Origin of the sequence: Cohnella zeiphila (assembly GCF_014212055.1) — a bacterium.
Taxonomy (GTDB): domain Bacteria; phylum Bacillota; class Bacilli; order Paenibacillales; family Paenibacillaceae; genus Cohnella; species Cohnella zeiphila.
Genome location: NZ_JACJVO010000027.1, coordinates 1 through 57,671, shown reverse-complemented (window position 1 = coordinate 57,671; position 57,671 = coordinate 1). Strand labels below are relative to the sequence as shown.

General features: G+C 55.4%; 46 protein-coding genes and 2 pseudogenes (1 of these 48 running past the window's edge). 12 read left to right on the top strand and 36 right to left on the bottom strand.

Annotation, left to right across the window (positions count from 1 at the left end; genetic code table 11):
• The 12 genes from H7C18_RS21275 to H7C18_RS21220 form a co-directional block, all read right to left on the bottom strand.
• Positions 1–701: the 5' portion of a carbohydrate ABC transporter permease gene (locus tag H7C18_RS21275; RefSeq protein WP_185131118.1), read on the bottom strand. 178 nt of this gene lie to the left of the window's left edge; 701 of the gene's 879 nt are visible here — the first part of the coding sequence; the start codon lies at positions 699–701; its stop codon lies beyond the left edge, outside the window.
• 28 nt (positions 702–729) lie between these two features.
• Positions 730–1,677 carry an ABC transporter permease gene (locus H7C18_RS21270; protein WP_238357860.1) on the bottom strand — a complete coding sequence of 316 codons (948 nt, stop codon included), beginning with the start codon at positions 1,675–1,677 and terminating at the stop codon, positions 730–732.
• Between the two features lie 160 nt (positions 1,678–1,837).
• The gene (locus H7C18_RS21265; RefSeq protein WP_185131117.1) at positions 1,838–4,189 is read right to left on the bottom strand and encodes a helix-turn-helix domain-containing protein; all 2,352 of its coding nucleotides are present in this window, start codon (positions 4,187–4,189) and stop codon (positions 1,838–1,840) included.
• Between the two features lie 190 nt (positions 4,190–4,379).
• A complete protein-coding gene (locus H7C18_RS21260; RefSeq protein WP_185131116.1) occupies positions 4,380–6,428 on the bottom strand; it encodes a beta-galactosidase in 2,049 nt (682 codons plus the stop codon).
• A gap of 24 nt (positions 6,429–6,452) precedes the next feature.
• A complete protein-coding gene (locus H7C18_RS21255) occupies positions 6,453–7,277 on the bottom strand; it encodes a carbohydrate ABC transporter permease (protein WP_185131115.1) in 825 nt (274 codons plus the stop codon).
• A 15-nt stretch (positions 7,278–7,292) separates the two neighbouring features.
• The gene (locus H7C18_RS21250) at positions 7,293–8,174 is read right to left on the bottom strand and encodes a carbohydrate ABC transporter permease (protein WP_185131114.1); all 882 of its coding nucleotides are present in this window, start codon (positions 8,172–8,174) and stop codon (positions 7,293–7,295) included.
• Between the two features lie 73 nt (positions 8,175–8,247).
• Positions 8,248–9,567 carry an ABC transporter substrate-binding protein gene (locus tag H7C18_RS21245; protein WP_185131113.1) on the bottom strand — a complete coding sequence of 440 codons (1,320 nt, stop codon included), beginning with the start codon at positions 9,565–9,567 and terminating at the stop codon, positions 8,248–8,250.
• Positions 9,568–9,609: 42 nt separating this feature from the next.
• Positions 9,610–10,692, bottom strand: a complete 1,083-nt coding sequence (locus tag H7C18_RS21240; protein ID WP_185131112.1) for a Gfo/Idh/MocA family protein — start codon at positions 10,690–10,692, stop codon at positions 9,610–9,612.
• Positions 10,685–11,719: a Gfo/Idh/MocA family protein gene (locus tag H7C18_RS21235; protein WP_185131111.1), complete on the bottom strand. Its 1,035-nt coding sequence runs from the start codon at positions 11,717–11,719 to the stop codon at positions 10,685–10,687. Before H7C18_RS21235 ends, H7C18_RS21240 begins: the two co-directional genes overlap by 8 nt.
• The gene (locus H7C18_RS21230; protein WP_185131110.1) at positions 11,716–12,738 is read right to left on the bottom strand and encodes a Gfo/Idh/MocA family protein; all 1,023 of its coding nucleotides are present in this window, start codon (positions 12,736–12,738) and stop codon (positions 11,716–11,718) included. The genes H7C18_RS21235 and H7C18_RS21230 overlap by 4 nt, the downstream gene beginning before the upstream one ends.
• 18 nt (positions 12,739–12,756) lie before the next feature.
• Positions 12,757–13,821, bottom strand: coding sequence for a Gfo/Idh/MocA family protein (locus H7C18_RS21225; RefSeq protein ID WP_185131109.1), 1,065 nt, complete (start codon positions 13,819–13,821; stop codon positions 12,757–12,759).
• A 281-nt stretch (positions 13,822–14,102) separates the two neighbouring features.
• Complete coding sequence (locus tag H7C18_RS21220) at positions 14,103–15,128, bottom strand: LacI family DNA-binding transcriptional regulator (protein ID WP_185131108.1); 1,026 nt, start codon at positions 15,126–15,128, stop codon at positions 14,103–14,105.
• A 396-nt stretch (positions 15,129–15,524) separates the two neighbouring features.
• Between H7C18_RS21220 and H7C18_RS21215 the strand changes: the two genes are divergently transcribed.
• From H7C18_RS21215 to H7C18_RS21195, 5 genes are read left to right on the top strand one after another with little or no spacing between them, the layout of a single operon-like run.
• Positions 15,525–15,890 carry a GntR family transcriptional regulator gene (locus H7C18_RS21215; protein WP_185131107.1) on the top strand — a complete coding sequence of 122 codons (366 nt, stop codon included), beginning with the start codon at positions 15,525–15,527 and terminating at the stop codon, positions 15,888–15,890.
• 10 nt (positions 15,891–15,900) lie between these two features.
• Positions 15,901–16,776 (top strand): ATP-binding cassette domain-containing protein, encoded by an 876-nt coding sequence (locus H7C18_RS21210; RefSeq protein WP_185131106.1) that lies wholly within the window; start codon positions 15,901–15,903, stop codon positions 16,774–16,776.
• The gene (locus H7C18_RS21205) at positions 16,773–17,465 is read left to right on the top strand and encodes a hypothetical protein (RefSeq protein WP_185131105.1); all 693 of its coding nucleotides are present in this window, start codon (positions 16,773–16,775) and stop codon (positions 17,463–17,465) included. The genes H7C18_RS21210 and H7C18_RS21205 overlap by 4 nt, the downstream gene beginning before the upstream one ends.
• Entirely contained in the window at positions 17,438–18,067 is a 630-nt protein-coding gene (locus tag H7C18_RS21200; RefSeq protein WP_337913856.1) for a YkoP family protein, read from the top strand. Before H7C18_RS21205 ends, H7C18_RS21200 begins: the two co-directional genes overlap by 28 nt.
• 60 nt (positions 18,068–18,127) lie before the next feature.
• Positions 18,128–19,099, top strand: a complete 972-nt coding sequence (locus H7C18_RS21195) for a CPBP family intramembrane glutamic endopeptidase (protein WP_185131104.1) — start codon at positions 18,128–18,130, stop codon at positions 19,097–19,099.
• Between the two features lie 167 nt (positions 19,100–19,266).
• Here H7C18_RS21195 and H7C18_RS21190 read toward each other — a convergent pair whose 3' ends face one another.
• Positions 19,267–20,307, bottom strand: coding sequence for a YheC/YheD family endospore coat-associated protein (locus H7C18_RS21190; RefSeq protein ID WP_238357859.1), 1,041 nt, complete (start codon positions 20,305–20,307; stop codon positions 19,267–19,269).
• A gap of 406 nt (positions 20,308–20,713) precedes the next feature.
• Here H7C18_RS21190 and H7C18_RS21185 point away from each other — a divergent pair, with 406 nt between their 5' ends.
• A complete protein-coding gene (locus tag H7C18_RS21185; protein ID WP_238357868.1) occupies positions 20,714–21,160 on the top strand; it encodes a collagen-like protein in 447 nt (148 codons plus the stop codon).
• Between the two features lie 121 nt (positions 21,161–21,281).
• Here the strand turns inward: H7C18_RS21185 and H7C18_RS21180 are convergent, their stop codons facing one another.
• Positions 21,282–22,256 carry a CapA family protein gene (locus H7C18_RS21180; protein WP_185131101.1) on the bottom strand — a complete coding sequence of 325 codons (975 nt, stop codon included), beginning with the start codon at positions 22,254–22,256 and terminating at the stop codon, positions 21,282–21,284.
• 132 nt (positions 22,257–22,388) lie between these two features.
• On the opposite strand from H7C18_RS21180, the gene H7C18_RS21175 reads away from it, so the two are divergent.
• Positions 22,389–23,225 carry a YheC/YheD family protein gene (locus H7C18_RS21175; RefSeq protein WP_185131100.1) on the top strand — a complete coding sequence of 279 codons (837 nt, stop codon included), beginning with the start codon at positions 22,389–22,391 and terminating at the stop codon, positions 23,223–23,225.
• On the opposite strand, the pseudogene H7C18_RS34850 reads toward H7C18_RS21175, so the two are convergent.
• From H7C18_RS34850 to H7C18_RS21110, 14 genes and pseudogenes are all read right to left on the bottom strand, one after another.
• Positions 23,152–23,322 (bottom strand): annotated as a pseudogene (locus tag H7C18_RS34850) (ABC transporter permease); the annotation flags it as partial. The gene H7C18_RS21175 and the pseudogene H7C18_RS34850 sit on opposite strands and share 74 nt — an antisense overlap.
• Positions 23,323–23,353: 31 nt before the next feature.
• Positions 23,354–24,496 (bottom strand): glycoside hydrolase family 172 protein, encoded by a 1,143-nt coding sequence (locus H7C18_RS21170; protein ID WP_185131099.1) that lies wholly within the window; start codon positions 24,494–24,496, stop codon positions 23,354–23,356.
• Positions 24,497–24,551: 55 nt separating this feature from the next.
• Entirely contained in the window at positions 24,552–26,444 is a 1,893-nt protein-coding gene (locus H7C18_RS21165; protein ID WP_185131098.1) for a heparinase II/III domain-containing protein, read from the bottom strand.
• A 109-nt stretch (positions 26,445–26,553) separates the two neighbouring features.
• Complete coding sequence (locus H7C18_RS21160; protein ID WP_185131097.1) at positions 26,554–27,441, bottom strand: carbohydrate ABC transporter permease; 888 nt, start codon at positions 27,439–27,441, stop codon at positions 26,554–26,556.
• Between the two features lie 21 nt (positions 27,442–27,462).
• A complete protein-coding gene (locus H7C18_RS21155; protein WP_238357858.1) occupies positions 27,463–28,362 on the bottom strand; it encodes an ABC transporter permease in 900 nt (299 codons plus the stop codon).
• A gap of 72 nt (positions 28,363–28,434) precedes the next feature.
• Positions 28,435–30,186, bottom strand: coding sequence for a type 2 periplasmic-binding domain-containing protein (locus tag H7C18_RS21150; RefSeq protein WP_185131096.1), 1,752 nt, complete (start codon positions 30,184–30,186; stop codon positions 28,435–28,437).
• 106 nt (positions 30,187–30,292) lie between these two features.
• On the bottom strand, positions 30,293–31,963 hold the full coding sequence (locus tag H7C18_RS21145) for a response regulator (protein WP_185131095.1): 1,671 nt from the start codon (positions 31,961–31,963) through the stop codon (positions 30,293–30,295).
• Between the two features lie 5 nt (positions 31,964–31,968).
• Complete coding sequence (locus H7C18_RS21140) at positions 31,969–33,771, bottom strand: sensor histidine kinase (RefSeq protein WP_185131094.1); 1,803 nt, start codon at positions 33,769–33,771, stop codon at positions 31,969–31,971.
• Between the two features lie 259 nt (positions 33,772–34,030).
• Positions 34,031–39,283, bottom strand: coding sequence for an S-layer homology domain-containing protein (locus tag H7C18_RS21135; protein WP_185131093.1), 5,253 nt, complete (start codon positions 39,281–39,283; stop codon positions 34,031–34,033).
• Positions 39,284–39,869: 586 nt separating this feature from the next.
• Positions 39,870–41,027, bottom strand: coding sequence for a right-handed parallel beta-helix repeat-containing protein (locus tag H7C18_RS21130; protein ID WP_185131092.1), 1,158 nt, complete (start codon positions 41,025–41,027; stop codon positions 39,870–39,872).
• Positions 41,028–41,447: 420 nt separating this feature from the next.
• Complete coding sequence (locus H7C18_RS21125; RefSeq protein WP_185131091.1) at positions 41,448–41,840, bottom strand: hypothetical protein; 393 nt, start codon at positions 41,838–41,840, stop codon at positions 41,448–41,450.
• 197 nt (positions 41,841–42,037) lie between these two features.
• On the bottom strand, positions 42,038–42,379 hold the full coding sequence (locus H7C18_RS36090) for a PxKF domain-containing protein (RefSeq protein ID WP_420481878.1): 342 nt from the start codon (positions 42,377–42,379) through the stop codon (positions 42,038–42,040).
• Between the two features lie 8 nt (positions 42,380–42,387).
• Positions 42,388–43,443: a DUF4037 domain-containing protein gene (locus H7C18_RS21115; RefSeq protein ID WP_185131201.1), complete on the bottom strand. Its 1,056-nt coding sequence runs from the start codon at positions 43,441–43,443 to the stop codon at positions 42,388–42,390.
• Between the two features lie 36 nt (positions 43,444–43,479).
• The gene (locus H7C18_RS21110; protein WP_185131090.1) at positions 43,480–44,379 is read right to left on the bottom strand and encodes a LysR family transcriptional regulator; all 900 of its coding nucleotides are present in this window, start codon (positions 44,377–44,379) and stop codon (positions 43,480–43,482) included.
• 130 nt (positions 44,380–44,509) lie between these two features.
• On the opposite strand from H7C18_RS21110, the gene H7C18_RS21105 reads away from it, so the two are divergent.
• Positions 44,510–45,268, top strand: a complete 759-nt coding sequence (locus tag H7C18_RS21105) for an SDR family oxidoreductase (RefSeq protein ID WP_185131089.1) — start codon at positions 44,510–44,512, stop codon at positions 45,266–45,268.
• Positions 45,269–45,459: 191 nt separating this feature from the next.
• On the opposite strand, the gene H7C18_RS21100 is transcribed toward H7C18_RS21105, so the two are convergent.
• A complete protein-coding gene (locus tag H7C18_RS21100; RefSeq protein ID WP_185131088.1) occupies positions 45,460–46,062 on the bottom strand; it encodes a dihydrofolate reductase family protein in 603 nt (200 codons plus the stop codon).
• 404 nt (positions 46,063–46,466) lie between these two features.
• Entirely contained in the window at positions 46,467–46,916 is a 450-nt protein-coding gene (locus H7C18_RS21095; RefSeq protein WP_185131087.1) for a MerR family transcriptional regulator, read from the bottom strand.
• A 161-nt stretch (positions 46,917–47,077) separates the two neighbouring features.
• On the opposite strand from H7C18_RS21095, the gene H7C18_RS21090 reads away from it, so the two are divergent.
• Positions 47,078–47,929 carry an aldo/keto reductase gene (locus H7C18_RS21090; protein ID WP_185131086.1) on the top strand — a complete coding sequence of 284 codons (852 nt, stop codon included), beginning with the start codon at positions 47,078–47,080 and terminating at the stop codon, positions 47,927–47,929.
• Between the two features lie 249 nt (positions 47,930–48,178).
• Here H7C18_RS21090 and H7C18_RS21085 read toward each other — a convergent pair whose 3' ends face one another.
• The gene (locus tag H7C18_RS21085) at positions 48,179–49,825 is read right to left on the bottom strand and encodes an RCC1 domain-containing protein (protein ID WP_185131085.1); all 1,647 of its coding nucleotides are present in this window, start codon (positions 49,823–49,825) and stop codon (positions 48,179–48,181) included.
• A 218-nt stretch (positions 49,826–50,043) separates the two neighbouring features.
• Between H7C18_RS21085 and H7C18_RS21080 the strand changes: the two genes are divergently transcribed.
• Positions 50,044–50,403: a DoxX family protein gene (locus H7C18_RS21080; RefSeq protein WP_238357857.1), complete on the top strand. Its 360-nt coding sequence runs from the start codon at positions 50,044–50,046 to the stop codon at positions 50,401–50,403.
• 109 nt (positions 50,404–50,512) lie between these two features.
• Here H7C18_RS21080 and H7C18_RS21075 read toward each other — a convergent pair.
• Together H7C18_RS21075 and H7C18_RS21070 are read right to left on the bottom strand one after the other, a co-directional pair.
• Positions 50,513–51,331 (bottom strand): annotated as a pseudogene (locus H7C18_RS21075) (ISL3 family transposase); the annotation flags it as partial.
• Between the two features lie 328 nt (positions 51,332–51,659).
• Positions 51,660–52,253 carry a dihydrofolate reductase family protein gene (locus H7C18_RS21070; protein ID WP_185131084.1) on the bottom strand — a complete coding sequence of 198 codons (594 nt, stop codon included), beginning with the start codon at positions 52,251–52,253 and terminating at the stop codon, positions 51,660–51,662.
• A 217-nt stretch (positions 52,254–52,470) separates the two neighbouring features.
• Here H7C18_RS21070 and H7C18_RS35815 point away from each other — a divergent pair, with 217 nt between their 5' ends.
• Positions 52,471–53,307: a helix-turn-helix domain-containing protein gene (locus H7C18_RS35815; RefSeq protein ID WP_185131083.1), complete on the top strand. Its 837-nt coding sequence runs from the start codon at positions 52,471–52,473 to the stop codon at positions 53,305–53,307.
• A gap of 245 nt (positions 53,308–53,552) precedes the next feature.
• Here H7C18_RS35815 and H7C18_RS21060 read toward each other — a convergent pair whose 3' ends face one another.
• From H7C18_RS21060 to H7C18_RS21050, 3 genes are all read right to left on the bottom strand, one after another.
• Positions 53,553–54,035 carry a GNAT family N-acetyltransferase gene (locus tag H7C18_RS21060; RefSeq protein WP_185131199.1) on the bottom strand — a complete coding sequence of 161 codons (483 nt, stop codon included), beginning with the start codon at positions 54,033–54,035 and terminating at the stop codon, positions 53,553–53,555.
• A gap of 345 nt (positions 54,036–54,380) precedes the next feature.
• The gene (locus H7C18_RS21055; protein WP_185131082.1) at positions 54,381–55,319 is read right to left on the bottom strand and encodes an AEC family transporter; all 939 of its coding nucleotides are present in this window, start codon (positions 55,317–55,319) and stop codon (positions 54,381–54,383) included.
• A gap of 337 nt (positions 55,320–55,656) precedes the next feature.
• Positions 55,657–56,238 carry a TetR/AcrR family transcriptional regulator C-terminal ligand-binding domain-containing protein gene (locus H7C18_RS21050; protein WP_185131081.1) on the bottom strand — a complete coding sequence of 194 codons (582 nt, stop codon included), beginning with the start codon at positions 56,236–56,238 and terminating at the stop codon, positions 55,657–55,659.
• A 185-nt stretch (positions 56,239–56,423) separates the two neighbouring features.
• Here H7C18_RS21050 and H7C18_RS21045 point away from each other — a divergent pair, with 185 nt between their 5' ends.
• Positions 56,424–57,614, top strand: a complete 1,191-nt coding sequence (locus H7C18_RS21045) for an MFS transporter (protein WP_185131080.1) — start codon at positions 56,424–56,426, stop codon at positions 57,612–57,614.
• The last annotated feature ends 57 nt before the right edge of the window (positions 57,615–57,671 follow it).

Genomic DNA, 57,671 nt, shown 5'->3' with positions numbered 1-57,671 from the left:
ATCTTCTTGAGCAGCAGCTGGACGGGCATCAGCCGGTCGGATTGAATAAAATTGAGCGACAGCCACCAGTCGTTCCAGTAGGTGAGCGCATAGAACAGCCCGATGGTCGCCAGACCCGGCGTCGACAGCGGAACGACGATGCCGAGGAAGATGCGCAGATGTCCCGCCCCGTCGATGCGCGCCGATTCGATAATTTCCTTCGGCAGCGTCTCGAAAAAGCTTTTGAGCACAAACAGGTTGAACGGGTTGACCAAATAAGGAACGATCATCACCCAGAGCGTATCCTGGAGATGCAAGTATTTGGTGATGAGGATGTACCAGGGAACGAGGCCCCCGCTGAACAGCATCGTGACGAGTACATAGCCGAGAATGAGACCGCGCAGCTTCATCTCCTTCTGCGTGAGCGGATAGGCCAGCAAGCCCGTGACGAGCAGCGCCGCGAAGGTGCCGATGACCGTGACGGCCGCGCTCACCAGGAACGACTGCGTAATCGTGTTCAGCTCGAACACCGTCCGGTACGAGAGCAGCGTGAAGTGGCTCGGGACGAGCGAGAAGCCCCGCTCCCGCAGCACCGACTCCGATTCGAACGAGCTGCCCAGCACGATCAGGAACGGAATGAGACAGATCAGGCCCAGAAGAACGAAGAACAAATAATTGAACGCTTGGAATAGCCGGTAGCCGGCCGTTTTGTGCTCGATCATGAAGCCGCTCCTTCCGAAAAAATGAAGCTTAATACAGCACGCCTTTGTTCTCGTCGCTGAGCTTCTTGGACAGCCAATTGGCCGCGACGACCATGAGGAGGCCCATAAGCGACTGATAGAGACCGACCGCGGAGGTCATGCCCATATCGCCGAGCGTGCGCATCGAGCGAAAAACGTACGTATCGATGACGTCCGTCGTCGGATACAGCTGCCCGTTGTCGCCGACCAGCGCGTAGATCATGCCGAAATCGCCGTAGAAAATTCGGCCGACCGCCAGAATGAGAAGCACCAGAATGGTCGGGCGAAGCTGCGGAAGCAGGATGCGCATAATCTGCTGCAGCCGGTTCGCCCCGTCGATGCGCGCCGCCTCGTAATACTCGGGATTGATCCCGGCGATGGCCGCGAGATAGATGACGACGCCGTACCCGGTCGTTTTCCATAGGTAGACCAGCACCAGAATGGCGGGCCACAGGCCGGGCCGGTTCATGAACTCCACTCTGGATAAGCCGAATTCGACCAGCAGCTGGTTGATGATCCCCTTCTCCGTCGCCAGGAACGTGCCGAGGAACAGCGACACGACGATCCAGGAGATAAAGTAGGGGAAAAAGATGAATGTCTGAAAGATTCTCGCCCCGATCCGGCTGCGAATCTCGCTCAGAAGAATCGCCGTCAGCACGGCGACAAACGTTCCGCAGCCGATGAACAGCGCGTTCAGAAACAGCGTGTTGTAGGTGACGCGGAACAGGTCGGGCGACGTGAAGAAAAACTCGAAGTTGTTGAAGCCCGTCCACGGGCTGCCGAAGATGCCATCTGCGAAATTGTAATCCTTGAACGCGATGACGACGCCGAACATCGGCAAGTAGCTGAAAATGAAAAAGAACAAAATGCCGGGTAACGCCATCGCATACAGGACGCCCGTTCCCGAGAAGCGGAAACCCGCTTTGCCGTTGCTTTTCTTGCTGACCGGTTGCCGCAACAGGCCGCCTCCCTTCCGTCAAAAATTGGTTTCGGTGTCCCTCATATTGCCACAGCGAAACGGTCCAAGGATACTTTAAAATTCGCTTCCGACTCAGAAAAACGTAAAAAAAGCCGATTTTGCAGTCTGCAAAATCGGCTGAGCCGAAACGACGGCCTTCTCAACCCGGCTCCGGGATCCCCGCTTCGCCGCTCATCTTTCGGCAGGCGATCGGCGTCAGTCCGAATTCCTTCTTGAACACATAATAGAAATAATTGCTGGAGCTGAACCCGGACAAGCCGGCAATGTCGCTGATCAAAAGGTCCGAGCCTTCCACGAGCTCCTTGGCTTTGAGAAGCCGCTTCCGGTTGATCGATTCGTGGACGGTCATGCCGATGGTCTCGCCGAACAGCTTGTTGACGTAGCTCGCCGAATATTGCAGGTACGACGCCACGTCCGCCACCGAGAAATCCGTTCGCCGATAGTTTTCCTCGATATACTGGAGCCCCTTGGCGATCGTGTCCGCGTTTCGGGTCTTTCGGTCGTCTGCTTCGCTGCCCTCCGTCTCCTTCAACAGCTGCCGGCCGATCCAGTCGACGATCTCCTCGCGCGACTCCAGCCTGGTCAATTGACCGTACAGATCGCCGTAGCTCCAGACGGACGGCGGAAGCGCCCGGCCCGGCAGCGCATGAGCGGCTTTCATGACATTCAGGACGACCTCGGCCGCAACCGCGAACGGGTCCCGCCCGATCTCGTCCTCCAAGCTTCCGAGCAGACGATCGACCGCTTCCTTCAGCTTGTTCGGTCTGCCCAGACGAAGCTCGTCCAGAATCGCCTTCTCCTTGTCGAACGGATAGTCGATTCGCCCGGCAGGCTCCGGCTTGCTTCCGGCGATCAGCGCTCCCGGACCTCGGAAGACGCGGCGATGTGTGGCGGCAAGCGCCCCTTCGTACGAATAGGAGGCTTCGGCCAAAGACTCCACCGGGTCGCCGATGCCGACGGTGACGCCGAGCTGGAGGTAGGAACGAACATTGCGCTGAACTTCCTTCAGCATCCTGCCGAGCTCCTGCTCGCCGGTCGACGAATCGTCCAGAAGAACGGCGATATGATCCGACCCGATGTCGACCGACTGGGCGCGGAGCGTCTTTTCGAGCGTCTCTTCCACGATATTGCCCATGGCGTAACGGATCAGGAACCGGCTCTCGCTGTCGTACTTCTCTTCGAACTGCCGGTAGCGGTCGATGCGCAGGATGGCCACCCGGATCCGCTCGGATGCGACCAGTTCGATTCCGTGCTCGGCCACCCTTGTCCGGAAAGAACTCCGGCTCTCTTCATAGCCGAGCAGCAAGCTGCGCAGGAACTGTTCTCTCAGCAGCTTCCGGGTTCGGTAGGAGAGCCGCTCCAGCGATTCGTTGTCCTCGACCGCCTTGGCAAGGACGCGGGAGATCGTCTCGAGATCCCCGTCCTCCGGAGCCGGCGATCCTCTCCATTGCTTGCGGGCGAACTGGGTGAGCGAGCGGATCGGGAAATAGATTCTCCGCGACAGCAGCACCGACAGCGCCAAGCTGGCGACGATCAGAAATCCGCTGCTCAGCATCGTGACGTTGCGAATATGGATCAGGCTTTTGAACAGAGTCGTATACGGATAAATGCTGAGATAGACGAAGCCGGTGCTCTCCAGGTTTGTTCTCTGGTAGGATATGACGTATTTCTGGCCGCCGGCGTGCTCGATCAGCGTTCCGGCAGACGCCGCGCTGCTCTCGATATCGCCATAATAGCGGAACCGGGAGCGCTCGTCCGCGAACAGCGGGGAGTCGGGCGGCGTGATGAATTCCCCGTCGTTCTGCAGAAGGTAAAGCCGATTCGTCGGATCGCCCGCCATCTCCGTCATCAGCTTCTGAAGCTGGACGTCGTCCATGTTGAGGACCATGGCGCCCTGCACTTCATCCGAGCCCGAAGACGGTTCCGTCATGATGAGCGAAAGCGTCGGGCTGCCCGCAGGCTTACCCGGCATGGCGTTCCGCAGGAAATACGGAATTCTGGGAGAACGGTAGCGGAAGTCGCCGAGCGCCGCCGTCATTTCCTTGTCCGGGAAATTCGCGAAGCTCAGATTGGGATATTCGGTGGAGATGACCGTATCGAGCTGCCGGTTATACAAGTAAATCGAGTGAACGATCGGATTCGCCTGGATAAAACGGTTCAAGCGGGTAAACAGAAGATGCTGATCGAACACGTCCACTTCGTCGTCCGAGAACATCGCCGCGTATATCGTATCGTCGCCGTAGAGATCGTACCCGCCCTTGATGACCGACGTATAGACGTAGTTGGAGACGTTCTGGGTTTGCGACAGCAGCCGGTGCGACAGCTCGTCGATCTCCCGTTTCATGATCCGATCGGCGTTCCAGTAGTACAGCCCGAAGACGATCGAGATGTTCAGGATGTTCAGGAGGATAAAAGACAGCAGCAGCTTGACATAGGTATTTTTACGGATGGAAAAGGAACCCAAACGCGCCAGGCTCAAGGATCTCACCATTCATGCATCCTCTCCGAACGTTTGGAACTTATTATAGCAAGGAAAAGCGCCTTCGGCGCCAGGAACGCCGAAGAAGCTTCACGGGGACGATTCGGGTATGAGGGGGCTCAGAACGGTGAAGTCCGAATCGGAAAAAAAGACCGCCGTCACGCGCCCCTCGGGACGCATGCCGGCGGCCGGGGACGCGGCGTCAGCCGATCGTCCGGGTATAGACGGCGCCGTCCCGGGGAGGGACGGCCCTTGTTTCCTCTTCGCCGCCCTTCCATCGATACCGGATCGCGGCGGGAACCTCTCCGTAGTTGACGACGACCAGGTGCAGGGCATTCGCCGTCGCGAACAGTCGGTAGATCAGCTTGCCGTCGGCCCCAAGCACATTTATGTCCTCGTAGCTCCGGTTCTCGAAGCATTGCGCGATGAACGAAGAGCGTTCCGGCTTGCCGAATCTTGCGTAAGCGACCGATGGAAGCGTTCCGACCCATACGGCTTCGCCGGAGCCGAACGCCATCCGTCCCGCGGCCGGGCATCCGTCGGCGAAATGGCCGATCACTTCGATGCCTTCGGCCGTTCCCGTCAGATCCTGGCGGTAGCGCGCCCCGGCTTCCGTCTCTCGTTCCCCGCGCGGATTCGACCATTCCCACTCGACCCGCTCGGCGATCGACAGTTCCAGCGATTCGAGCCCGAACAGCTCATGCACAAGCGAGCGCGGCCGGATCGTTCCCGATTCGTCGTACATGCCCGCGCACGCTTCCAGCACCAGCCGGCCTCCGCCCGCGGCGAAGCGGCTCAGCTCGGCCGTCTCCTCCGCGCTAAGCGCGAACGGCACCGGAACGTACAGCACCTTCAGCCCTTCGGCGAGCGCGCGCGGAAGATGATCGCCGTGGACGAAGCGAACGGGAATGCCGGCATCGACGGCAGCCGAATAGGCGCCATACAGCCCTTGCGCATACAGCTTCTCGCCTCTGCCCGCGGCGAAGGCGAACAGGTCGGCATTCCGCGACACGTAGATGCCGTTCGCCGCGGGCACGCGGCCTGCGCCATGGAAGCCGCAGTGCTCGAGCAGCAGCTTGCGGGCGATCTCGCCCGCCGCCGCCGTCCGCTCCGACGGCCCGCCGTCCAGCGCCGTCAGCCCGAAGCCCGGCGATTCGAGCCCGGACGGCTCCGGCCGCCACTGCCAGTAGAGCACGCCTTGCGCGCCTCCGGCGATCGCGTTCCAGTTCCAGAGCCGGATCTCTTCCGGCGTCGCCACCGGGCTTCCTTCGATGCCCCACAGCCCGCCGCCGGACTGCAGCTCGGTCTGCCAGAACGGCTTGCCGTCCGCCGCCGCGGCGACCAGCTCCACGTGCATCAGGTGCTGAACGAAGTCGTTGTTCATCAGCCATTTGGGGAAGCTCGTCAAGCCGAAGTGCTCGACGCGGCCGGCGAGCAGGAACTCGTCCGTCAGCGTCTGGCCGAGCCCGCCCTCCCCGCATTGGCCCAGATAGCCGCTGAACGGAACGTGCGTCATCGCGGTCTTCGCCGGCGCCGCTTCCTTCACGGCTCGAACGCGGGACGAGAGCCAATCCGCGTGGTTCTCCAGCCAGAACCGCCGCCAGTCGATCATGTCCGGGTAGGTGCCGAATCGGACCGGCGCCGTCGCGTCGTCCCATTCCGAATAAGCCCGGTGCCAGACGCGGTTCAGCTTTTCCACCGTTCCGTACGTCCGTTTCAGCCAGTCGGCGAATTTCCGGCGCGAATGGTCGCAGTAGCAGAACAGCACGTCCGGATAATCGAAGGCCGGATCGATGTGCGGCTCGTTCCAGACGTCGAAGCCGACGATCGCGGCGGAATCCGCATAGCGGCCGGCGACGGCGGCGAGGAACCGGTTGGCCAGCGCTTCGACCTCCGGCTTGTCGCGGCACAGGCCGGGCCAGCCGCCGGACGGCAGATTGGCCGCGCCGCTGAAGGGCAGCCGACTGCCGTCGTGGCCGCAGTAGCAGGCGTCCGGATGTTCCCGCTCCAGCCAGTAGGGAGCTCCTTCCGGCACCAGGTTGAGGACGACGCTTAACCCCAGCGACTCGCATCGGCAGATGAGTTCATCCAAATCTTGAAAGTAAAATTCCCCCGGCTTGCGCTCGATCCACGACCAGACCGCCCAGAGCTTCACGATGTTGAAGCCGGTAGCCGAGATGAGCTTCAGATCGCGATCCCAATCGGCCGAGCCCGGGAACGGGGGACGATAATACTGCGTGCCGAAATACATGCGAAGACCCCCTTAACCTTTCCTTTATCCTTTGACCGCTCCGCCTGTCGTGCCCTCCGCCAAATACTTCTGGATGAAGAACCCGACGACGATGATCGGCATCATCGTCACCGTCGCCGCCGCGCTGCTCTTGCCCCAGTCGACCGAGACCGAACCGACGAACCGCGAGATGCCGACCGGAAGCGTGTACGTGTCCATATTCGTGAGCTGGAGCGCGAACACGAGCTCGTTCCACGAATACTGCATCGACAGAATCGCGGCGGCCGTCACGCCCGGCAGGATGATCGGAAAAATGATTTTGCGGAACGCCTGCATCTTCGTGCAGCCGTCGATCAGCGCGGACTGCTCCAGCTCTCTCGGCACATCCTTCAGGAAGCTGATCGCCAGCCAGACGACGAACGGCAGATTGACCGCCGTGTGGGCGAGAACCGGCCCCACGTAGCTGCCGAGCAGGCCGACCTCGTTGATGAGCACGAACATCGGCAGCAGCATCGTAACGGCCGGAACGAGCTTGCCGAGCATGAAGAAGTTCATCAGCGCGCCCGACCGCTTCATTCCGAACGAGGTGAGGCCGTAAGCGCACAGCGTCCCGAGGCCGACGGCCAGCGCGGACGAGATCACCGCCACCAGCGCGCTGTTCCCGAAGTAGCGGCCGAAATCGCCGTTCGAGAACGCTTTCGAATAGTTGTCGAGCGTCGGATGGAAGAACCATTTGACCGGCACCGTGAAGGTGTCCTTCTGCGTCTTGAAGGACGTCATCACGACCATCCAGATCGGGATGACCGTCCATAGGGCGAACGCCAAAAGCAAGATTCCTTTGAAGCCGTTGCGGGCGCTTCTGCGCAGCATCGGCGGCCCCCCTCTCTAGCTTTGTTCCATATAAGAAGAACGTTTCACGAGCGGCGCGAACAGCAGAATCAGCACCAGCATGGTGATGAGCGAGATGGCCATCGCGTAGCCCATCCGATACTGCTCGAAGCCTTGCTTGAACGCGTAAATGCTGAGCGACAGCGTCGAGTTCGCCGGTCCGCCGCCCGTCAGCGCATAGATGATGTCGAACACCCGGAACGCGTCCGTCCCGCGGATCAGCGTGACGAGCAGGATGACTTTGCCGATCATCGGCAGCGTAATGCGGAAGAGCGTCCGCCAGAAGCCGGCGCCGTCGATCCGCGCCGCCTCGTATACCTCGTGAGGAACCGTCGTCAGGCCGGAGGTGACGACCAGCAGGATGAACGGCGTCGTCTGCCACACGTCGGCGACGATGACGCAGAAGAGCGCCGTGCCCGGCTTGGACAGCCCGCCGAAGTGCTCCAGGCCGAACGCTTTGAGCCATTGATAGACGAGTCCGAACGTCGGATCGTACAGATAGCGCCAGATCAGACCGACGATGATCGGCGAGACGAGCAGCGGCATCGAGTAGACGGCCCGGAGGATCCGGGACAGCCGATCCGGCAGACCGGCCAGCACGACGGCCATGCCGATGCCGATGGCAAGCTCCAAGCCAAGCGCCGCCGCCGTAAAGATCAGCGTGACGAGCAGCGACTTCAGCGCGACGTGATCCTGGAAGAAAGCCGCGTAATAATGCAAGCCGACGAAGACGCCGGCCGTTTCCTTCCCGGGAGCGAAATCGAACAGACTCATGACGACGGCATAGCCGAGCGGCACGATCATGGCCAGGACGACGACCGCCGCCGCCGGCAGCACGAGAAACCCGGCGAGATAGGAAGATTTGGATTTGGCGGCCATGGCTAACCTCCCTTCTGATGTCGGCCGGCGCAAACGCCGCGCGCTTCCGCGGGCGTCTGTGCCGGCATGGGAACTACTGGCCGGATGCGGAGGCCATATCCTGCTGGACTTGGGCGAGCGCCGCTTGCGGGTCCGTATTGCCCACGGCGATCGCGGACAATGCGGTGGCCAGTCCATCCATCAGCTTCGGAGCGTCCGCGCTGAGCGGCTGCGTATCCGCCTGCTTCATCGCTTCGCCGACGGCCGGGAAAAACGGATATTTCGCCGACAGCTCCGGATCGCTGAACAGCGATTGCCGGCCGGGCATCTGCCCGTCTTTGAGGCTCATCGCCTTTTCCGTCTCCTTGCTTGTCAGCCAGGCCGCCAATTCATAGGCTTCCTTGGGATGCTTGCTGTCCGCCGCCACGCACCAGTTCCAGACCGAGAGCGTGCCGAACGGCTGCTTGCTGTAGGGCAGCGGGGCATAGCCGATCTTGCCGGCCACGGACGAATTGGCCTGGTCTTCGAGGGAACCGACCTGCCCGGAGACCGTCAGGCCGATCGGCGCCTGCCCGGATTGAACCGCCTTGGTCACTTCGTCATAGTGCCAGGTCGCGCTCCCGTTCATCGCGACGGCGTTCAAGTCCTTCCAGAACCGGGCCGCCTCCACGTTGGCCTGGCCGGACAGGTTCAGCTTGCCGTCGGTTCCGTAATAGTCGCCGCCGTTGGAGCGGACGAGCGACGTGAACACGTCCACCGCCGCCTGCCCTTGCTTGGCGGGCAGCGCGATGCCGGTGCCCTTGTCGTGGAAGTGCTTCGCGACCGCCAGCGTCTCGTCCCACGTCTTCGGCGGCGTGAGTCCTTCCGCCTGCAGCATATCCTTGTTGTAGACCATGATCGGAAGCTGAATGAAGGTCGGCAGGCCGTACAGCTTGCCGTCCGCCGTCACGATCTTGATCAGATTCGGATTGTAATCGGCGAAGTCGAAGTCCTTCGGGTTAAGGCTGTCGTCCTTCACATAATCGTCGATCGGCAGCAGGTAGCCGTTCTTGATATATTCGGGAATCCAAATCTCCTGCGCCCAGACCAGGTCGTATTCGCCGGTTTTGTTCGACAGGTTCAGCGTCTGCTTCTGCTGAAGCTGCGCGTAGTCGACATCGTCCATCTTGACGGTGATGCCGGTCTCTTGCTCGAACTGCTTCAGCATCTCCTTCTGGTCGTCGGCGTGCGGCCCCGCCCAGCGGGAGATCGTCAGCGTTACTTTTCCGCCGCCGCTGCCGGAGCTTCCGGAACCGCCGGAGGCGGCAGGCGAAGCGGAAGAAGATGAATCCGCGCCGTTACCGTTCGAGCCGCAAGCGGACAGAAGTGCGGCGGATGCCAGAATCAAGGCCAAACGGAGCTTTTTTGTTTTCATTTACAAAAACCTCCCCTTTAGTTGGCGATGCGATGGTTCCTTTCACCTTTCTCCGAGCGAGATCCATCTTCTCTCCCGGGCCGACCGGTATCCGGCTTCCGTCGCTTCCGCCACATGAAGGCCGTCGCGGAAGTTCGCGCGGAACGGACGGTCCTCGCGCAAGCAACCGATGATGTCGGTTACTTCCCGCTTGTAGTGCTGCGCATGCGTAGGCCAGCCTTGATAATCGTGCGGCTCCGCTTCTTTGGGCTTGATGTGGGGCTCGAACCAGCTTCCGTTCGCCAGTCCCCCCAGGTGTTCGGAGTAGACTTGCAGCTTCGGATGCTTGCTCGTCAGTTCGAGCAGGATCGTGCCTTCCGTTCCGTACAGCTCCAGCGTGTTGCGCATGCCGACGTCGATGTGCAGGCTCCACAGCGTGTTCAGCGTGCCGAGCGCGCCGTTCGCGAACTGCAGTGCCGTTGCGGCGTTGTCTTCCACCCGAAGCTGCGGCTTGTCGATGTTCGCCGTCATGCTGGACACCGCCGAGATGTCGCCTCCGTACCAGCGCAGCAGGTCGATGGCATGCGCGCCTTCGTCGATCAGCGCGCCGCCGCCGCCGCGGACCGGATCGACCATCCAGTCGGTCATATAGTCCGGGCACCCGATCTCCGCAATGCCGGCCAGCCCGATGACTCCCCGGAGACTGATCATTCGGCCGATCAGCCCGCTGGCGATCACTTCCTTGGCGCGTTCCGCTTCCGGAATGAAGCGGCTGCAGAAGCCCAGCGTATGGCGCACGCCCGCCCGCTCGACGGCCTCCGTCATCGTCAGCGCGTCGGCCGCGCTCGTCGCCATCGGCTTCTCGCAGAACAGAGACTTGCCGGCGGCGGCCGTCTCCAGCACCATCTCCTTATGATCGCCATTGGCGGAATGGATGAAGACAAAGTCGATGTCCTTGCGTTCCAGCACCTTGCGATAATCGTCGTAGCGATCTCCGCCGTAACGAGCAGCCGCGGCCTCGCCGCGCGTCCGGTCCGAATCGGCTACCGCGACGATCTCGACCTCTTCCATCTCGCTCAGCGCCTTCGACCGAAAATCGGCGTGAACGTGCTCATATCCGATCATGCCTACTCTCAATTTAGCCATTCGCCGCACTCCCTCCCGCGTTCAGTCGAATCGGCTCCCCCGTCCGCACGGAACGGTAAGCCGCATCCACCCACTCCATCATTTCGTAGCCTTCCGCTCCCGAAGAGCGGCAGGGCGTCCCCTTTGTCAGACAATCCCGGAAGTGCGTCATCATGTTCAAATGCCCGTCTTTGACAAAATGATCGTCGATCGGATGAAGCAGCGACGCCGTCGCTCCGCCTTCCGCCGAGCTGCCGACGACCGAGCGGATCGGGTGGCTGTACAGCAGATCGACCAGCGCATGGCCCTTCGTGCCGAACACCTCGAACCGCGAATCATAGCCGCCGGCCAAAGACCAGCCGTCCTCCGTCTGGCCGATCGCCCCGTCTTCGAAGCGCATGACGATGACCGACGTGTCTTCCGCCTGCTGCCGGTGCAGGAACGTGCCCGCCTCCGCATGGATCTTGACCGCCTTGCGGCCGCCCGCCATCCATTGCAGGAACGACAAGCCGTGCACGGCCATGTCGATGATCGAGCCGCCGCCGGCACGTTCCGGATCGGAGAACCAGGACGCGTGAAGCGAACCGATGCCTTCGCACGCCTTGTAGCGGAACAGTTCCCCGTACAGGCCGCCGTCGATCAGCTCCTTCAGCCGGACGAGCGCCGGAATGAACGGCACGTTCTCCGCGTAGCAAAGCTTGCGTCCCCGCTTCTCCGCTTCGTTCACCATCCGGTAAGCGTCGCGTACATTCGTCGCCAGCGGCTTGATGCAGATGACGTCCTTTCCTTCCGCGAACGCGGCCAGCGCGATCTCGGCGTGCAGGTCGTTCGGCGCGCAGATGTCGACCACCGCGACGTCCGGATCGCGCACCAGCTCCCGATAGTCGGCATGCGCCGCCGGGATGCCGAAGTCGGCGGCCGCGCGCTGCGCGTTTTCCGGACGGCCCGATGTCACCGCTTTCAGCTCGAATCCCTCGATCGAGCGAAAAGCCGGGAGGTGCGTCATTCGCGCCCAGAATCCGGTGCCGACGACCCCCACTCCGATCATCGGCCGGCTCCCTGCACGCGAAGCACTTCGGCCGTGCGGATCGAACGGTCCGCCAGCATGGCGAGCTTCTGCGCTTCCACCGCGTCGGTCCCCGTCGCCGACGGAGCGACCCGTCCGAGAATGCTGTGCGTGAAGTGACGGGCCTCCTGCTGATAGCCGAACTTCCACAGCACGCCGAGGTTGTTCCAGCCCTCCGCCGGAGAAGGCGCCGCTTGATTCTTTTTGATGAAAGCCCGGCCCCCTTGCGCTTCCATCAGATCGATGAAGAACGAGCCCTTGGTGCCGTAAATCTCCATCGTTTTGTCGCCGTAGCCGCTCGACCAGCTGCCGTAAATGCTGCCCACCGCGCCGTTCTCGAACTTCATCTGGCACATGATGTTGTCCGGCGTGCCGTGCTTGCGCGCTCCATCGAACACGTACGCTCCGCCGTCCGCGAAGACGGAAGCGACTTCGCCCGCGTACCAGCGGTACAGATCGAACGTATGGATGATCGTGTCGATCAGCAGGCCGCCGCCTTGGTTCGGATCGTAAAACCATTCCGCCGTCGGCTCCCAGCCGAACACCGCCGAACGGATCGCGATGATGTCGCCGATCTCGCCGCTGTCGATGCGTTCCTTCACTTCGACGAAGGGAGGCGTGAAGCGGATCATGAAGCCGACCTGCAGCTTCACTCCGTTGCGCAAAGCCGCCTCGTTCATCCGCTCGCACTGTTCGACCGTAAGCGCCATCGGCTTCTGGCAGAACACGTGCTTGCCGGCGTTCGCCGCGTCGATGACGATCTGCTCGTGCAGGAACGTCGGCGTGCAGACGAGCACGGCGTCGATCTCGTCCGAAGCGAGCATATCCTGGTAGCTGGAGAAAATGTGAGGAATGTCGAATTTGCGCGCCAGCCGCTCCGAAGCCTCCGGAACGACGTCGAACACGCCGGCAAGCTTGGACTCGGGAACCTGGGCGTGAGCCGCGCTCATCACGTGCGAGATCCGTCCCGCTCCGATAATACCGATGCGAACTTGTTCCATGCTGTTTAACCCTCCCCGTTATTGCGTTAAGTCGACGACTTGGCCCGTTGCGGACGATCGGTATGCTCCTTCGATAACGCGCAGCGCCTTCAAGCCGTCCGCTCCGCCGACCGCCACCGGCTTCCGTCCCCGAACGACGTCCGCGAAGTCCGCCAGACAGTCTTTATAGCAGATCTCGTACCGGTCGTCGCCCTGCCAATCGTAATAGTCGCGTCCCTCGATTCCTTTTCCGGACACTTCCATCTGCGGGCTCTTCTGATAGTGGATATGGATTTCGCCCTCCGTGCCCACGATCAGGCATTCCTCCTGGCTCGTCATCGGCGCATACCAGCCCGGCGCGTGCCATGTGCTCTCGACGGTAACGATCTGGCCTTCGTCCATCGTGACGACGCAGACGCCGTAATCGTCCACTTCCAGCTCTTGATGCTTCAGATTGGCGACCTGCCCGAAAACCCGGACCGGCTCGCTGCCGAGCAAGTACCGCATAATGTCGGTGTAATGAATGCCGTGGTCGTTGAAGCCCCCGTAGCCGCCCCGCTTGGGGTCGACGTACCAGCCGGGCTCCGCCGTATCGGGGGAATCGGTGATGAAGGAGAGCGGACAGCGGATCGAGATCTTCATCGTCAGCGGCTTGCCGATCACGCCCGCTTCGATCAGCTGCCTGGCTTTGATGTAGGGCGGCAAATAACGGATCAAGTAGGCCATCATCAGGACGACGCCCGCTTCGTCCGCCGCTTTCACCATGCGCTCCGCCTGATCGGTCGTGATCGAGATCGGCTTGTCGAGCAGAATGTGCTTGCCGCGGGCCGCGCAATCGATGACGTCCCGTTCATGCGCCCCCGTGTCGCTCATGACGAGCACCGCGTCGACGTCCGGATCGTCGAACAGCGCTTCTCTCGTCGGATATGCCCGGGTCAAGCCGTACGTCGAGGCGAACGCTTCCGCCTGGGCCGTCCGCTCGTCGAACACGCCGGCCCATTCGAGCTCCGGCACGGTCCCTTGGGCGATGTATCGGGCCATCGGATAGATGTGATAGTGATTGTGCAGGCCGAGCACGGCCACGCGGATTTTCGTATTCCCCATCGGTTTCCCCTCCCATGATTGCGGATGAAATAACGTTGACACAATTCAATTTGTTTTTACCGCTTACAACCTTCGTATTACTTTATGCGAACGTTCGCATAAACAATATAAGTGATCCGCTCTTCTCGTGTCAATGCCGAAAAAAGAAAAACCGTCCCACGAAAATGGGGACGGTTCCTTCGATCCAAGCCGCCGACTCCGAATCGGCGGGCTCCTACGGTCAGCGACGTGCGGAAAAAACCTCTTGAGAAGACGATTATCGAGGTCCGCGCCGGCTTGAATTACTTCGGAGCGGGAGCGGTCGATTGACGCACGATCAGGTTCGGGCTGAGCGTCGTCTTTAGCCGCACCTCTTCATCCTCCGACGACCCAGATCCGATTCGCTCGATGAGGAACCGGATGGCGGCGTCGGCGAGCTGGCGCAGCGGGATCTTGACCGTCGTGAGCGGCGGATGCATGAACTGGCACGTGTCGAGATCGTCGAACCCGATAATCGACACGTCGTCGGGCACGCGCAGCCCCAATTCGGCGATCGCCCGGCACGCGCCGAACGCCAGCAGATCGTTCTGGGCGAAGATCGCCGTCGGCCGCTCGTCGCGCGCCGTCAGCCATTCCTTCGCGACCCGGTATCCGTAGAGCGGGTCGTCTTCTTCCAGCGCGACCCATCGTCCGGCGTCCGACGCGCCCGCTTCCGCCAGCGCGTCCCGATACGCGCCGAGCCGCTGGCGCTTGAAGGAGCTGTCCTCCCGCGAGCCGATGTAGCCGATCCGCCGATGGCCGAGCTCCAGCAGGTGCCGCAGCGCCTTGCGCGCGCCGTCGTAGTCGTCCGTCGTGACGCAGTTGACGCTCAGATGATTGAAATGGTTGAAAAAGACGACGGGAATGCCCAGCCCGGACAGCTCGCTGTAATATTCGTTGTTCTCCTTCGCCTCCGTCGCGAAGATCAGCAGCCCGTCGATCCCCCGCGACAGAAACCGCTCCACGCCGGCGCGTTCCCGCTCCGCGCTCTTCTGGCTGCTGTAGATGAACACCGAGTAGTGATGCTTCTCGGCCGCGTTCTGGATGCACTCCGCCAATTCGCTGAAGAAAGACCAGGACAAATTGTCGACCAGGAAGCCGATCGTGTCCGTGCGATTGCTGACGAGGCTCTTGGCCATCAGATTGGGCCGGTAGCCCATTTTCTGCGCCAGCCTGGTGACCCGCTCGCGAACTTCCTTGGAGATTCTCTCGTCGTTCTTGAGCGAGCGGGATACAGTCGTGGCGGAAATCCCCAGCTCCGCTGCGATATCTTTGATCGTGACCGGCATGATGCAACCTCTCCAAACTTCTGGATTAACGTTTGCATAAATACTAGTCGATTTGATCCGGTTTTTCAAGCCCTTCCTCTTCCGTGCATGCGATAAGCTCCTATCCCCCTATTTTTGCATATATTCACGACCGCTGACGGCGGCGTCAAGGAAATCAGAGATCTTTGCCGAGTAATTCCGCGGGAGTTGCTTGAATGCCCTTTTTGTCCATTCATGAATACTGACCGCAATACGGCCGCTGAAAGTCAGGAATTCCTTTATTCCAATGAGCGTCCGGGACAGATTGAATTAGATATATTTTATTGTTTAACAGAAAGATTCGGTCGGTCAGTTGACACCCGGATTCCTTCGCATTATAGTATGTTACAACACTAACATACCGATAGGGTGGTGACGATGGCCAGCTTCGACGACGGGCAGCCGATCTTCATGCAAGTCGCGGACATGATCGAGGATGACATCTTGAACGGGACTTACCGCGAAGAGGATCAGATCATCTCCGTCGCCCAGTTCTCCAAGACGTTCCAGATCAACCCGGCGACGATCGTAAAGGGGATCGCCCTGCTTGTAAATGAAGGCATTCTGTATAAGAAGAGAGGGCTTGGCATGTATGTGGCCGCAGAGGCGAAGAGGATCATTCTGGAGAAGCGCAAGAGCCGCTTTTTCAACGAGTTGGTAACAAAGCTGCTTGAGGAAGCGAACAAACTGAACCTCAGTATCGACGAAGTGATCGAACGAATCCGACAAGGAAAAAGGAGCTGACCCAACGATCATGAACGCGATTTTGGAATGCCGCAACGTGAGCAAGAGCTACGGCAGCACGGCGGCGGTCCGCCGGTTGGACCTGAAGCTGGAAGAGAACAAGCTGTATGGGCTGCTCGGCCGCAACGGCGCGGGCAAGACGACGCTGCTCAACATGATGGCCGGGGGCATATTCCCCGACGGCGGCCACATTGAGGTAGCGGGCACAAGGCTGAAGCAAGGCGATACGCCGGGCCATATGTGTTACGTGCGCGAGAAGAACGCCTTTTTCGGCGGAGCCCGAATCCGCGAAATTTTACAGATTGCCTCCGCCTTCCACCCGCATTGGGACGCCCCGTTCGCAGAGGAGCTGCTGCAGGCGTTCAAGCTGAATCCGAACAAGAAGATACGTCAGCTGTCGAGGGGGATGGAGTCGCTTGTCAATAATATCGTCGGTCTGGCGAGCCGGGCTCCGCTGACGATCTTCGATGAACCGGTGCTCGGTCTGGATGTGCTGATGCGGGAGAAATTTTATAAGCTGCTGTTGGAAGATTACGCGAACCATCCGCGCACGATTCTGCTATCGACGCACCTGATCGACGAGATCGCGCCGGTCGTCGAGCGGATCTACATCATCGAGTCGGGCAGCATCCTGCTCAGCGAAGAGGTGGACAACATCCGTATGGACGCGCACCTGCTGCAGGGCAACGGCGAAGCGATCCGGTCGTTCACGAACGGCAAGCGCGTCATTTATGAGGAGTCTTACGGCAACGGCTCGCTGGTCGCCGTGTACGACTCGATCGGGAAAGCGGAGCGGGAGAGGGCGGCCAGTCTGGGCATTACGATCGACGGGTTGCCGCTGCAGAAATTTTTCGCGTATTTGATTGAAGGGGGGCGGGCAAGTTGAACAAGGTCGCAGCGCAATGGAAAGCGTCGTTCCTGCAGCTTCGGATCTATCTGATCTGCATCGTCGGGCTTATCGCGGCGAGCTATATCTCCCAATTCATCGTCACCTTGTCCATCGGGCCTGGAGATAGCGGAGGGATGCCGGTTTCGACCAGCAATATCCTGACCGTCTTTCTGATCTTCGTCGCCACGGTGCTCCCGGCCGCCTACTTCAAGCGAATCATAAGCTTCGGCGCGACGCGTAAGGAGTATTTTATCGGATTGCTGGCGATCTACGCCGTCTGGTCGGCATTCTTCTCCCTGCTCAATGCGATCTGGTACTTTGCCGAGACCCGCTGGCTGAAAACGACCGGGGACTTGTACTTTAACATCATCGAGATCTTCGGCTGGGACCGATTCGGTTTCTTGGGCATTCTGCTCTATCAATTCGTCGTTTATATGCTGCTCCTATCGTTGCTTAGCCTGCTTTTCTCCGGCCTCCGCAGCTGGATCGGTTGGGCGCTGTGGGCCGCGCTGGCGGCGGCGATTCCGGTCGGGACTTCGATTCCGTCCCTGCGGGTTCACCTGGCCGACGGCTTCCTGGCGCTGCTGTTCAACGACTCGCTGCTGCAGGGGCTCGGCTGGAACGTGCTGTTCGCCTGCCTCTTCCTGGCCGGCGGCTGGTGGCTCACCAAGCGCCGGACGTTCTGATGCGGACCTCAAGCGGCAAGCGGCTGATGCGATCGCTCTGGATGACGTGGGAGAAGGCGTTCGGCCTCTTCTCTCGTCTGCGGAGCGCGCATACGTCCAGACACGGCGTGTGCAAGCTGCTGGTGACGAAATACCGGGGCGCCTGCTTCCAATGCCAGGACGGTACTTGGATTCACGATGGGGACTGGGTCGGAGAGCTGCATCTCGACAACGAAATGGTGGTGGAGCTGCTCCGGGACGGCGACTCGGATCGGGCGGCCCTTATCCTGGCCCGGGCGGCCCGGGACGCGCTTGCCCAGATCAGCTCCGCTCTCGAGACGAGGCCTGAGCTGACGCGGGTAAAAGCGCTCATCGGCGTAACACTCCTTCATCGCGGCTTGATTCACGGCCTCGGGTTCGAGCTCAGGCGAATCCGTTCGAGGACGTTCGGACATCTGACGACCGCCTATCTCCGTCTGCTGCTGTCCGTTCTGCATCCCGAGGGCAGGCGCCGGCTCGGCCGCAGGAGGGAGCGTCTCGTGCCGATGATGCTGATTCACACCCGGTCTACGCTGCGGCGCCGATTCGCACCGTCCCGATCCGTCTCGTCGCAGGCAAGATAACGATTTCTATCCGCTTTGAACATGCCGATGACATCCAGGCCGGGAGCCGGGTATTCCGAAATGGATCCATTCATTCGGCAGGAACACGGACTTCCAAATGAACAGAAAACAAAAGCACAGGAGGAGGATTGCTCAGATACCATGCAAGCAAACCTAAAAGGTCAGGAAGATAACGAGAGGAAAAATCGGTCTCGGGCATGGAAATCCCATCCGCTCGTCGCTTACTTTGTATTGGCCTACGCCATCACATGGCTATTCCTGGGTTCGGTAGCTCTTCATTCGCATGGGCTCATCTCTCTCCCCTCCGGTTTCATTACTCCCTTCACGTATGTTGGGAGTATCGGCCCGTTGCTTGCCGCCTTGCTTCTCACAGCCACAACCACCGGCAAGGGCGGCATGCGTGCTTTTTTTCGTCAAATGTTCAACTGGCGCGTAAGCCCTTGGTGGTACTTGTTTGTGCTCTTTGAACCGGCTATTGTCGCACTGATTGTCATGGCATGCCAATCTCTTCCGGGAGGGGCCTCCTTCGATTTGGCTCATCCGTCCGTGGTCGAGGAGCTCTCTCTCCCCTCGGGCATCAATCCCTGGTTGCTGATTGTCCCTGTGTTTCTTCTGGGAAGTCTCGCAGGCGGACCGTTCGGCGAGGAACCGGGATGGCGTGGATATGCGCTGCCAAAGCTACAGGAAAGGTATAGTGCCCTGGGGGCGGGCCTTATCCTTGGCGTCTTGTGGACCGTGTGGCATCTCCCGTTCTTTTTCATACAGGGGACTTCTCAATCCAGCACTCCTTTCTTCATTTTTGCGCTTGGAACCATTGCGGACAGCATTTTGATTACCTGGGTCTATAATCACACGCGAGGGAGCGTCTTGCTGGCAATCTTGTTCCACAATGCCTTGAACATCACGGACCTTTATTTCCCCCTTTCTCTCTGGGACGACTGGCAAGGAGTAATGGCGCAATGCCTTGCGGCATTGGTTGTGGTCATCGCTTTTGGTCCCAAACGAGGTGGCTGGCGTCCCCGACCGGGTTGAGCTTCGTGCCGTTTTCCACGGTAAAAGCTCGAATATCCCGCTGAAACCACAGGATGCCGCGCGTCATCTCCACAGAAGGTCATTTTACCGTCTTTGGCCGATCCTGCCTTAAAAAAAGAGAGATCGTCGAATGTCACAAGTCCAAGCGTTCACCCATATACTGATCATCACAAAGAGGGCTTTCCGCACAAGTACCTCGCATATTGAATCGGGCGCTGATAAACGACGGACCGGTTGGGAATGCCTCGGTACAGATCCTTCTGGGGCTTGCCGTTCAACTCGATAATCCAAGGATGCGCATCGCTGTCCAACGCGACGTCGACGCTGAATTCGCCCAGATGATAATCGGTCTCCATTTCGATGATCTCTGCCGTTCTTAGGCTGACGTCGTATATGGAAGTCATGATGGCTTGAACCTTGTCTGGCGGATACAGCTTCTTAAGAATTTCCTGCGATAAGCAGGTTTTGACGAAGATGCTCGTATTAAAGCTTCCCTTATAGGCGATCCGGCTCACGAGATTCGTGACGGACCACAGCCCCTGCTCGTTCTTCTGAACAAGAGCACGGATATCGAAGACCTGACCGTCGATTTGGCGAATCGGGATTCCCTTTTGCACGATATAAGGATTGGAGCTAACCAACTTCTTCATATGCTCCTGGAAAAAGACATGGTCGCTCGTCACCGTCTTAGGGGCGAAATAGTGCTGGCCCACACGGATATCGCCCGAGGGATTCATCTCCGCTCGGTACACCCCTTTGCCCATGCAACCGAAGAGCGGCTTAAAATAAATCTCCATATGGCGCTCCAGCATGCTCATCACGTCCGCTTCTTCATAAGGAATCGTCTCCGGCAGATTGGGCGCGAGCCACCTATTCAGCTTGTTGTAAATATCCAGCTTGTTCAGCTGATTAATATGATTAAAGTAATGATCTCCTCCGATCGTGGCCTCCAGCCTTTCGATTAGCAGAGGATCCGAGCCGTAACAACGGTTATACACGACTTGGGGCAAAGGAAATCGGCCGATCGACCACCTTCCTTTAACGCGGTGCAATCCGACCACGGTCCGGCGTTTCCAATCGATAGAAGACGGAGTGAAGGAGATCAGCTTCACTCCTGCTGCGTTGTACGATAAATATTGGTTCAGCACGTGTTTTCTTTGCGCTCGATTCGCGACAAGAATTCCTACGAACCCCTTTTTGATAGTCATGGTCGGCCTCCGTCTAGAAATCGCAAGATTCATAAGATCAAGGTATGTAAACCACCCCTTACCTGCATGGACAACAATACAACGCAATGCAAAAAAAACGCATCTCGAATTGGTACGCAACGGTTTCGATTGGAATAGGGTATGAGCGGGCAGCCTCGCCGGACGTTAAGCCCAGCCCGATCACATTAAACAAGGAGCGTGCACGTAACCGATGGGTAGATTACCAGGTCCTCCCGGACCTCCCGGCCCTCAAGGCCCTCAAGGCCCTCAAGGCCCTCAAGGATTAACCGGCGCCACAGGCGCACAAGGACCTGCTGGTCCTGCCGGTCCTGCCGGCCCCGCCGGACCGCAAGGTCCCGAAGGCATACAAGGTCCTCCCGGACCCACGGGCCCCGCTGCTCCGGATATGTTCGCCTTCCTGTGCAGCACGGTCGACCAGACTGTGACCGCCGCGCCCGCGCCCGGCGCCCAAGGTGGAGCCGTTACGTTCAACAACTCCTTGATTAACTCTTCGGACGTTTCCTTTACCGCGCCTTCCACCGTTAACATCCTGAAGACCGGATTTTATCGCATTACTTGGGAAGTGTTCCCGACTGCCGGCAACTCCGCCTTCGGTTTGTTCTTCGACCCTGACGGCGCGGGTCCGAACCCACCGGCACTCGTTCCTTGCAGCAACTACGGCTCGAGCGCGGGCAACCAACCATATCCGGGCCAAGTCGTCGCCCGGTTGACTGCCGGCGGAACGCTGACACTCAATCGGATCGACAACACGGGCGCTCAGACATTGCAAGCGAGCATCGGCGGCGGAACGCCTGTCACGAGCGCGTCGCTTATCATTGAGAGATTGACCTAAGTAAATACTCGCAGCGCGGCTTCCCTTTGGATCGGCCAGGATCCTTGGGGAAGCTTATTTCGTCTTCTTGCGTTTATTCCTTATTCAACTATCGTTTCCCGTACAAACCATGATCTCTCCGCTATGCCATTCTCCTGATAACTGTGTAAGCAGTCTTTTTATCCTTTCTCTTCTCCACGACCGTAGGGAAACGGTCAATTTTTAAGATATCTGTTATCCCCTGGTCATTTTTAGTCAGGGTCAACGACAAAATCATTCCCCGTACCGTATTGTTATTTCCTATCAGTTTCGTCGAAACGAAGTTACCTAGAGAAGGAGCGGCAACTCGATTTCGTACATGACCATAGATGTCTTTCACTTTTGCCTGTGTTACCGGGTAAAGCAGATGAGGATGCGAGCCTAAAACCACATTCACGCCTTGTTTAAATAGAAAATGCATCAATTGCTTTTGAGCTTTGCCGGGAAATGACTGATACTCTTTCCCGAAATGCAGGTATACAATGATGAAATCCGTTTTTTTCTTCAATTCGCGGATATCCGCTATCATCTTTTTTTGGTCTATTCGGTTAACTAGCCACCGATTAGGTACTTGTATGGAATTCGTCCCTTGCGTATAAGCCAAAATCCCAATATTCATTCCCTTAACACGCATAATCAGATGACGGTTAGCTTCTTGGATGGAACGAAAGGTTCCCGTATGCTTGAGCCCTTGTTGATCGAGGATTTTCAATGTTCGCTTTAATCCGGCTGGTCCTCCGTCCATACAATGGTTGTTTGCGGTCGTTACTACATGAAACCCTACGTTTTTCAGTGTTGATGCCAAAGCATCAGGACAGTTGAATACAGGGAGACCCGTTCTCGGATTCCTTCTCTCTCTTGGACAATTACATTTTGGACGGCTTCCGATAACGCCCAAATGCCTTTTACCGGAGAATGTCGTTTCCAGATTTCCAATTGTTAAATCGTGTTTTTTCAGATAAGGCGTAACCTTTTCGAAAATAGGACTGAACCTATAACCGCCCGATCTCTTAGCTGAGGCAATGATTTCACTTTTCATCAGCAAATCTCCGACAGCGGCGATCGTTATTTTGATCACATTCGTTCACTCCTTCTTATGAGCAACTTATTCAATAAAAGAAGTTGCTGCCAGCAAAATAGGCCATGCCCCATAGCCCCGTTACAGCTATCCGAATAGGATATGGAATCATGAATATAAGGAGACTAATCCATGATACCAAGCGTTCCCGCCGTTTCTATCAAAACGAAAAGACCTGCTAAAGGGATCAAATGGGATCACTATCGTGAATTAAAGAAGAACAGCCAGATTCATATGTACCTTCCCGCCACGATGAAACTAAATAAAAAATCTTTCTTCACCATGCTTACTCGCTATCAGACCGTATATTTGAAACCTAATCAAGGAGCTTTTGGCGTGGGGGTTATGCAGGTTCGAAAGATGGAACACGAAAAAAAAACCTATTTCCGTGTCCATGTGGGAACCCGACAAAAGAGATTTCAATCGATAGACAAAGCTTTTGATTTTGTATTGGCAAATAGAGCGAGTGCCGATTATCTCGTGCAGCAGGGCATTGACGTGCTCCAGTGGAACAAACGCCCGTTTGACCTTCGCTTAATGATTTCAAAACAAAAGGATAATACTTGGCGAAATGAAGGATTTGTCGGTCGCGCTGCTCACCCTAAAAAAATTGTAACGAATATCCGCAGTGGCGGAACCGCAGTATCCATCGAGAACCTACTAGCTCCGTATACCAATCGAATCACTCAAAAAAAGATCATTCGGAAGTTAAACATCTTGGGTAGCCGGATATGCGAGCAGCTCGAAAAAAATTATCCCGGTATTCAGCTTTTCGGGATTGATATTGGTATGGATCAAAATTTAAAACCCTGGGTAATTGAAGTTAACACCAGACCCGAGAAAATATGTTGGAAATGTATGAGGAAGCTATACAAAAAAAACGCCTTAGGCAAAACGTTACCGGCTGGTTCTCGGCAAAGGCGCGAACGACCTTCGGCATCGAATCGGTCGGCACAAAGGCCGAGCTGACGAACGGCAGGAAGATCAGCGGATAGGAAAAGGCGCTTGCGCCTTCCACCGTTTTTCCGGTCAGTCCGGCAATCGCCGCGACCCGCGTTAATGCCAGCGCCGCGGCCGCCCCAAACTCCGGTCACGTCTTATTTCCCCTCATTGGCAGGCTTCTCCTTCCGTTCGTTCCCCCACAGCCTTGTGCCGCCGCCGAGCGCCTGCCGCCATTCGTGGCGCCAGAGGTGGACGTCCCGCATCGTTATTTCCGGCATGTTCTGGCGCTTCTCCTTCGACGGGAAAGCCGGGAATACCTTATGCGGCTCCATCTGGTACCAGTAGGAGACGGTGCACAAATCGAGCGTCAGATTGTTGTCGTGTCCGTGCTCGATACTCGCGCGCAGCGACTTTTCGAAGTAGACCGGATCCTCAAGCATGAACCGGTAGCAGTGCGTACGGCCCATCCAACCCGGTTTATCCGGCACGCGGGCATAGCCGAAATACGGGTGCAAATAAACCTCGTTCGGACACCATGAACTGTTGAAGAAGTCTTCCGTTCCCGTGCCGTGCAGCGAGCCCGGCCAATCTTCGCCGTCGACGAGCCACATGTCATCGCCTTCTCCGTACCACATCGGACCCGGATTTTCTACGAAGTAGTTAACACCGACGAAGTGGCCTTTGCCTTCGATATCTGCGAACAGGTAGTTGTTCTTGTCGCTCGGATTTTTGCCTTCTTGAGCCACGACGCTCCATTCCGTCTCCCCGGCTTCCGGATGCACCTCGGTCAACTCGCGATTCCACCAGGCGTGGAAGCGGCCCATCGAAGCCGGCACCTCGCGGTGCTCCTCATAGTCGATGTAGTAATAGAACGACCGGATCGGTTCGTCGGACTCGTTCTGCAGCGTAATCCGCGCGCCGGTGCCGAAAGGCATCGGGAAATAGCAGTTCAGCGCTTTTCCCTCGGAAGGTGCCGCCGCCAGCGGCAGAGAGATGTAATGGTACTCTTCGCTCCAGCCTTGGCCGAAGAAGTCGCCGAGAGGCGCCTCTACGCTCGGCTCGGTTTCTCCGTCCCAATACATGCGCAGCACGGCATTGCGGCGAATCATCTTGTCAAGAGTGTTGACCGTAATCCAAATATGCTTGATGATGCCCGCGCCGGGAATGTCCGCCAGCACGGCCGTCTCGCCCGCCTGAATCGTTACGCAATCCTGGTTGCCCCCCGTGCGGTCGTAGCTCGATATCCGTTTGGTCCGAATGCCGTCCTTGATCTTGTAAATATCGTTCAGTGCGCTCATCTTTTATCGCTCTCCCTTTGCCTCGTTGTTGTGTCGGTCAGCCAGGTGCCGGGCGCTAGCCGCGATCGAGCGTAACGGCGATCGTTCTCTCGCCGGCAGCGACCGGCTGCCGTTCCTCCAGCACGATGCGATACATGCGGTCGCCCCAGTTTCTTCTCAAGCGGCTTTCCATGTGCTCGATCTTCTCGATTCGCGTGCGAAGATGCTCGGCGTCGTAACGGATGAGCGCCTGCTTGCCAGGCGCGTAAGTCAGCCGGATCTCGCCGCTGCCCTCGCCCCCGATTATAGTCTCGCAAGGTGTAACCAACGAATGGAACATTTCCGCCGGAGCCTCGTCCTTCATGGCGAACGCGTCGGTCACCGTCACCGCGGCGACGCCGTCCCGGTCCAGCCGCACCGTGCGCTCCCAGCTCGCGATGCCGGCTTCCTCCGGATATGCGTTCGCGATGTCCATCTTTAGCTCGGATCGGCCGTCTTGCTGCGCATACGCCGCGCCGCGCGCCTTGTATCGGCCGCCGTTGCGCTGCAGCACGCCTCGCACCGTCGGCAGGTTATGGTACTGCGACTGCAAATACCAAAGCTCATAGCGCCGCGAGCTGAACGTCTGCGCCTTGTATTCCTCAGTGCCTAGATCGACGAGCAGCGGATAGCCGTCGGCGAACACGAGGAAGCTGCCGACGTCGTTATGGTTGTGCGCCTCTTCGTTGTTGCCGCCTTTGGCTGCGACGTACAAGCCTTGCTCGGTGCCTTCCCGCTCCCTGGCGGTCATCACTTGGGTAACGCCAAACCAGGCATCCCGCATATAAGGCGCCTTCATTCTCTGCGCAAGCCTCTCCTTCTCGACGAACAAATCCCGCGTATAGCCGTACAAGTTAAACCAGATGCGCGTACTCGGATCGCCGCTTGGCGGCAAACTGGCGCCGAGACGGACGAGCGACTCATCCCCCGTGCTAAGGCCGTAACGATACACGCCCCCGCCTCCCGGGCTCGCCTTTGCGTCGCAATCGGCGAAAGCGACGTAATAATCGCCATGAATGTGTACTTTGGGCATATACGCGCCAATATCCTTAACGATCTGCTCTCCGAAAATGTCGAAACGTCCTTGTGAAGCCAGCGACAGCATCTCCAGACATTCATACAAGCCGCCCGCCGCCGCGCTCCAATAAGACGGTCCTTCGTCGCAGCAGCCGTCGGCCGGATAAGTCGCGATGAACGCGTCGAGGCTTCGCATCACCTTGGCAATTCCCGCTTTTCTGATGTCCGGGTCCTCCTCGATAAGCAGGAATCCTGCCAGCACCGGGCCGTTGCACCACGGATTCCAGTTGTTGACCCGTTCGCCTGGGGTGAAGCCTTGCCACCAGTAATCGTCGTGTTCGAGGTAAGGCTTCAGCATCCGGTCCTTCGTCTCCCTGACGATTCGCTCGTTCAATCGCGGGCTGATCGCGTCAAACTTGCTTCCGAGCAAATAGCGGGTCCATAGCAGCAGCCGCGCCGTTTCCACGGTGGCCAGCTCGACTCCGAATTCCGTCTCGCTCGGGATGCTCTCTTCCTTATCGAATTCCTTCCAATGGCTGCGATGGCCCGGGAACACCCAGGTCGTCTCCTCGCAGATGGCGAAAATCCCGTTTAAAATTTGATCTAAGTATTTGCCCTCGCCTTCCATGCATTCGGCGATCACGAGAATGCCGAGCACGCTTCTCCGTTCGAAGTAGGCGAGACTGAGGCGCGACAAGTCGCCGCTCGTCCAATAGGCGCGATAGTCCGATACCCTAAGCACCGGCCACCCGTAATCCGCATAACGCTCCGTAAGCCGCAGCCAACTCTCTCTTTTCTCGGATGAGATCGATCTCCAGGCTGCACGGTCTTCCGCCTTCGGGAACGGCGCGTAGGGACCGTCGCCAAAGCCAAGCTCCTCAAGACGTGCCGAGCCGTAACGTTCATATAACATCGTTCATTCTCCTCCCAATCTCGGATGCCTGTTTCCGCGGCACTACAAGAGAATTTCTGTTAGCAAACCGCCCTGCTCCGAAGAACTGGACGGCTTGTCGGACAACGCTTTATTCCTTGACACTTCCGAGCGTCATGCCGCTCATGAAGTACCGCTGCAGGAACGGATATACGCACAGCACCGGCACCATGCCGAGAAAAATTTGCGCCGCGCGCACCGACCGATCGTTCAGCTTCGATAACAACAACAGCATCGCGGGGTCGGATATGGAGGACATATCCATGCGGACGACGATCGTCTGCAAGTAGCTGGCAAGCGGATAATGGATCGGATCGTTCATATAGATGAGCCCATTGAACCATTCGTTCCAGTGCGAGACGATCGCGAACAGCGTAACGGTAGCAATCGAGGGCATCGAGAGCGGGATGATGATCCGCCAGAGCGTCTGCCAATGTCCGGCGCCGTCGATGAACGCCGACTCCGACAGTTCCTTCGGCAAGCCTCGGAAGAAGTTGAGCATCAAGATTACGTTAAAGATAGGCAGCGCTCCCGGCAGCACAAGCGCCCAGATGCTGTCGAGCAGGTGCAAATTTCGCACGACCATATAAGACGGTATTAATCCGCCGGAGAACAGCATCGTGAAGACGAAGAACCAGGCATATCCCGTTCGGAACTTCAGATTCGCCGCTTCCTTGGACAGCGGGTAGGCCGTAAGCACCGTTAGCAGCATGTTAAGGCTGACGCCCAGCAGCACGCGCTCTACGGAGATGCCCATCGAGACCAGGAACTCGTGCTTTTTCGCGACGAACTCGTAGGCCTTCCATGAGAAGTCGACCGGCCATAGCGTAACTTTGCCCGCTTCAACCGCGGCGGCTGAGCTTAAGGAGACCGAGAAGACATTAATCAAGGGCAGAATGCTTATCAGAGACAAAACCGCAAGGAAGGTATAGTTGAAAACAACGAACAGCTTGCGACTCCATGAGTAGTGTTGAACCATGACAATCCTCCTTGCGGCTGGTCAGAAAATGCGATAATTTGCGAAACGATAGGCCAGGAAGTAAGACAGCGAAATCAGGACGAGCGATATCACCGACTTGAACAGTCCGACGGCGGTCGCCACGCCATATTGAGCGCTGGCCAGACCGATCCGGTAGACGTAAGTATCGAGAATGTCGCCGGTCGAATAGACCGATGGGTTATACAGGTTGAAGACCTGGTCGAAGCCGGCATTCAGCACGTTGCCGAGCGCGAGCGTCGTAAGCAAAATCGTAATCGGAATGATCGCGGGAATCGTCACGTTAAGCGTTTGTTTCCAGCGGTTCGCTCCGTCCAGGACGGCTGCTTCGTACAAGGATGGATTTACGGCCGTGATGGCAGCCAAATAGACAACCGTTCCGAAACCGAATTCCTTCAATACGTCGGTCACGACCAACACATAAGGGAACCATTTGTCATTGCCGAGGAAGAACACCTTTTCGAATCCGAGCCACGCGATGAATTGATTCACGATCCCGGATGTCGGAGAGAGCACGTCAAGCAAGATGCCGGCCATGATGACCCAGGATATGAAGTGCGGCATATAGATAATCGTTTGGATGGTACGCTTGAAGATCTTCTTCACGATCTCATTCAGCAGAAGCGCGGTGACAAGCGGCGCGATGAGTCCGCCGATAATCTTCAAGAACGCGATAAATACCGTATTCCGCAGAACTTCCCTTGTCTCGGACAAGTGATAGATATACTTGAAATGTTCGAGTCCGACCCACTGAGAATGAAATATCCCTTTAACCGGGATAAAATTTTCAAAGGCGATGACGATGCCGAACATCGGGCCGTAGCTGAACAGCAGCACAATGAGGATACCCGGCACCAGCATAAGGTGCAGCGGCCATTCCAGTCTCCAATTTCTGCGGCTCAATGGATTTCCCTCCTGCCATGATGCAAAGGGGGGATAGCGGCTAGTGGCTAGCCCCTACCCCCTCTTTCCTTCTTATTGAATCTGACCGCTAGCGTTGACTTCGTCGAGAATATCCTGACCGCCGGATGCCAACCAGTTTTTTGCCCATTCGTCGAAGTAGTCGAGCGGCTTGGTGCCCATGATGATCGAAGTCATCATCTTGACTTCTTCGTCGCGAAGCGACGGACCTTTCGCGACCATCGTCGGAGTCGGATTGCCAACAAACGCCGATGTGAAAATCCGGTTGTTGTTTATATATTGGCCTTGGAGGTCGAATACGCCGCCCTCCGCCCACAGTTTGTCAGCTGCCCACATCGTCTTGTCGCCGGCCTTGAATTTGGCCACTTGATCGTAGTATTGCTTCTGTTCATCGTTCAGCGCCGACGTGTCGCCGGATTTCATCGCGGCCTGAACCGCGGCGGCCGCCCTCGGATTGTTGCCGGGCAAGCCTCCGTTGATCGGCGCAAGTCCGAATTCGCCGTAGTCTTTGCCGTCCACAGTGACGGTATGATAATTCTTATCGAAGTGTCCGTAGAGCTTCTCCATGTACGTGTTGAGCAGCAGGAACGGAGCTTCCGGATGCGCGGACTTCTTGTTTACGACAAAGTAGTGCGAAGGCAATCCGGTCGTGCTTTGCGCGAGCACCGGCTGATCGTCGGACGATACGAGCGGATAGATGCCCCAATCCGAACCCGGAACGTCTTTGTACATATTGTTGATCGGCCATGTCGGCACAAAGAAGGAACCGAACGTCATTCCGACTTTACCGGACGTAGCGAGTTCTCCGGACTTGATGCCGTCGATGACGCTGAATTCCGGGTAGATCGCGCCTTGCTTGAACAAGTCGGCCAGCTTGCCGAGAGCGGTCTTCACTTCCGGTTGAACGTCGGCCCACTGAACCTTGCCGTCCGCGCCTTTGATGAAGTTCAGATTCGTGCCGGTACCCTTGGTCGGGTTGAACGGGTAAGCGTGATAGCCGTTGAAGAAGCCGTCAAGACCGGACCAGCCGTTGAACAAATTATAGTCAAGACTTAATCCGTACGTATCGTTCTTGCCGTTCTTGTCCGGGTCGTTCTTCGTGAACGCCAGGGCGATATCGATGACATCGTCCATCGTTTTCGGCGGCTGAAGCCCCAGATTGTCAAGCCAGTCTTTGCGAATATAGATGAGATGGGTATCGGCGGATTCTCCGCCGTCTGCCGGAATCCCCATGAGCTTGCCGTCTATCGTCGCCGCCTTGAGACGCAGGTCGTTGCTTCCTTCGAACGAGCTCTTCGTCAGATCGGAAGCGTACTTATCGTAGACATCGGTCAGATCCGCGATCGTGCCGGCTTCTACGAGGATCTGGAACTGCTGAGCGTCCACATTCATGAAGTCAGGCATATCGCCCGAAGCCATCGTTACGGCGATCTTGTTCTGATACTGCTCCGCGTTTACTTTCCAGAGGTTCTTCACCTTAATGCCGAGATCGCTTTCAAACGTTTTGGTCCAAATGTTCGTGTCGAACGTTTCGCCGGGCGCAAGTTCAGCGGCCGCATTGACGGAGCGCACGGTCGTCACTTCGATCGGAGGATCGTATTTGCCGGTCTGACCGCTCGGACCGGATCCTGCCGACGAAGCCGCCGGGCTTTCGCTTCCGCTTTCGCTTGGCGATGCGCTAGTCGATGCGCTTGGCGAGCTGTTGCCGTCGTTGCTGTTCGTGCAAGCTGTTACCGTTGTCATGATAAGCAGAAAGGAGAGGATTGCCGAGCCTCTCGCTTTCGCTTTCGTTTTTGTCGACACCATCTGCTTGCCTCCCCTGTATCTTCCCTTAATGTGGTACGCTTTCATTATGAAGTCCATTCGATACGGTGAATATATTAAACCGATTACATTCCTTATCCTTTTATATCTACTTGAGCGAATCGCGGTATTCCTGAGGGGTCAATAACGTCGCTTTTTTGAAAAAACGAGTGAAATAGGACGCCGAATCGTACCCGATCCGCATGCCGACCTCGTGAATCTTAAGCGCGCTCTCGCCGAGCAGCCGTTTCGCCCTCTCGATTCTCGTCCTCGTGATGTAGTCGCTGATGCTATGGCCCGTCTTCTGTTTATACAATCTGGAGAGGTAAAAAGGCGTCAAAAAGACGTGCTCGGCCAGACGGTTCAGCGACAGGTCCCCCTCGATATTCTCCTCCACAAACCGATGAATCTGCTCGACGACTTCGCTCGTCTCCTGCTCGCTGCCTCCTTCCATACGCTCGAACAGCAAATCCGCCAGCTCGCGGAAAAAGTCGGAAGCCTCCCTCCACGAACGATGCTCGCGGATAGAGAACAGCTTGCCCGGGATACCGCCTGACGCGCCGAGCGCTTCGAACCGATTCAAATGCGGGATGAAGATCGCGGACAGCTCGTAGAACACTTCGAGCGGCAAGCCCGCCTCCAGAGTCGCCGGCTCTCCGACGGCCTCCGAAATCTCGTCGAACAGCTGCCCGAATTTTACCCGTTCCTTCTGCATCAAATATTGGTCGAGCAGCCGGATGCGCTTGACCTTGCTTCGCCTCTGCTCGTCCCCGCTCGCCTTCGCCCGGCCGTCCGACAGCAGCATCTGGCTGCCGAGTCCGAGCCCGCGGCCGAACAGCTGCGACAGCCGCTCGTATTTGGACGCGAGCGCGTCCCATTCGAACGGCCCGCTGGAGACGACGAACGAGCAAGCGAGCTTCAAGTAACGGCTGCAGGCGGTTTGCACGGATTCGAGCATCCCAAGCAAGTAAGCGTGCAGGTCGGCTTCCGGTTGGTCATCCGCGTCGGCATCTGTGCGCAGCGGCGGCTTGCCTGCGATCGCCTGGCGATACCCCGACTCCGTCTTCGGCTGCAGCAGCCAGATCAGTCGTTCGTGATCGCCTCTGAAATGCGTCAGTTCGAATTCCTGCGCGACGAATTCTTCCAAGATGTTGTTAATCGAATAAGCGAACAGCGCCTTATCGCCTCCCGTCATATCCTCGCGCCAACGGTCGATCCGGCCGACGGCCATGACGACCGGCAAGTCGGGATCGAGCGGCACTTCCAACTGCACGAACCGCTCCTTCCGGGCGGCGGGCGACGACGCTTCCCCTTCCAGCAGCCCGGTCAAATACTCCTTGCGGAGCGCCGGCAGCGCCAGCTTAAGCGATGAGCGAGCGCTTTCAATCAGCCCTTCGTAGTTCACTTCCTCGGCAATGACGCGAATCGCCTTCTCGACGGAGGCGACGATCGGATCGTCTCCTTCCGTCTTCAACACGTAATCGATCGCTCCCGCGCGAATGGACGACTTGATATAGTCGAACTCGTTATAGCCCGTCAGGAAAATCGACTTGCAGCGCGGCCAGAGGCGCAGCACCTCCTTCTGCAGCTCGATGCCGTTCATCTCCGGCATCTCGATATCCGTCAGCAGTATGTCGATGCGCAGCTTCCGCGCGATCGCCAGCGCTTCCAGTCCGTCGAACGCCTGATAAACCTCGAGCGGATAGTGGGGCTGCAAGAATAGCTCGCTTAAGCCTTCGACGATGATCGGCTCATCATCGACAATTACCAGCCGGTACATGGCGGTCACTCTCCTTTTGCGTCATTGGGATTTGATGGTTCCGCGGCTTTGCCCGGCGACTGAGGCATCGGCAGCCTCAGCGTCGCTTTCATGCCGCCCATTTCGCCGCGGGCGACGGACACGCCATATTCGGCGCCGAACCGGATTTGCAGCCGGCGGTGAACGTTCAGCATGCCGGTATATTCCATATCCGCGCCCTGCTTCTCTAAATTCGCTTCGATCCGCCGAAGGTCGGCGTCCGTCAGCCGCTCGCCGTTATCCTCGACCGATAGGAGCAATTGGCCATCCTGCCCGGTCATCGTCACCGCGATTCTGCCGTTCCTGCGTTTTGTCTCGAGACCGTATTGGTACGCGTTCTCGATGAACGGCTGAAGAATGAGCCGCGGTACGCGCATGTCGCCGCAACCTCCGGGCAGTTCGCCAAAATCGACGGTAATGCGGCTCCTGGCGAAGCGGATATTCTGAATTTCCACATACGCGCGAGAGTGCTTGATCTCCGCGTCGAGCGGCACATCGTCGGTGCCGTTGCGCGTAATATATTGGAAGTATTCGCCAAGGTGCTGGCTGAACTGGATTACGTTTTCAATATCGTTCATCTTCGCCAAGCGGTATAGAATAAAGTAGGTATTATACAAAAAGTGCGGATTGATCTGCGACTGCAGCTGCTTCAGCTCCGACGTCTGGGCGCGCAGCTTCTGCTCGTACACCTCCTGGATCAGCACCTTCAGATTGTCCGACATCATGTTGAAGCGTTGGAACAAGTAGTAGAACTCATCGTGCGTTTTCGGCAGCGGCATCGGCTCCATCTTTCCCGCTTCCACCTTGCGGAATCCGGCGATCATCCGATGCAGCGGCTTGCGGATGAGCCGATACAGCCAGTAGGAGTATACGACGATAAAGACGAGCGAGACGAACGAGAGCAGCCATAGCAGCATCCGGTATTTGTCGATCGCACCGACCATTTCGACCGACGGCACGTAGGCGATCAGATAGTAGCCGAACGCAGGCGAACGCTTATAGGCGACAAAATAGGAGCTTTTACCCGTGGAGATCTGCGCGTAGCCTTCGCCGGCGCTGGCCTCGGAACGGTTCCTCAAGTAATCCGAAAGTTCCTTCGTAATCCCTTCGTCGGCTTGATTGTCCAATATCCAGCCATTCTCGGGATTAATGAGCATCGCTCCCGCGTTCTTGTAGTCGGAAAAGTTCTGCAGAGACTGCTTCATCATCTCCTCGTTGATCTCGATCGAGAGCACGTACGTTTCCTTCATATTCGGCAGATCGGAGCCGGGATAAGCGATCGCCATGAACAGCCGGTCATTCCAGTAGGATTTGCCGACGCCCCGGAGTTTGGATACGGAGGCGACAGCCTCATATTCGAGACTGATCGTGTCGCTGATCGTTTCATCGCTCGATATCGTCCGCTTCAGCGTCAGAATATGCGCGCTTACGCTCTTGATGTAGAGGTTCGAGCTCTTGATCAGCTGCAGCTTGTCCTGAATGCGCTGCACCGTTTCCGTCCATTCTCCGATCGTCATCGTATTGCTGATAAAGGCGGCGTGTTGGATGTCTTTGTCGACAACGTACTGCTGCAGCAGCCCCATCATCTGCTCATTTTCGACCTCAAGCAGGTTGAGGTAGAAATCGACCCGCGAATTGAGCGATTTCGACAGTTCCTCGCGGACGCTCTTTTCACTCAGCTGATTCATCCCGAGACCGATGCCGTAGATCGGAGCGACCACAAGCAGGAACGCGATGATCAGCTTCGGAAATATCGTCATTCTCCACTGTCGTTTCCGAAAAATAGGCATTGGGAGCCGCCCCCTGCGTGAAAAATTCGGCATATGATCTCTGGAACAAGCGTAACCGGCTATCGCCGTCCTTCGGTATGGCGGCAGCACGTCTCGTCGGAGATGATTCAGATATATGAATCATTGCGAGACTTATAACCTCTGATTCTGATCAAGAGTTTGGCGAGCACGGCACAAATCGGTCTGATATATAGCGAACAACCGACGACTCTTGCGAGACGTCGGTTGTTCCTCGGTGTTCTTCGGCATTTCGCCGGCGTTACGGATTGATTATGTCCGTACCCTTGTAAATGGATAGGTCGGACAGATAGACCGAACCCGTGCCGCTGACCGAACCGAGCTCCATGTTGAGCAGCGGAAGCGACGCCAGCCCGTTCTCCGTCGTAATGACGGCCGAGTCGACGACCGGTACCTCCATATCGTCCATATACGCCGAAAACACCAACGTATTGTCGTCCGTATAGTGGACTTTCATAACAAATCGATGCCATTCGTCCGCGGTAAGCGTCAGGGTATGATCCTTCAGCGTACCGTCTTCGACATAGGGCAAATACGCATTTCCTCCCGTATACTCGTGCTCTCGCATCAGGCCGAACACGCGCCAACTGCTATCGCGCAGCATGACATTCGGCACGGCGTCCATGCTCTCCTTGCGGAACCTGTAGTCCACTACGAACTCGCCGTGGTTCCTCATGTACGCAAGCATGTCGGGATCGCTGAACGTAAGGATGGTTTTGCCCGAGTCGGCCTTCAGCACTTTATTGCCGTTATCGTAGCCAGGTTCGCCCTCGGCGGGCTGGATAATCGTTGCATGGCTTTCCGGGTTTACAACCTTGTAGCTGTCGCCGGCGAACGGACCGATATCGTCACCGTTGAAATCCAAGACCACAAGGTTGTTCGTCGGCTTCGCCCTGTACACCCATACATCGTCCAGATCGAACGAGCCTGTATGGCCCGCGCCGGCGTCGACGATGATCAGCGGCTTCGTGTGAGCCGTCGCATCGGTGATCGTGGTCTCGGCTCTTTGCAGCAGCGCATCATCGTAATACATCTCGTAGGTCAAATTCGAAGTGCCGGAATCGATCTTGAATTTGACCTGCATGCGATGCCATTCGTCCGGGACGACGTGCGTCACCTGGCCGCTGCCGCCCCAGATCGGCTTGAACGCCGCATCACCCTCCCGGGTCACGAGGGGCGTCCAGCCCGACGCCCCGTCCGTCAAATAAAGAGCGGGCGAGGAAAAGCGTTCTTCCGTCTTGAACTTGAAATCGATGTTATACCAGACATCGGGCTCGTAGCCTTCGCCCCCCGGATCGGGAAGCGGAAAGGAAAACTGGGGAGCCTGGAGCGTGCCCTGAACGTTCAGCACCTTCCCGTTCGTCTCGCCGTTCCCGTTCTTTCCTTCCTCTACCGCAGCATTCGCGCCGTAAACGGAGAAGCCCTCAGCCTCCGCCTCGTTTGTGTCCAGCTTGCCGGATGTCATTCCGTCAAATTCGTTGACGTGAAAAAAGTCGACATCATCATCCGACGGTTTCGGCCCGAAGGTGCGGACGAACGGCACGGGCGGCTCGGCTCCCTTCGCCAGAGCGCCGTTCACGATCATTTCCGGCACCGCGACCGAATCGGTCTCGTATGGCGCGGTCGGCGTATCGTTGACGCCGTCCTCGAAGCCGACAATCAAGTAACGCGCCTTAACGTCTGTCTTTCCGGTTGCCCAGGTGAGGTAACCCAAATAACCGTAGTTCATGATATTTTCCCAATCGCCGCCTGCGAGCTGCTCCTTCACGCTTGCCGCCGTCTCGTTGCCGTAATCCGGCGACCAGTCCCCGATGGCGTCCGCAGCGTAAACGGCAAACACTCGGCCATGGATCAGCGAGCCGGGGCCGTCGAACAGCTGAACGCTGTTCAGATCGAATTCCGATCCGAGATCGATCAGGGCATATCGGTCGCCCGGTCCGGGATCCCAGTAGGTGCCGGCGGCGTTGGCCTGGTCCAGCGTCATGCTTTCCGGCTCCTCCAGCCGCCTATCGAACATCAGACCGGGCTCGGAATTGCTCGGGGTCAGCTTATGGACGGCAACGGGATGAATCGCCTTCGGGACGGGCTTGTAATAGTCGTCATGAGTCACGAGGACGAATACCGGCTTCTCGGTGACGGGAACGGTCACTTTGCCGCCCGTGATCTCGAGCTCCGTTTGATTGCCCCATTGCGCCCCGTCCTCAAGCGTCACCAGATAGGCATGCTCCATGCCTTCCGGAAGACTCAGCGTATAATCCTGCTCGTTGGCGCCGCCTTCGTCGCCCAGCGAGGTCGGCAGCCACAAGGCATAGACGCCGTCGTCGCTCGCGGCTTCCTTGAATTTAAGCACCCATGGGCCGTCCAGCCCGCTTTCCCCGCCCTTCTCGACGATCGAATCGAACCGGGTCGTATCCAGATAATGCTTCATCGTGCCGACATAATACCAGGACGGCCTTTTCAGCGTCGTCTGATGGGTATTGTCGCCGTCGGCCCGAAGCAATCCGCTCGTATTGAAGCGGGTATTGCGGCTATCCGCCGTACCCGCGTCGGGCATCATATACTGCTCCGCGCGGTCGATTCCGGCCGCGGACAGCATCAGATACTCGCGGACGATCCAGCGTGCCTGAACCTCCTCCGCATCGAGGCCCGCATTGATCCCCGGATTGTAGGTTACGCCGTTCTTCGTATACTCGATCGTTGCGCTGGACTGCGTCCCCTGGGCAACATCCCATCCGAATTCGGAAAGCCAGATTTCCTTGTCGGCCAAATAAGTGTCGCGCAGCTTCACGAAGTCGGACATTCTGTCATAGATATGATCCTCTTCGGGGGACATGCCCGTCAGGTGATTTTCGGCGTCCGGATGCTGCACGCCCTCGCCGGCGTAATAATGGCCGTTAATGACATCGAACGGATAACGGACATAGCCTTCCAGGGAGCCGTTGTGCGCCGCTTTCCACTGGTCCTCCGTCCGGTTCTGGTCGAACCATTTCATCATGTCTTCGAAAAATTGGCGCGTCGATTGCCCTTGCCCCGAAGACTCGTCGTTATAGAAGATACCGGCCAATCCGCCCAGCACGAGCTTCGCGTTGGGGTCGGCCTGCTTGATGCCGACATCCGGTCCCATTGTCCCCATATGACCGTCATAATCGGCGCTGGTCATCGCCGCAAACTGCGCGCCGGTGAAATAACCCGCCAGATCTTCCTCGTTCCAGTTCTCATAGTATTCGACCAGACCCATGCCGATCTTCTTATCCGTTCCCGGCGCAACCTTGACGAGATCGGGATTGAGGTCCGTATTGCTCCCGTAACGCGCCGCATGCTGGAACATGCTTTTGCCGTGCGCCAGGTAGGAGCCGGCTTTCTTCGGGTCCTGGTCGCCCTGCCAGTTCGGCCGCGGATTATCCCTGCCCGAATCCGCCACGCCGCCTTGGAAGGTAATGTCGACGCCAACGCCCATATCCTTCAGCGATTGATAGTAGCTGTCGAAGACGCCCCAGGTGTTATTGTATTGCGCCTCGGGATTTGGCGAAGTGGCCGAGTCGTTGAGCTGGCCGCCGGCCGTCTGTCCGTTGGCCGACCATTCGGTCCAGTTCCAGGTATGATATTCCCGGACGAAGCCGATCGCTTGATTCGAGCTTTGCGTCACGTCGAAGAAGCTGTTGGTTCCGACAAAATCGCCAAACGTTATTTTCGACGGGTCGAAAGGAGTGACGCCCTCCTGGGGACTCAACTGCCAATCGTCTTCCTCCGGGGGCTCCTCGCCGAGGGGAACGCCGTACATCGCGGCTTCGACAATGTTCACATCGCAAGTAAACTGCTTGGAATACGGGGCGCCGCTGCCGCCCCACCAGGAATATTTCTCATCGATTGGAATCTTGCGGAATCTGAGCGTATCCGTTGTGACCCCTTCTTCGCCCAGATCGAACTTCACCCACTTGCCTTCGTTGGTGAGCGGATAGGATATGAGCTTCTTGTCTCCGGCGTATACCTCGATCGTTCCGCCCATTACTTCATAAGGACTGCTGCCGTCGTCCGTATACGTCGACGGCGCATATTTCTCGCCGTCATAGAGATAAATCTCGGTCAGCTTGTAATCGCGCAGCAAATTCAGGTTCAGGTTCGTTACGGACGCATCGACCCACTGGCTGGCCCCGGGGGTTCGCCATGTATTCGCGTTCGCCGCCGCTGTGGTATCGATCGGCGGCATATAAGGATCGGCCGAATTCGGCGGCGCCGCCAATACCTGCTCGTATTCGTCGAACAGTTTCATCTTGTCGGTAGCGTAATCTTCCCCGTCCAGCATTCTGTTGGTTACGTGAATCAGAACGGACTCGTCGTCCTGGTCGGGCGGCGGCGTCGGAGTCGGCGTCAGTGTGGGTGTCGGCGTGGGGGATGGCGTCGGTGTGGGAGATGGCGTCGGAGTAGACGGCGGCGTATACACCGTCCCTGGCGTTCCCGTCGGCTCGCCGGCCGATTGATCCTCCGTCAGAACGAATCTGACGCTGGAGGGAGACTGGGCCGTAAATACCGACGGCTTGGGCGCCTGAACCGAAACATGGCCCGCCGCCCGGTAAATGTACATCTGGTTCTCGGAGACATTCCCGTCCACCGCCACATTGTCGGCGCCGGTCACGTAAATGCGGCCCGACACCTGCACGTCCTCCAACTGGATTTCCGCGTCAGGGCTGCTTTGCGCTATGTACAAATCGCCCTTGACTTTCATACGGCTGAGCTTGACGTTGGAGGCATTGACGAACAGATTTCCTGCCGCGTCCTGCGAGTAGGCCAGCGTGTACCCTTTGCCGCCTTCGGCAGGTTCATTCACGATAACCGTTGCAATCCGATCCAGCAGCGTGACCGCCTCCGCCATACTCATGGGGCGCCGCGGCTGAAAATCGCCTCCGGCCGTGCCGTTCAGGAGACCCTTTTCCCTGCTGACGCCGATGGCGTTCCTGCTCCAGTTTGACATATCGCTATAATCTGGATAGGACTGCGCCTGATCGGAGGCTTCGTCTTCCAGACCCAGCGTTCTCAGAATGGATACTGCCGCCTCTTCCCGGTTTACCGGATCGTTGGGGCGAAAATAATCGTCGAATCCGGTTAGAATGTTGGCCGACGAGGCCAGCATGACGGATCCGTAGTACCACTCCTCTTCGGCAACGTCTTTGAAATTCGCTGCCCCGGTTGCCTTGTACCCGAACAATTGGCCGATGAGCGCAGCCCATTCCGCCCTTGTGATCGGCCTGTTCGGATCCGTTACCGGATTCGCCAAAATGCCGAAATACCCGGCCTTGGACCACCTGTTCAACGATTGGGCCGCCCAGTGCCCGGCATAAGCGGAACCGACTGCAACGTTCCGAATGGACGGGGGCGATGCCTCCCCGGATCCGACTGCAACATCGGAACCCGCTGCGAAGACTTGCGTTGCCATCAGCAGACTTAACAGCAAGCTGAAGAGCGGCAAGCACTTCATTCCCGGCAATCCTCTTCTCATTGCTCATCCTCCCGCATGCAAGATATTAGTGCAGGCATTGCAGCAACAATTTCATTATAAGAGTCCTCGAATAGGATTAAATATCAATTTTTTGCCATTGGTTGCACTTTCATATCTGAACCGTTTCGACCTCAAGCGATTTCGACAGCTCCTCGCGGACGCTCTTTTCCCCACTCTCCCCTCTGGTTCATCCCAAGACCGAAATTCTCCACTGTTGTTTCCGAAAAATATTCACTTCGAGCCGCCCCTTATCTCAGGAACAAGCGTAAATGGTTATCGCCGCCTTTAGGGATGGCGATAGAACGTTCACACTGCATAGCGATAAACGCGAGAAGGCTTCTTCTGCGAGAACAACGATCAATCGAGCTTGCAGCTCGCCTCAAGCTTGCCGACATCGTCCGATTCGTGGCTTTCGCCGTTTGGCGGCACGATCAGCGTTGGTACGCCTGCCGGCGAATGGACCGACAATTGGAACATGCGCTCCTCGCTTACAAGACGAAGGGGCTGCCCGCCCGGTCAGCCCCTTCGCTTATGCATAGAGTCACGTTTCCGCTATGATCGGAATTCGAAGATGTCCTCATTTCGCCTACTCCTGATTCGCCAGGAAGTGAACTGCGCCGTCCGCCAGCCAGACGTCCCCCGTCTGACGTCCTGCTCCCGTATCACGGATAAGATTTGCTTTCAGCTCATTGTCGATGGACCCGGCGTTCACGAAGAATCCGAATCCGTCGTTGTCCTCAATCACGTTGCGGAGCCACTTGTTGCGGTTCGCCCCGTTGGCCGCGTTCTCCGGGCGGAAATAGACGCCGCCGTTCCCGTTGCCGCGAATGACGTTGTCGGCGAACCGGTTGTCAGAGTCCTTATGTCCGATAGAGATGCCCGACACGGCGTTATGTTCCAGCACGTTGCGCTCGAACTCGCCGAACTGGACACGCCAGCAGATGAACAGCCCCGCTGCGCCGTTGCCGATGCAAGTATTATCCTTGACGCGCGAGGAATGCGAGCCGGAGCCGGGATGCAGGCCCGATCCTTTGCAGCCGCGAACGTCGCAGTGAAGCACCGAGATATTCTCGGTAATCTGCCAACTGATGCCATCGCCGTTGAAGTCGCGCACGAAGACGCGCTCAATCATGCAGTCGCGCGCCTTCTTCAGATAGATCCCGCCCGCTCGGCAGCCGCCGATCGGCTCGTTGGCCGCCTTGTTGCCGTCGATCGCAAGGTCGTGCACGCGAACCTGCTCGACGTCCACCGCTTCGATGATCGGGCAGGCGTTCGTTGCCATGCCACCGTCGTCCGCGTGGTAATCGCGCTCAAGGTACCGGTCGAAGCGCAGCACATTGCCGTCCACCGCCGTAATGACCGCCGTACTTTCGTCCCAGCCCCATTTTTGCGACTCGTCGAAGATTTGAAGGCCCATCCCGACGCGGAAGCCGCTGGCGTCCGCCACCTCCACACGCAGCTCACCGTAGTCGGCATCGACGATGAACGGGCTCTTGAAGCCGTCCGTCTTACTCAGAACCGTCTCTGGTCCGGCGCCGGCCAGCGTGACCCGATCCGTTAGCCGAATCGGTCCGTACACGTCATAAACTCCTTTATCCAGCCGCACGATGCCGCCGCCGTGCCGACTCGCTTCATCTACCGCCGACTGAACGGCCATCGACGTGAAGCCCGGATAGTCGCTTTGCAGACCTCCCGCAGTCACTTCGATCGTGCGATTGCGCAGCATTGGATCTCTCAGCCCCATCTCTCTCCTCCTCTCGGTTTCCTCGTTGTAAAATCACCGATATCGTCGCTTACCTGAAGCTCATTGTGTTCCCGCAGCTTCGCGAGCGCTTCAACGAAGAACCCTGCCTTCCCTAACCGCAAATGATTGCCCTAATTTCTCTGGTTTTTGCCGTATCCGTATTTATTATAAAATCACTGAACTGCCGAACCTATAGTAATAATTAAGGAATCATTGTCTTTTCATAACCTTTTGACGGGTGCAAGGTTGCTCGACATCGCGAAACCATGTGCCGCAGGGACAATCATCTCCTCGTCGTCCCCCATGTCGTTGCCGGCGAACAGCCCCGGCCGCCCAACCGCCTCCGTCCGCAGGAACGCCCCGGTCCCCGGCTTCGCCGTGCTGTTGCGGACCGTTGCCCGGCTGCGGAACTCCGAAGTTTTAAGGAGCGGCACCGAATCGGTTGCCGGGCCGATGGTAGCCGCTGTTTTGATCGGATCGGGATTTGAATAGGTTAAAGCGCTCGACGAGCGAATCGAACGTGGATTCGATGTAATGGAACTCGTTGCTGCGTTCCTCTCCCCCATCGCTTTCGGATGGAACGCTGGAAATCCGGTCCAGCTTCGAAATCAGGGAACGAAGCGGTCGGTAGTTACGGTGCTGATTAGCATGCCGACAATCGAAACAGCCGACGGCAAGGACGATCCAGACATTCGACAGCGTGCGCAAAATCGCAAAGCCGCTGCCCTTCGCAAGTCCGCTCTCATAGGTCCGCCCGGTGTAAGGTCGGTCCGGAAAACGCTCCAGCGGCGACACGGTATTCGAGTTGAGCACGTAACCATCGCGGTCGTCACCATCAGGCTGTCGATTGACTTCAGCGTCTGGTCGACGCTTTGAACCATCTGACTGCCCATGCTGGCATAGATTCGGGATTGGTATATGAAATGTAAAGCCGCTCCCGTCGGATTAAGGGAGCGGCTATTTCGATACGTCTACCCGCGTGGAAACATTCTATAGAACCCGGTTCGAAGTTATCTTAGACGCAAATTCACATATTCTGTGTTGGCGGCGTTCAAGGTCGAATCGCTTGCATATTGGATTTTGATCTGATACATCCCCTCATGCAAAGACTTGGTGGAGAGATTAAAGATGTAGAGGCCCTCTGTCTTATCGTACCTGAATTCATTACCGGAGACAGCCCCGCTTGTTGAAACGGCTTCCTGCTCCTCGCCAACCTTATCGTTAACGACTTCTGCAATCATAATAGTGGCTTTGGCATCGGTTATAGCAGCCCCGGTCTTATCGAGTAGTCGAAACTTTACCGGTACGGTGCTGCCTTGCTTGAATACGCTTTCAGTTGCTGCATATTTGATCTTTTCCTCTATTCTAGGATCTTGTTATAAAGAGCCCGCACGGTGTTTCTCTCCCCCGAGTGCTCAACGGCGTGCCAAAGGTTTATGAATTTGAAATCGGTATTGTCGGATATTTGGTCAATTCCACCGATAAGACGTTTTTGGGATAGCCTGCGAATGAGCGGATCGGTGATTTGTGCAGCAATTGCATTTGCAAATGCGCCACCTTGGATGACCTTATAAGGGCGGTTATAAAAAGGAGAAGCCTGTTCTGGCATGACTTCGGAAATACCTAAACGATTATGCATTCGCGCTATAGATTCATAGGCTTTGCATAAGGCGGTTCCACGCTCTCTCCATGTTAAGGCAGACTGAACGTTAGACAGCAGCGGCAGCAACTCATTCGCACAATCTAACTTCTTGAATGCCGTTCCAAACCATTTCGGGTATGGCGCATACTGGCGTTCCATTAGAAAACAAAGATCCATAATATCCTTGACAATCCTTGATCCGATGATGGACGACCCAAGCTCATCCCCCACGTACCCGGCGCGCAGCACCAAATGCTCTTCTTGTCCGATCCTATTCCAAACCGACGCCATTATATATAACCATATATCATGCGGATAATAATGCAGCTGCTTGCGTATCGCCGCAAGATGCCCCGCATCGTCGCGGAAAACCTCTCCGCCAACTATCTCGGCCAAAACCTGCGATGGGAATGTAAGCCAATCTAGGAGTTCAGGACCTTTCTCGAAATCCGTTGCGAGTTTCGATTCAAGAAACTGTGCCAATGTAGTCATGATGGTTTGATTCAAATCTACTGTATACCCATAAAATTCTCGCGGGCGATTGGTTTGTAGAACTTGACTGATACTATTTACCAAGTACATATCGTTTGCCTGAAGAAATAAAACAACACGCGGACCCCAATCGTGATCCGTTGACATCTCGGTATCATATCCAAGCACTTCGCTTCCTGGACCAATCAGCGAAGACGAGTAACGTAAGTCTGGAAAGTGGTTTGAAAGTAATGGTTCGACAAATTCGAAATGAAATCTTTTGCATAGTTCTATTCCTTTCATAAAGGCCACTGCAGTAACCCCCTATTCGTCTTCTCATTATTCACAAATAGCTTGATACTTGGAGTCTACGATTTCTATAAACTTTTGAACTTCCACGGAAGGGTATAAGGGGTACATCAAACCATAGGGGATCGTGAAATCCAGATCGCAGGGAAGGGTCGCCAAGGATGGATGAACATCTGCCCATGCCTCCAACGTCAAGAGGACAGCGCCAGTTTCCTCGCAACGGTTGAATACGTCAAGATCATAAAGGCGAGAAATATCTTTGATTTTGATCTCGGGATGGTTCCTTAATAAAAAGTCACGAATTTCATTAATTGCTGAACTTTTTCCGCCGTTTACCACAACCAACTTCTCTCCGTGCAAGTCTTTGACGGACAATGTTTTTTTGGAAGCCAGCGGATGATTCCGAGGTACGGCGAAGCAAAAGCGGTAACTTCCCAACTCAAGCACGCGGAAATAATCCTTCCAGTTTTCCGTTAAGATTGGACCTGCGATGATATCAAAATGTTTGCCTATGGTGCGATAAGTTGTCGGGAGCGTATAAGCATCATCTTCAAAATGAATGATGTTTATTTTATATTGCGGATATTCGCCGCAGATATCATTCCACAGATCCAGCAATACCTTGCAGGGATTAAGGATGGAGGTCCCCACGCGAATGACAAGCTGGTCAGTCTTGGCGGCGTGACGCAACAGGACTAGGGCTTCTTGAAAGTACTGCAGCATGAATGCCGCATCCTTTTGAAAGGATTTTCCGGCTTCGGTGAGCCCGATCCCATGGTTCGTGCGAATCAATAGAGGCACTCCCACCTGTTTCTCCAACAAATTCATCTGTTTCATCACAGCAGTTGGAGAAACAAACAGTTTTTCGGCTGCCTTGGAAAAGCTTCCCGACTCCGCCACCTGAATAAACGTGTTCAATTGTTCATTCATTCGAAGCCCTCCTTTTTTTGGCATGAACCAATAGTTTATACCATGCTAACTTATTTGAACTTCCCGATCAAGTGCTTCAACCGTAACATGAGAGTGGAAGAAGAAAGAGAGTGAGAGGAGCGAATTTACTATGAAGGACAAACCCGTCGCCCTGGTCACCGGGGCCAATCAAGGAATCGGCCTGCAGATCGCAAAGGATCTCGCGGCACGGGGCTTCACTGTGCTGGTAGGGTCGCGCGATCTCGAGCGCGGCGAAGCCGCGGTCAAGGAGGTTGGGCCGGACGCGCGCGCGCTCCGACTCGACGTGACGGATCAGGCTTCGATCGCCGCCGCAGCGGAGCGCATCCGCAAGGAGCATGGCCGTCTCGACGTGCTTGTCAACAACGCGGCTATCTCGAATACGGGCATGTCGCCCGGCATATCCATGGAGGAGTACCTCAAGTCGACCCGCCCAAGCAACGCGTCCCTCGATGAAATGCGAGCGGTATGGGAGACCAACGTGTTCGGCGTCCTCGCTATTTACCAGGCGATGCTGCCGCTCTTGCGCGAAGCGCCGGCAGCCCGAATCGTCAACGTGTCGAGCGGAGTCGGCTCTTTGACGATGAACGCGGACCCGAATTTTACCTTGCGCTCGACTTTCGGCCCCATCTACCCTGCGTCCAAAACAGCACTTAACGCTTTGACGCTTGCCATGGCGATCGAGCTGGAGTCGACCGGGATCAAGGTCAACGCCGCATCCCCGGGCTTCACCAAGACGAATCTCAACAACTATCAGGGCTTGGAGACTGTCGAGGAGGGCGCCCAAGAGGCGGTACGCCTTGCGCTGCTCGGGCCGGACGGTCCGACAGGCACGTTCTCGCACGCAAAACTCGGAACGCTCCCGTGGTGATGCGGTCTGGAGCGCATTCTCTAAATGAAAGTTCTAGCTCATGAGCATATTATGAGCAAGCGAAAGCCATCCGACCTCAAGGCTCACCTTCGGCATAGAAAGGCCCATGCCCCCTTGTGATACGGTTCTCCGCGCTGTCCGTAACGGCAAGTTTTAGGGCTATCCCTTTACTGGATGGCCCTTCTTTGATGTTAGCTGCCTGACACTCCGGTCGTGATTGCGCCTGCACGCTCGTAATTCACGACAATAACGCCATTCGGGGCGACTTTGCTTTCCGTCACCTTGAATGCCGCCGGGATCGTGCCATCAGCAAACAACCGCTTTCCACTGCCCAATGTTATAGGATATATCATCAGCCAGAACACATCTACCAAATCATGCTTGATAAGCGTCTGGATGAGATCGCCGCTTCCCCAAACGTGCAAATCTGGCCCCTGCTGTTGCTTGATTTGAATGATTTTTCCCGCAATATCTCCACTTAAAAACACGGACGGCTGCCATTCGCCAGATGTCATGGTGTTCGAGGCGACGTACTTGATTGCCTTGTTCGCCCCCGGCCATATGTCCGCATGCTGCGGCCAATACGGTGCCCAAATTTCATAGGTTTTGCGCCCTAACAACAGATCGAACGGCATGTTCATCTGCCTTCTCAAGAGCGTTCCAACGATCTCGTTAGAATATGGCGCTGACCATCCGCCATATGCAAAGCCGTCGCTGATATCTTCGTCTGGCCGGCCCGGGGCTTGTATGACGCCATCAAGGGATACATGTTCAAGCACAATAATTTTTCTCATCATTGAGTTCCTCCTAAATTTGCATTCGTTTTTTATTTCATTTAGACGAAATTCGATTGCAATATTCATCGGTCTAGTTGTGATGTGAATGCCCCAGGGGACCAAGCAGGTTTTGTCGCTGCTCGGCATTGCCACTGACAAGCTGACTGAATGATGCAAAATTAATAGGCAAATGGGAAAAGCCTCTGAGTCAGAGGCTTTTTATTTGGAATGCGTTCGAACTAACCTGCCCTTTAGCTTAATGAAACCGCCGAATCGTTCCGCGGCGGCCTCATGATGTTTGTATTAAGCTCTCGTCTCCGTTAGTTCAATATAGACTGATGTTGATCTTGTTCATTGACAAGCCAATCAAGATTATAAACCGAGGAATCTCTCCAAAGGGTTGATGTGCTCACGAATATCTCTCACGCCTTCCGAACAGAAGGCGAGTAAAATACGTCAGCATGCATATGCTGAATTTTGTCCCAGTTAGCGGGATTGGTCGTGTCTGGAGAGCGGTGCTCCAGAATGGCTTGATATAGGGCGGTTTTTTGTTCCAAATGGGCAACGTGCTGTTTGGCTTCTTCGAGCTTAACGAGTGCTTCTTTTTTATGCTCCATCATGAGTGCCCAGCGTTGAGGAATGGTTGAATCCCCTTCGAGACAGAGATCGACGTACATTTTAATGACTTCGATCGGCATCCCGGATTGCTTGAGGCATTTAACGCCATGCAGCCAGTTGATCGATTCTTCGTCGAACATCCGAATGTTGTTTTGATTGCGCTGTACGCTCGGCACTAGGCCTTTATCCGTGTAAAAGCGAACGGCGTGCTCGGTGAGTCCCGTTATTAAGGCGGCTTCTTTAACCGTATGCATGTGTAATCCTCCTTGAAAATAAATGGTTGAGCAAGGCTTGACTTCGTGTAACACGAAGGTAATAAGCTTACTTTAACGCAAATCAGCCGTGAAGGGAATTCCCGCTGCGATGCCCGATTCCCGTGATACGCGCCGCTTGCTGAACAATGGGAGGAATTACAATGCAAACCGTAACATTGAACAACGGTGTGAAAATGCCGATCATCGGCTTCGGTGTCTACCAAGTTCCCGATGCTGAAGAATGCGAGAATGCGGTATATGAGGCACTGATGGCCGGTTACCGCCTGATCGACACCGCCGCCGGTTATCTGAACGAGGAAGCGGTCGGACGCGCGATTAAGCGCAGCGGCGTGCCGCGTGAGGAGCTGTTCATCACGACCAAGCTCTGGGTTCAGGATGCCGGCTACGAGAGTGCCAAGCTGGCATTTGCCAAATCCTTGAAGAAGCTACAACTTGACTATCTCGATCTGTACCTTATTCACCAGCCTTTCGGCGATTACTACGGCGCTTGGCGTGCGATGGAAGATCTGTTCCGCGAAGGAAAGATCAGGGCGATCGGTGTAAGCAACTTCCTGCCCGACCGTCTGATGGACCTCATCGTGCATAATGAAATCGTGCCCGCCGTCAACCAGGTCGAAACGCACCCGTTCTACCAGCAGATTGAAAGTGCCAATTTTATGAAAGAACAGGGAGTGCAGCACCAGTCATGGGCACCGTTCGCTGAAGGACGGGGCAACATGTTCGGCAACGAGGTGCTGGCCTCAATCGCAGAAAGACACAACAAGTCCGTCGCTCAGGTCGTGTTGCGCTGGCTTGTTCAGCGTGAAGTCGTCGTAATTCCAAAATCGGTGAGAAAAGAACGGATCGTCGAAAACTTTGATATTTTCGATTTTGAGTTGAGCGCGGACGATATCGAACAAATCTCCGCCCTCGATACTCGGGAAAGTCTTTTCTTATCCTATCACGATCCGAAATTCGCCAAGATGCTGGGCACCTTGAGAGTTGATCTGTAAACCTTGATCGAACCGTAAACTCATCTTGCGTTATCCTCATCTATTAAAAAAGGACAGGGCGCCCCCTGTCCTTACTTTACTTGAATTCCAAAATCTAAGAATAGCAAAATGCTTCCGATGTAACAATATGTCCTTTAGCTTAATGAAGCCGCCGAATCGTTCCGCGGCGGCCTCATGATGTTTGTTGGGATTACAAAAACTCAAACGCTTGGAAAACTGAAAAGGCCGCGGGTAAACTTCGCCATATGTTCAGTGATTGTCATATTGGATAGCCACATAAACGAACACTTTCTTATCCTGACTATAATCGTTATCCGAGTGTCCCTTCACCTTCCACTCGGCTGCATAACCTTCAGGTACCTCCACTTTGCTGAACTCGGTACCGTCCGGGTATTCCCCTGTTTCTGCCGGCGATCGATTACCGCCGCCAAACGTTTCCAGACTAAGGTTGTAATCTAATCCCACTGGGGAAATCATGGAGACCGTAACGGTTCCGCGGGAGCCCTCAGGAGGACTCCAAGATCCGCTAAGCTCTTGTCCCGGGGACGAAATGTACCCATAATATAACGAATACTCATTATGGGACCCGCCGTATTCATTAGATTTGGAATCGGAAAGACGGAAAGAGTCCGTATGGTTCAGATGAACCTGAACAGGCACATCAACAAGCACACCACGTTCTGACGTTGTTCCGTCACCCAGCTGGCCATATTCATTATCTCCCCATGCCCATAGGGTCCCATCGCTTTTGAGGGCAAGATTATGGCGATCTCCGGTAGCGATGGAGACTATCGAACCGAGATCCTGCACCTGAACCGGAGGGTCTGCGCTTTCGTCGCCCAATTGTTGGTTATATCCCCAATCCCAGACGGTTCCGTCTTCTTTGAGGGCTACGTTATGATCAGCTGCAGTAGCGATGGCGGCTACTGAATTGAGACTATGCACCTGAAACGGCGGATCTGCTACGTATCCATATGATCCGTCCGATTCTGATTCTTGTTCTCCCCCCCATTCCCAGACGGTCCCGTCGTTCTTGAGTGCCAGACATTGAACATACCCGGCAGCGACGGCACTCACCGATTTGAGATTAGGTACTTGAGTAAGACTCATCAATTCATATAAGTTGCCAGTGCCAATCTGGCCTGAACCATTGCGTCCCCATGCCCAGACGGTTCCGTCCGTTTTGAGTGCCAAACTAAGTTGATTGCCCGCAGCGATCGCGACTACCGAATCGAGTTTGCTGCCTACCGAATCTGTCTCGATCACTTTAACGGGGGTATGACGGTCTATATTCGTCCAGTCGCCAAGCTGGGCCCCGTCGTTACTTCCCCACGCCCAGACCGTTCCATCGCTTTTGAGGGCCAAATTATGATCACTGCCCGCAGCGATCGCGACTACCGAATCGAGACCCTGTACTTGTACGGGTTTATTCCGGTCTATCGTACTCCCATCACCGAGTTGGCCATAGGTATTGTCCCCCCACGCCCAGACCGTTCCATCGCTCTTGAGGGCCAAACTATGCCAATTACCTGCAGCTACTTCGATCACATCTGTAAGGCTCTTGATCTGAACGGGAGTGACACGGCCTTCCTTCGTTCCATCGCCAAGCTGTCCTTCCCAATTATTGCCCCATGTCCATACGGTACCGTCACTTTGAAGAGCGATAGAATGAAATCTTCCTCCATCAACCTGTTGCACCGGAAGTTCCGCAGCAGCCGCTATGTTGGATACAGATACAAGACCAAAAAGCAAACAGATGATGACCATGAATCGTAGAGATCGTTTTACCATCATCATTCTCCTCTCCTGTTGTTCAGACGCGTCTAATCCGACCTTTCGAGCACGACTTGGCAACCACCCCACATCATAAAACCGCCCGATCTTGGATTTGTTCATTCCTTACTCGCCTAAACTTTACCATTCGTGGGTTCGTTTTCAATGGGTTAGAGGGACTAATCTGCCCATTAGCGGAGTGAGGCCGCCGCTCGATCCAGCGGCAGCCTCACTGAGCTCTTGTACCCTGTCCCCGTCTTCTTGCAACCGTCGGGGAATCGCCCTATAATCTGCCTGTATCCGTTGTATTTAAGGCGAAGGAGCGATGGGTGATTCATATCTTGGCTTTGGTTTTGGATATTTTGCTAGTCGCGGCGTTTCTGATGTCGGGGTCGACGAAGGTATTTGGACTCAAATTTCAGGTGGAAAGCTTTCAGCGTCTGAGGCTGCCGCAATGGTTTCGCGTCTTTACCGGGCTGACGCAGTATATCGGCGTGGCCGCCCTCGTCGTCGGCTTCTGGGAGCCAAGCTGGGCGGCTTGGGCGGGGATCTGGTTCGCGTTCATAATGCTGTGCGCGACAGCGGCTCACATCAGGGTCGGGGATTCGGGCTCGAAAACGGCGCCCGCCGTTGTGCTGATGATTCTGGCCATTGCTTTGGCGATTGCTCAAGGCGCGGAGCTAGGACATTTTCCCGGGTAAATCGTTCCGGGAAGGCGAGATATTGTTTTTGTTTTCAACGGGGAGGGCCGAGATGGCCCTTTGTACGATTAGTCTTTTTGGGTATTCGGATTTAATAGTGGAAAAGGGCTTATAATTCGCCCTTCTCCAATTTCTCAATCAAGGTGGAAAGATCGATTCCAAGCAGGGTTGTTTCTTCTGGTTCACGAATAACGGGCGGCATTTTGAACATCGTGAAGTTTTCTTCCAGTACGTAGTCATCGATCCGCCGCTGATACTTAGGCTTCCGTTGTTTTGCAAGCCCCTCTGTAAAGAGTATTTTGGCTCGTAGGGCTTCGAATGAATAGCCCCTACCCAAACGGTTAATGACACGTATAAGACTATTCAGAGACTCCGTATAGGCGTTTGTAATGCGGTGGTCGAAGTAGGCGAATATTTCAGCTTCCCAGTTCTCCATAGCCTTTGTAAGAGGCTCAAAAGCTGATTGTAGTTCCTTTGGTATCTTGGCTTTCCAATCGTGATATTTGAGGTATGCTTTTTGTCCGCTGTCGCTATCCCACAAAGCAAAGAACGATTCTTTCAATTCGTAAGCAATGCCGAGAGAGGGGTGATTCTTCGTCCATAGTGCAAGCTTTATCTTGTCCATCTCTGTGAGCTCTTTGTGACGTTTTAGAAGGATAAAGCGATCGTGCATAAGCCCACGCCTTTCCTTCGGTGATAAGCCCTCTCTAAGCTGTTTGCGGATGGTTTCTAACGCTTGATTCGCCATACGTACAACGTGAAACTTATCGACGATGATAGTAGCCTTGGGCAGTACAGCCCTCACAGCGTCCTTATATGGCTGCCACATATCCATTGTGACGTATTGTATTCGTCCTCTGTTTGGAAGGCATGAGAGAAAGCCTACAACCGTTTCCTTATTGCGATTAGGAAGAATATCCAGCAACGATTAATGGACAAGATAATTTATAAAATGTGTTAGACTCGATGCAGTATTGAACTGTTTCATAAGTTAAATCCGAATAATAAAATTGTAGACTGCCATTCAACTATCGTATCATTAGCTTAACGATTAACAGGTTTCCTTCAATACCTTTATATATCTAACCTGAATTAAGTCCCTACCTCTAGTGATTATTCTCTCTGTTCCATCTTACAAAAAACCTTGCTTTTTATAAACGAACACTGGGGTTCAGTCCACGCGCAGGGGAGCCGATAGGCGGTCAGCACGGCGTTACAATTCTACCGCTAAGGTTGATCTCGTTAAATAGACTTCGTCAGCAAGTAGACGGTCGATATGTCGCAATCATGACACCGGTTCCCGTGGTTACCGAGTCGACAAGTCTGAGGTGCGTAATCGGGCTGCCATCAAGGAACAGGCGGCGTCCTTTGCCGAGCACCAGCGGGTGGATCTGCAGGACGTACTCGTCGATCAGGTTACGCTTCATCAGCGATTGCACCAGCACGCCGCTGCCGAATACCACTAGGTTTTTATCAAGCTCCTTTTTGAGCTTGGCGACCGCGTCGGCGGCATCGCCCTTCAGCAGTGTGGAATTCCTCCAAGGCAGCGGTTCTGACAAGGTGGTGGAAGCCACGAACTTCTCCACGTTGTTAAGCGCTTCGGTAAAGGGGTTAGGCTTAGGCTGGTTGGGCCAGATCTTAAAGAAGTCCTCATAGGTGGTACGACCGACCAACAGGGACCACGAGCTGCCCATACTCGCGCCCAGCACCTTCAACATCACGGGATCATTGCCGGCCTCCGCCCCCCAGCCGCCGTACTCGAAACCGTTCCGGGTGTCCTCGTCGGGCCGCGCAGGCCCCTGCATCACACCGTCGAGCGTCAGGTGCTCGATCACTACTACCTTGCTCATTTCTCCAGCTCCTCTCAATGGATGCGCCATTTAAGTTACTTTGTCAGAATACCACGAGAATCATCCGTATAATTGTACAAATCCGTCATTCTCCGCTCTCATCTCCAAAGCAACGTGGGAACCAATGCACACGACGTACTGCACGAAGCGGATGAAGGGTTTTTGTGTTGCAGCGTAGTAATACATGTAATGAAAAAAGAAAGGAGAAATGGGCTTCGTGAGATCGATTACATTTAGCTATGTTCCCCCGTTGGAAGATCTAAAGGGCGATGTCGAGCATTTTCGAATAGCCGAATACGCAGGTTCGGAAGGAACGGCTATAAAAGTATGTCCGAATGGCTTGCCTGGTCTCGTATTTCAGCATCATAACGGGGATTCGGCCATTAAATGCATCGTCACCAACTCCGGACGCATCGTTCATCTGCCGACTTTATTTCTTCATGGGCAGATTACAGAGCTTGCTGTTATGAATTTTAAAAGCGGGTCGTACCTTTCGGTACAAGCCGTTCTGAAGCCTCACGCTCTTAAAACGCTGTTCGGTATGGATGCATCCATTCTGACCAATGCGAATAGATGGTATCCCGACTTCTCAGGGGAAGAACTTAACGCACAATTGGTTAATGATGCCAAGAGCGGTCAGGAATGTGTCGAGCTCCTTTCTACCTTTTTATTGGCAAAGCTCCGACATGCCCGGCCTCGGGATCTTTTGGTAGAGGAAAGCTTGAGTTTCATCCATGAGAATATTAAAGCGATCACCGTAAAAGATTTGCTTAGACATTTGCATATATCGGAACGCCAGTATGAAAAAAGATTTGTGCAAACAGTCGGTGTTACGCCACAATTTTATATTCGGGTGAAACGGTTTAATGAAGCGATAAGGTTGATGGATACCGGGGAATATGAGCGGTTAAGCGATGTTGCTTATGCCCTCAACTTCCATGATCAATCGCATTTTATTCGTGATATCAAACAATTTTCCGGGATTACTCCCAAGAATATCTCTCAAAAGGTCAATCAATTTCATCACGATCATATAGGGGCTTCATACCAATAGGAGATAGTGGGTCTTTTCAGTCTACAACATTATTATTTCAGTCTAAATCTTTATTATTCGTAAATAACTACACCTACCTTTTGACACTAAGAGAAGAGGAATTAACATATCAATACTTTTAAATACAAAAAATGGTATTATAACCATATAATCCTATTTTATAATATTATGTCAACGATGGCTATTCCACCACAAATTCCGAATAGCCGTCTTTTTTACAGAAAAGCCCTAGATTGTCCATCTCTCTAAAGTTCACGCTTGTTCCAAACAATCTCGCCGCTCTCATTCCACGTACTATGGTGCCGCTCAAAGCCTAGTTTTTCGAGAACTCGGAAGGATGCAACATTCCATGCACCCACAGTCGACCAGAGCCGACTGCGCTTGGTGGCTATCGCGGCATCCAAGACCACAGATGCCGCTTCAGTCGCATAGCCTTTACCGTGAGCACTGCGGAACAGTTCGTATGCGATCTCAGGCTCTTCAAGTGTAGTACGACCGATAATAAGGCCACAGTATCCGATGAAATCGCCCTCGTCACGGCGGCGAATAGTGAGCAGGGAAATCCCATTTTCGAATGCTTTCTTGCGCATATCGATGATTAGGCTTCGAGTGGCGTCGAGTGTGGGCATGTCCACTCCACGCTCATGAATAAGCTTCCTCAGCCAGTCTGCATCGGATTCCTCCCACATATTCAGTTCGAGTCGTTCAGTTTTCAACCGAAATGCCATAGGTGTATAGTTATTTTCCACAGCAGTACCTCCCTTGCTCATTTACCTTTTGCAAGCGTACCTATTATTAACAATATAGAGATTAAAAGAAAGAGTTGGGTTGCTACTTTTGAAAGCTTGTCCCTTCCTTTTCCTTTGTACAAATGAAAATACCAAGCATTGCTATCCAGTTATATTTATCAATGTTTATACCAATTTCAGAGTAGATTACTCTAACTAAATATTCCAAAAACCCTCCAAGAAGTACGACTATCAAAATAATACGAAGCAATTCAAAAATGCCCTTGAATGCCGTTGTACTATTCAACTAACGGGACGGCACCTGCAGTGTAGATCAGGCAAATTTCAAATGGGCAGTAAATAGATGACCGTCGTCACGGTGATCAGGCTAGCTGCGGTCGTCGCCAAGACCGTCTGCGAAGCGAAATCCGGTTCGGAGTCAAACTCGACCGCGAGCAGTACGCTGGACAGCGAGGTCGGGACGGCCGACGAGACGATCAGTGCCGCTGCCGTCAGATCGTCTATGTCCATGAAGAGCCGCAGGACGAATATAGCCCCCCATGCAAGCAGAGGTCCGACCGCCAGACGCAGTGTCGTCGCGATTCCGACATCGACCGCTATTTTCATATTGAAGCCGCTGCTCATACTGCCCAGTTGAACCCCCAACGTGAACAGCGCCGTGCCGATGAATGCATTCGACAAGTATCCGACGGAAGTCTCGATGAAGCCTGGAAGCGGCGTCTCGAACCCATGCAGGATCAGCGCCAGCGGGATGACGTAAATGATCGGCATCGACAGGATCACTTTGCGAATTTGCCGCCAATTCGACTTGTGAGCGTTGACGCTGTAAATGCCGTACGTGTTAGGGATAAGCGATTGCATCATCATGATGATAATTTGGATCGACTGCGTGTAAACGTTGTTCGAGAAAGCAAGCTGATTGATCGGAATGCCGTAATTGGCGCTATTGTAGAACAGGACAGCATTGCGCATTGCAGCCCTCCTGGCTCCGTCGGTACCGCGAAGTCTTCCAACGATCTCAACCAACGTATACTGCGCGACCATGAACAGGACGAAGAATAGAAGCACGCTCCCGAACAGCTTGCCGGAGATCGATGTCGTATAGAGAAGATCGAACATCAGCGCCGGCGAGAACAAATAAAAATTCATCTTGGATAGCGTCCGGATATCTAAACGAAAAATCCGCTGCATCACGATTCCTATGCAGATCAAGAGGGATAAAGGCAATACGTTGTTCCATAAAACATGCAAAAAAATGTCCATGCGGTTCGTTCAACCCCATTACTTCGAAGCGTACGGTCTGCCGTTTCTTCCTAATAAACGCCAAGCCTCATTGTACAACGGAAGAGCCGAACGGGGAAGCTTGCAACATATTGGGGAGTTATCATTCTGACAGTTTAACATTAAAGCAAGTTCTTTTATTCTTACCCAGCGTATAAGATCCAACGGAACCGGCATAACAATGTGCTAGTTCCTTTATCAAATCTGCAATTGAAAAGGCTGCCGATGTTGTCGGCAGCCTCGTATGTTGTGTTAACGTATCCCGTTAGCGCAATCAGTTATTGGTCTTCCGTTTGAAATGTTCCTAGACTGCCGCTAGTCATTTCGTACGACGTAATCCCGCAAACGAGTAGCTGACCAGTTTTTCCACATAAACGTCATCCATCGGATCGCCCAAAACCAGCAGTCGATAGAAGATGGGACCGTACAGGAGGTCAATACTCAGTTCGATATCCAGATCTTCCTTCAATTCTCTGTGTCGAACTCCCCTTTCCAGCAGTTGTCTCGCCTCCAGCCGCCGAGGTTGGATATATCGGGTCTGATAAGCCTCCGCAAGGCCGGAGTCGAACTGCCCTTCGCCGATCAGTTCCTTGATGATTTGGCCTTCCGGACTTGTCATGAACCGGGTCACGTTTTTGACATGGTCGAGGATATCTTGAAGGACGAAGCCTGTGTCGGGGACGGGAAGTCTGTCAGAAGCGGCCGAGAGGAATCCGTCCATCACGACGGCCGCCTTATTCGGCCACCATTTATAGATCGTGGCCTTGCTGACGCCAGCGCGCTCCGCGATCTTCTCTACCGTTACGGCTCCGAATCCGTTCTTCAACAAAAGATCGTAGGATGCGGCTAGGATTGCCTTCTCCGTCTCGACATTGCGTGGACGTCCCCTTTTGGCGCTCACCTGTATAACTCCCCTTCGCGCGATGGAACGCGCATCCGAAATAAATACAATACGTTCATTATACAAAAATTTAAAAGTAAAATCACCTATTTACAATACTGTACGTTCAGTATATATTATTGTCACAGTGATTAGTGAACTAAACGTTCATTATTTATTTTCAATACCAATGGAGGAGGATTCTGATGCAAACGGGACAGGTTAGAGAGGAAAAACGGATTTCAAGTGGGATGATCTTTTTGCTAGCAGCCGCATGCGGTTTTATCGTGGCCAATTTATATTACGCTCAAACCTTGGTAGGGCAGATCAGCGTTTCCACGGGTCTGTCTTCCGCGGCGGCCGGTATTATCGTCACGATCACGCAAATCGGTTATGTCGTGGGGCTATTGTTCGTGGTTCCCATCAGCGACCTGATCGAGAACCGGCGTCTTGCGACCATATCGCTAGCTGTCTTGTTCGTGGCCTTGCTGGCAGCCGCTTTCGCCCCCAATGCGCCGGTATTTCTGGCGGCTTCTCTGCTGATCGGGCTAGGTTCCGTTGTCGCCCAAATCCTGGTGCCCTTTGCCACCTATTTGGCTTCCGAGGAGCAGCGCGGGCGAGTGGTCGGGAACGTCATGAGCGGGCTACTGCTAGGCATCATGTTCGCCCGGCCGTTGGCCAGCTTTATCGCCAGCGTATGGATTTGGCGAGTCGTCTTCGTGATATCGGCCATCCTGATTGCCGTCTTAGCGATTCTGTTGGTGTGGCTTCTTCCGCAGCGTAGGCCGGCTTCTTCAACAAGCTACCGCGAGTTGATCGTCTCCTTAGCAAAGCTGTTCAAGGATACTCCCATCTTGCGTCGCCGGGCGTTCTATCAGGCTTGCTTGTTCGGAGCCTTCAGCCTCTTCTGGACAGCCATCCCCATGCAATTGACCGATCGCTTCGGAATGTCCCAGCAGGGCATCGCGTTGTTCGCCTTAGCTGGCGTGGGGGGTGCCGTCGCGGCGCCGATCGCCGGAAGACTGGCGGATAAAGGCTGGACCCGACTGCTGACCGGGTTGGCAATGGCGATTGCCGCAATATCCTTTATGTTGACCTATCTTTTTCAAAGTAATTCGACAACGGATCTCGTCCTGCTCGTGTTAGCCGCGATTATGCTGGATATGGCCGTATCGGGAAATCTAGTTCTGGGGCAACGCGCCATTTATTCCTTGGGAAGCGAAGCAAGAGGCAGGTTAAATGGATTATTCATGTCCATATTCTTTGTCGGCGGAGCCATAGGTTCCCTCTTGGCCAGTTGGTCTTATGCTTACGGCGGTTGGGATTTCACCTCTTGGATTGGAGCGGCGCTGCCAATGGCGGCTTTAGTTTATTACTTCACCGATAAGAAAATGTAAGCGAATCGTCACTCTGAGGCGAGTAAGGAATTTTGTGCTAGAGTGAAGGGCTGACCA

What these genes read in the sequence shown, in the direction of transcription:
- H7C18_RS21160 (WP_185131097.1), bottom strand. Translation starts at nt 27,441, where the DNA reads ATGGTTCAACACTACTCATGGAGTCGCAAGCTGTTCGTTGTTTTCAAC.
- H7C18_RS21055 (WP_185131082.1), bottom strand. Translation starts at nt 55,319, where the DNA reads ATGGACATTTTTTTGCATGTTTTATGGAACAACGTATTGCCTTTATCC.
- H7C18_RS21245 (WP_185131113.1), bottom strand. Translation starts at nt 9,567, where the DNA reads ATGAAAACAAAAAAGCTCCGTTTGGCCTTGATTCTGGCATCCGCCGCA.
- H7C18_RS21100 (WP_185131088.1), bottom strand. Translation starts at nt 46,062, where the DNA reads ATGAGAAAAATTATTGTGCTTGAACATGTATCCCTTGATGGCGTCATA.
- H7C18_RS21265 (WP_185131117.1), bottom strand. Translation starts at nt 4,189, where the DNA reads ATGGTGAGATCCTTGAGCCTGGCGCGTTTGGGTTCCTTTTCCATCCGT.
- H7C18_RS21190 (WP_238357859.1), bottom strand. Translation starts at nt 20,307, where the DNA reads ATGACTATCAAAAAGGGGTTCGTAGGAATTCTTGTCGCGAATCGAGCG.
- H7C18_RS21070 (WP_185131084.1), bottom strand. Translation starts at nt 52,253, where the DNA reads ATGAGCAAGGTAGTAGTGATCGAGCACCTGACGCTCGACGGTGTGATG.
- H7C18_RS21110 (WP_185131090.1), bottom strand. Translation starts at nt 44,379, where the DNA reads ATGAATGAACAATTGAACACGTTTATTCAGGTGGCGGAGTCGGGAAGC.
- H7C18_RS21215 (WP_185131107.1), top strand. Translation starts at nt 15,525, where the DNA reads ATGGCCAGCTTCGACGACGGGCAGCCGATCTTCATGCAAGTCGCGGAC.
- H7C18_RS21090 (WP_185131086.1), top strand. Translation starts at nt 47,078, where the DNA reads ATGCAAACCGTAACATTGAACAACGGTGTGAAAATGCCGATCATCGGC.
- H7C18_RS21140 (WP_185131094.1), bottom strand. Translation starts at nt 33,771, where the DNA reads ATGCCTATTTTTCGGAAACGACAGTGGAGAATGACGATATTTCCGAAG.
- H7C18_RS21095 (WP_185131087.1), bottom strand. Translation starts at nt 46,916, where the DNA reads ATGCATACGGTTAAAGAAGCCGCCTTAATAACGGGACTCACCGAGCAC.
- H7C18_RS21145 (WP_185131095.1), bottom strand. Translation starts at nt 31,963, where the DNA reads ATGTACCGGCTGGTAATTGTCGATGATGAGCCGATCATCGTCGAAGGC.
- H7C18_RS21045 (WP_185131080.1), top strand. Translation starts at nt 56,424, where the DNA reads ATGCAAACGGGACAGGTTAGAGAGGAAAAACGGATTTCAAGTGGGATG.
- H7C18_RS21130 (WP_185131092.1), bottom strand. Translation starts at nt 41,027, where the DNA reads ATGGGGCTGAGAGATCCAATGCTGCGCAATCGCACGATCGAAGTGACT.
- H7C18_RS21220 (WP_185131108.1), bottom strand. Translation starts at nt 15,128, where the DNA reads ATGCCGGTCACGATCAAAGATATCGCAGCGGAGCTGGGGATTTCCGCC.
- H7C18_RS21260 (WP_185131116.1), bottom strand. Translation starts at nt 6,428, where the DNA reads ATGTATTTCGGCACGCAGTATTATCGTCCCCCGTTCCCGGGCTCGGCC.
- H7C18_RS21060 (WP_185131199.1), bottom strand. Translation starts at nt 54,035, where the DNA reads ATGGCATTTCGGTTGAAAACTGAACGACTCGAACTGAATATGTGGGAG.
- H7C18_RS21105 (WP_185131089.1), top strand. Translation starts at nt 44,510, where the DNA reads ATGAAGGACAAACCCGTCGCCCTGGTCACCGGGGCCAATCAAGGAATC.
- H7C18_RS21175 (WP_185131100.1), top strand. Translation starts at nt 22,389, where the DNA reads ATGATACCAAGCGTTCCCGCCGTTTCTATCAAAACGAAAAGACCTGCT.
- H7C18_RS21150 (WP_185131096.1), bottom strand. Translation starts at nt 30,186, where the DNA reads ATGGTGTCGACAAAAACGAAAGCGAAAGCGAGAGGCTCGGCAATCCTC.
- H7C18_RS21240 (WP_185131112.1), bottom strand. Translation starts at nt 10,692, where the DNA reads ATGGCTAAATTGAGAGTAGGCATGATCGGATATGAGCACGTTCACGCC.
- H7C18_RS21225 (WP_185131109.1), bottom strand. Translation starts at nt 13,821, where the DNA reads ATGGGGAATACGAAAATCCGCGTGGCCGTGCTCGGCCTGCACAATCAC.
- H7C18_RS21085 (WP_185131085.1), bottom strand. Translation starts at nt 49,825, where the DNA reads ATGAACAAATCCAAGATCGGGCGGTTTTATGATGTGGGGTGGTTGCCA.
- H7C18_RS21185 (WP_238357868.1), top strand. Translation starts at nt 20,714, where the DNA reads ATGTTCGCCTTCCTGTGCAGCACGGTCGACCAGACTGTGACCGCCGCG.
- H7C18_RS21230 (WP_185131110.1), bottom strand. Translation starts at nt 12,738, where the DNA reads ATGGAACAAGTTCGCATCGGTATTATCGGAGCGGGACGGATCTCGCAC.
- H7C18_RS21135 (WP_185131093.1), bottom strand. Translation starts at nt 39,283, where the DNA reads ATGAGAAGAGGATTGCCGGGAATGAAGTGCTTGCCGCTCTTCAGCTTG.
- H7C18_RS21255 (WP_185131115.1), bottom strand. Translation starts at nt 7,277, where the DNA reads ATGCTGCGCAGAAGCGCCCGCAACGGCTTCAAAGGAATCTTGCTTTTG.
- H7C18_RS21235 (WP_185131111.1), bottom strand. Translation starts at nt 11,719, where the DNA reads ATGATCGGAGTGGGGGTCGTCGGCACCGGATTCTGGGCGCGAATGACG.
- H7C18_RS21115 (WP_185131201.1), bottom strand. Translation starts at nt 43,443, where the DNA reads ATGAAAGGAATAGAACTATGCAAAAGATTTCATTTCGAATTTGTCGAA.
- H7C18_RS21170 (WP_185131099.1), bottom strand. Translation starts at nt 24,496, where the DNA reads ATGAGCGCACTGAACGATATTTACAAGATCAAGGACGGCATTCGGACC.
- H7C18_RS21210 (WP_185131106.1), top strand. Translation starts at nt 15,901, where the DNA reads ATGAACGCGATTTTGGAATGCCGCAACGTGAGCAAGAGCTACGGCAGC.
- H7C18_RS21165 (WP_185131098.1), bottom strand. Translation starts at nt 26,444, where the DNA reads ATGTTATATGAACGTTACGGCTCGGCACGTCTTGAGGAGCTTGGCTTT.
- H7C18_RS21250 (WP_185131114.1), bottom strand. Translation starts at nt 8,174, where the DNA reads ATGGCCGCCAAATCCAAATCTTCCTATCTCGCCGGGTTTCTCGTGCTG.
- H7C18_RS21195 (WP_185131104.1), top strand. Translation starts at nt 18,128, where the DNA reads ATGGATCCATTCATTCGGCAGGAACACGGACTTCCAAATGAACAGAAA.